Raw genomic sequence first — 44,763 nt, 5'->3', positions numbered from 1 at the left:
TCCCTCCCCGCAAGGGGGAGGGAAGAAAGGGTGCAACAGCGTTCACGGGTGTCACCTCGGCAAGACCGTGCTACCAACCGCTTTCAGCAGACCGCAAGCGACGAGACACCGGCATGAATCCGCTTTTCGCCAATATTCCCACCACGATCTTCGAGGTGATGTCGGGCCTCGCCCGGGACACCGGGGCGATCAATCTCGGACAGGGCTTTCCGGACGATCCGGGCCCGGAGGATGTGCGCCGCAAGGCGGCGGATGCGGTGCTCAACGGCTACAATCAATATCCGTCCATGATGGGGCTGCCGGAACTGCGCGGCGCCATCGCGGCCCATTACGCCCATTGGCAGGGTCTCGACCTCGACGCCGGCACCGAAGTGATGGTGACCTCGGGCGCAACCGAAGCTCTGGCGGGCGCGATTCTCGCTCTCGTCGAGCCCGGCGACGAAGTCGTGCTGTTCGAGCCCATGTATGACGCCTACCTGCCGCTGGTGCGCCTCGCGGGCGGCATCCCCCGTTTCGTGACGTTGCAGCCGCCGCATTTCCGGCTCACCGAGGAGGCCTTGGCCAAGGCCTTTTCGCCGAAGACCAAGGCGGTCGTCTTCAACAATCCGCTCAATCCCACCGCCACGATCTTCAGCGCGGAGGATCTCGCCCTGCTGGCCGATTTCTGCCGCCGGTTCGACGCCATCGCGATCTCCGACGAGGTCTGGGAGCATGTGGTCTTCGATGGCCGCCGCCACCAGCCGGTGCTCGGGCTCGAAGGCATGCGCGACCGCAGCGTCAAGATCGGCTCGGCCGGCAAGATCTTCAATCTGACCGGCTGGAAGGTCGGGTTCGTGTGCGCGGCGCCGCCGATCATGCGCGTCCTGGCCAAGGCGCACCAGTTTCTCACCTTCACGACGCCGCCGAACCTGCAGAGCGCGGTGGCCTATGGGCTTGCCAAGGACGACGCGTTCTTCGAGGGCCTGCGTGGCGATCTCGCCCGCAGCCGCGACCGCTTTACCGCCGGGCTCGAAACCCTCGGCTTCGATGTCATCCCGAGCCAGGGCACTTACTTTCTCAACATCGACATTGCGCCTCTCGGCGAGAGCGACGACGTGGCGTTCTGCCGGCGTCTGGTGATGGAGCACGGCGTCGCCGCAATCCCGGTTTCGGCCTTCTATGCCAACGGCGCGGTCAAGAACGTGGTGCGCTTCTGCTTCGCCAAGAAGGACGAGACCCTCGATGCGGGGCTGGAACGGCTCGCCGGAATCGTCAGGAAGGCGGCCTAGAGACGGAGTCAGCTTCCTCGACTCTGATCTGCTGCCGCTTGATCCTTCGCGAACCGGTATCCACTTCGCCGGATCAGGCTCTCAAGGCAAATCGCCGATGTGGAGACGCCCCAACATTGTTCGGATGGCCGTTGTTTCCCGACGCGGAACCTCCTAGCCTCTCCGGGTTTCGACCTTCAGGAGTGCCGTCTTCGATGATCCGTATCCTCGCTTCGCTTGTTCTGGCCCTAGGCCTCGCGACCGCCGCCCACGCGCAGGAGCGCGTCGTGAATGTCTATAACTGGTCCGACTACGTGGACCCGAAGGCGCTGGACGAGTTCACGAAGACGACCGGCATCAAGGTCGTGTACGACACCTACGACAACAACGAGATCGTCGAGACCAAGCTTCTCGCCGGCAAATCCGGCTACGACATCGTGGTTCCGTCCGGGCCGTTCCTGCAGCGCCTGATCGGCGCCAAGGTCTTCCAGAAGCTCGACAAGGCAAAGCTGCCCAATCTCGCCAACCAATGGCCGGAGGTGACGCAGCGGCTGGCGGTCTTCGATCCCGGCAACGGTCACGCCGTCAATTACATGTGGGGCACCACCGGCATCGGCCTCAACGTCAAGAAGGTGCGCGCCATCCTCGGTGACGTGCCGCTCAATACGTGGGATCTGGTGCTCAAACCCGATGTGGCCTCCAAGCTCAAGGCGTGCGGCATCTATGTGCTCGATTCGCCCGAGGATCTGTTCCCCGGCGTCCTCGCCTATCTCGGTCTCAATCCCGATACGAAGCGTAACGAGGACCTGACGAAGGCCGGGGACGCGCTCTTCCGCGTTCGCAGCAACATTCAGAAATTTCACTCGTCCGAATACATCAACGCCTTGGCGAACGGCGATATCTGCGTGGCGGTCGGCTATTCGGGCGACATGATCCAGGCGCGCAATCGCGCGGTGGAAGCCAAGAACGGGGTCGAGATTTCGTACGTGATCCCGCGCGAGGGCGCGCTCATGTGGTTCGACAGCTTCGCGATTCCGGCGGATGCCAAGAACGTCGCGGAGGCGCACGAGTTCATCAACTTCATGCTGCGGCCCGAAATCGCCGCCATGAACACGAATTTCGTCTCCTACGCGTCGGGCAACCTCGCGGCGAAGAAGTTCGTGAACGAGGACATCCTCAAGGATCCGGGCATTTACCCGGATGACGCCACCTTCAAGCGTCTGTTCACAAACACGGCCTATGATGAGCGCTCGCAGCGAACCGTTACGCGGCTCTGGACGCGGGTGAAAACCGGCCGCTGATCACGATGAGCCGGAGCATGGTGCCGACCGGAGTCCGCTACAGGCTTTTCGGCATGATGCTCTAGCGGCCCCGTCGGGCCCCGGCGTCGCTCGCCTTTCCTGCTGCTCCGCCTGCGGGCGGAGCCATCATCTTGGAGGTTTTTCATCATGCGCCTTGCCACGCTTGCGGCCCTCGCGGCGATTGCCGTCTCGGTGCCTGCTCTTGCCCAGGACCGAACCCCGCCCGTGCCGACCATCAGCGTCATGGGGACCGGCGAGGCGGAGTTGAAGCCCGATTTCGCCCGCATCTTCGTCACGGTCGAGACGCAAGCCGACACGGTGGCGCAGGCCGCATCCACCAACAATGCGGCGAGCGAGCGCGTGCTTGAGCGGATCCAGGCGCTGGGCGTCAAGAAAGAGGATATCCGAACGGCGAATTTTCAGGTGTTCCAGACGCCGGTGGTCGAGAAATCGAGCCGCGACGCGCGCCCGATGCCGAAATTTACCGCCAATCATCGCCTGCAGATCACGACCCGCGATCTTCCCGGTGTCGGCAGGCTGGCGGGCGAGATCCTGGCCAGCGGCGACATGACGTTCCAATCGGTCACGTTCGGGCTCGATCGCCAGGATGCGGGCGCCGACAAGGCGCGGGAAGCGGCCGTCCTTGACGCCCGCCGCCAGGCGGAAGTCTACGCGAAGGCCGCCGGCGTCAAGCTCGGCCGGGTGATCGAAATCCGCGACGGCACGGCGCAGCCATACCAGCCCCGGCCCGAAATGCGGATGCAGATGGCGATGGACAAGGGCGGCCAGGAGGTCCCGATCGTGCCTCCGGCGACGATCCGCTACGATGCGGGCGTGCAGATGGTGTGGGAGATCGCCGGGCAGCCGTGAGGCGCATCACGCGGCGCGGGGGATTTCCGTCATCACCGCATAGAGAGCGTTGGCCTCGCGGGTCGCCCGGATGCGGTCCACGAGGCCGGGTTCGCGCAGCACGCGGGCGACGCGCGCCAGCGCCTTGAGGTGGTCGGCGCCCGCGCCCTCGGGCGCCAGCAGCAGGAACAGGATGTCCACGTGCTGCCCATCGAGAGCCTCGAAATCGATGGGTTTCTCGAGCCGGGCCACGAGGCCGAAGATGCGGGTCAGGCCCGGCAGCTTGCCGTGCGGAATGGCCACGCCCTCGCCGATTCCGGTGGAACCGAGCCTCTCGCGCTGCAGGAGCGCCTCAAACACCATCCCCTCGTCAAGACCGAGCAATTTCGACGAATGGGCGGCGATTTCCTGCAGGGCTTGCTTTTTGCTGCTCACCCGCAATGCGGGCAGAACGGCCTTAGGGTCGAGAAAATCCAGCAAGGGCATTGATCAAGCTACGTCCGGTTTGAAGCCTTAGAGGCCTCGCGGGGGTTTCAGGCAGCACCTGCCAAACACAACTCACCAAGCAAAACTTGGGCCAAGAGAAGCAAAACCCGGGTCAAATCAGGGGCGGCCTCTCAGGGCTCCCCCGGCGGCGGATCGATCCATCCGATCGCCCCGTCGCCGCGGCGGTATACGACGTTAATGCGGCCGGTGCTAGCGTGGACGAAAACGAGCACCGGGGAGCCCGTGAGGTCGAGCTGGATCACGGCGTCGCTCACCGACAGGTTAGGCAGCGGCTTCGTGGTCTCGGCCACGACGATGGGGTGGAAGGCCTCGTCCTCGGCCACCGACTCATCGCTGGGGGATTCGAAGACCAGATAAGGAACCTGCCGCCCATTGGCGCGGGCTGCTGCTGCGGCCGAATGCTCCTTCAGGCGACGCTTGTAGCGGCGCAGGCGCTTCTCGATCCGCTCGGCGGTCTGGTCGAAGCTCGCATAGGCGTCATGGGCGTTGCCGGACGCCTCGAGCGTCATGCCGGAGGTGAGATGGAGCACGCAATCGGTGCGAAAACCGGCGCCGTCCTTGGCAACGGTCACGTGGCCCGAATAACCCCCGTTGAAATATTTCGAGAGGGCGTTCTCGACCCGCTCCTCGACCTGCGCCCTCAAGGCTTCGCCGATGTCGAGGTTCTTACCCGATACCCTCAACGTCATATCGTCCTCCATTTGTTATGGGCGTTCTTGTTGCGATGATGAGACTTCCCAGAGGTAATACAAGTCTTGACGCTGCCTATTGCACCGGCATGGGGCTCCGCCTGCTGACCCGTTGTCTCTGCGCCGCGGCGGGGATGCGCAACGCCTTGCGGTATTTGGCGACGGTCCGCCGGGCGATCGCGACCCCCGAAGCCTGCAGACGCCGCGCAATTGCCTCATCCGACAGCACCACGCCCACGGTTTCGGCCGCGATGAGGGCCCTGATGCGATGGCGCACAGCCGCCGACGAATGGCCATCAGACCCGTCAGCGCCGTTCAGCGCGCTACTGAAGAAGTATTTCATCGGGAACGTGCCGCGGGGTGAGCCGATGGCCTTGTTGGCGGTCACCCGCGAAATGGTCGATTCGTGCATCCTGATCGCCGTCGCGACGGAGCGCAGGGTCATGGGCCGCAGGTGGGCCGCTCCCTCGCGGAAAAACGCGCCTTGCTGGCGGACGATTTCGTGCGCCACCTTGAGAATCGTGGTGGCGCGCTGGTCGAGCGTGCGGGCAAGCCAGCTGGCGCTCCTGACGCAATCCGACACGAAGAGCTGGTCGGCCTTGCCACGGGCCGATCGCACGAGTTCCGCATGGTGGGCGCGGTCCACAAGAAGCCGCGGCATGGTCGTGCCGTTGAGTTCGATCTCGAAACTGCCGGCGGGTGCCGGGCGGACGAAGATGTCGGGCACCAGCGTATCGACCGGGGCCGTGCCGAAGGCGAGGCCCGGCTTCGGCTCGAGGCTCCGGATCTCCGCGATCATCGCCGCCAACGCATCCTCGGTGACGCCGCAGAGGCGCCGAAGGTTGGCATGATCCCGGCGCGCCACCAGATCGAGACGTGCCAGCAGGGCCTCCATCGGCGCATCGAGACGATCGCGCTCGCGGAGCTGGATCGTCAGGCATTCCCGGAGATTGCGCGCCCCGATGCCCGGCGGGTCGAAGCCCTGGATGAGGCGAAGGGCCCTCGTCACCGTATCGGTGTCAACGCCGAGCGTGGCCGCGGTCTCGTCGGTCTCCTCGGCAAGATATCCCGCCTCGCTGAGGCTGTGGATCAGATACCGCCCCGTTTCAATCAAAACCCGGTCGGTGGTCGCAAGACCAAGCTGTGCTTCGAGATGCTCCGTGAGGCTGACCTGACCGGCCAGTGTCGCATCGAGGCTCGGCACCGCATCGCTTGCGACCGACGCACCCGCCTGTCCGGAATTCGAGTTCGGAAACCTTGCGCCTGCCGGTGGAAAGATCCGGCGGATCATTCGCTCGGATTGTTCGGTGGCGCGCATTCTCGAATCGAGGAGGGAATCGGCGGCATCCTCGGCCTGCTGCAGCAGGGGGTTGCGTTCGAGCTCAGCATCGATGAAGGCGGCGAGCTCGAGATGGGACAATTGCAGCAGCTTGATCGATTGCAGCAATTGCGGCGTCATGATCAGGGCGTGCCCCTGCCGCAGTTCCAGCCGTTGCGTCGAGCTCATGAGCGCGTCCCAGCAAACCTTGCATCTAGGTCTAATGCGTCGTCGCGACCTCGTCAAAGCGCAGAAGTGCTAACGGACACGCAAGAGCGCAGCGCGCGCGATTCTAGAGCCGGAAATCCTCGCCCAGATAGAGGCGCCGCACATCCTCGTTGGCGACGATCGCATCCGGGTGCCCTTCAGTCAGCACGCGTCCCGAATGAATGATGTAGGCCCGGTCGATGAGGCCCAGCGTTTCGCGGACATTGTGGTCGGTGATCAGAACACCGATGCCGCGCCGGGTCAGGTGCCGCACGAGGTTCTGGATGTCCCCGACCGCGATCGGATCGATGCCTGCGAACGGCTCGTCGAGCAGCATGAAGGTGGGATCGCCAGCCAGCGCCCGGGCGATTTCGCAGCGTCGCCTTTCACCGCCCGACAGCGCGATCGAGGGTGATTTGCGCAGGCGCTCGATGTTGAATTCTTCGAGCAGCGAATCGAGTTTGCGCTCGCGCTGCTTTCGGCTCGGCTCGACGATTTCGAGCACCGCGCGGATGTTGTCCTCCACGTTGAGGCCGCGGAAAATCGACGCCTCCTGCGGCAGGTAGCCGATGCCGAGACGGGCGCGCCGATACATCGGCAGATGCGTCACGTCATGGCCATCGAGGCTGATGACGCCGCGATCGGCCGAGACCAGCCCGGTAATCATGTAGAAAATGGTCGTCTTGCCGGCGCCGTTCGGCCCGAGCAGCCCGACCGCCTCGCCCGCCCGCAGGCTCAGCGCCGCGTCGTACACGACGGTGCGGCCGCCATAGCTCTTCTGCAGGCCCTTGACGGCGAGAACGCCTGCGGCCCCGAAGGTCGCCTGGCCCTCGTAGCGGTCAAACGAGGGGGCTCGCGTCGTGACGATCGCCTCCGGAACCGGGTTTGGCGCGCGGCCTGTGGGAGAACGGCTGAAAAAGGGTTTCAACGGAAAAAATCACCAAAAGAGGACATCACGGGCGAGACGAGCTTCATCGTCGATCAGTTGGTTGCAGGCTTCTGGGGTTTGGGCTTGCCGGCGCCCGGGCCACCCGCCGGCGGGGTCGCGGGGGCATTGCTGCCCGGCACGAAAAGCGCGCGCACGCGGCCGCCCGGCGTGGTTTCCACATTGGCCACGCCGGTGTTGAGATCGTACACCACGCGCTCGCCGCGGGTGATGTTCGGCCCGTCGCTGAGGGTGGCGTTGCCGATCAGGAAGATCTTGTTGGCGATCCGGTCGAAGGTTGCGTCGTTGCCGGTGGCGACCTGCGTCTTGGACACGATGGTGACGGGTCCCTTGCAGTCGATCTTCTTGATCGAGCTGTCATCCGAGCCCATCGGCCCGGCCGGAGCGGCGGCCGCACCCTGCGTGCCGTCGCGCTTCTGCTCGTAAAGCACGGTCATCAAGGTGCAGTTCATGGTGCTGTCGCCCTGCACCGCCACCACGTTGCCGGCAAACACCGCGCGGCCTTCCTTGTCGAAAACGTCAAGGCGATCGGCATCGATCTTGATGGGCTCCTTGCTGGCCCCGAAGCTGCCGAATCCGGCCGCCCGATCCTTGGTGGTCGGCTGAGCGGTTGCGACGGAGACGCCGGCCGGCACGAGAAGGAGCGCGGTGCAGAAGGCCGCGTGTTTGAACGTGATCATGAGCGGGAGCTTGTCGGTTGCGCGGGCGGCGCTGGTGCGAATTGCCCTGCGGGAGGAGGAGTCGATTGGGCCGGCTTGTTGGTGCTCTCGAACACGGCGCGGACGCGGCCCTGGAACTGCATCACCTTGCCGTTATCCGTGACATTGAGCCCGGTCGCCTCGATGACGCCATTCCCGAGCATGACGGTGACGGGTTCCTTCGACACCACCGTGCCGGACTTGAAGTCGATGAAGGCGGAAAGCAGCTTGACCTCCTGGCCGCCATCCGTGCGCACCAGCACGTCCTGCCGCAGGTTCATCTGCTCCTTCTGCGTGTCGAGCACGCCGAAGGCCGCCTCGAGCCTGGCCGCGCCGCCGTTATCGTCCGTGACGATGCGGGCGCGCAGATCCTTCAACTCGACGAAATTCGGCTTGAGAACATCCTGGGTGGCGGCGCTCGCCGTGACCTCGTAGGGCCGTGAATCGTTGCGAAAGCCGTTGAGCTTCGGGCTCTCCATGGTCACCTGCGTGCCGCTGACGCCGATCTTGCCTATGGACAGGCCCGGAATGTTTCGGAACGGGTCGATATAGGCGTAGAAAGCCACCAGGGCGACCGCCAGAACCGACCCGAGCGGAATGGCAAGCTTGGCGAACCGGACGAAGCGCGAATGACGGCGCGCGCTGGCAAAGCCGCGCGAGCGCGCGGCCGGCACATCCGCCAACCTGTCAATCGTCATGCCGCCGGGTTTCGCCACGTGGCGCAGATCCTTCGTTCGTGTCGGGCAAGGCCCCGGTCGACCAGGGCCCGTGCCGAGCAGGGCTCGTTCGGACAAGGGCATCGCCATGACGGCAGGCCGTGGCGAAGTTATGACCTTATAGGTTATATCCTGAGAAGATTGAAGATCGCCTTACGAATGGGCGAAGATGTCGGTTTCGGCCCATCCGAGCAGATCGAGCTGCGCCCGCGTCGGCAGAAACGCGAAGCACTGATGGGCGATGCCGAGGCGGTGTTCCCGCTCGAGGTTGCGGTCCAGCTTCTCTTTCAGGGCGTGGAGATAGAGCACGTCCGAGGCCGCATATTCGATCTGCGCCGGCGTCAGGGTGTCGGCGCCCCAATCGGAAGATTGCTGCTGCTTCGAGAGATCGATCCCGAGCAATTCCCGCGTCAGATCCTTCAGGCCATGTCTATCCGTATAGGTGCGCACGAGACGGGACGCGACCTTGGTGCAATAGACCGGGCGAGGCATGATGCTGAAGGCGTGGAACAGCACCGCGAGATCGAAGCGCGCATAGTGAAAGATCTTGAGGACGCTCTCGTCCGCCAGCACCTGGATCAGGCGGGTCGGCCGCGGCCCGTCCTTGACGATCTGGACCACATCGGCGGTGCCGTCGCCCTTGGAGATCTGCACCACGCAGAGCCGGTCGCGGTGCGGGTTGAGCCCGAGCGTTTCCGTGTCGATCGCGAGGGAGAGGCCCGGCTGATAATCCGCGGGCAGGTCGCCGCGATGGAAACGCGTGGTCATGGGTGATCCGAAACATCAAAGAGGGAGCGAGACATTACCCTCTACGGCATGATGCCGAAAAGTGTGAAGCGGTTTTCAGCCGACCGCATGCTCCGGATGATCGAAAAAACGGTCGCGGTCCAAGAGTTCGGGCTCCATTCGGCCCGAACTCTTGGCCATGGGCATCCTGCGGAAGGCAGGCTCAATGGCAGGTGCGGACCCGCCGTATGACGGCATTGCCGCTTCGCGTGACCACCCGCCGGCGCTCAAAGAAGCAGTTGTCGTAGGAGCGATAGGTCGCGGGCCGGTAAGCCGGCCGCGCGGCCGCACTCGCAATCGCTCCAAGCGCCAGGCCGCCGATCAGGCCGGCGACCACTGCGCCGCCGCCATCGTAGGAGCGCCCGTAATAGCCGCCATAAGGATAGCCATATCCGTAGCCGCCATAATAGGACGAGCGGTATCCGTAGCCGCCATAATAGGCCGGCCGGTAGGGGTAGTATGCCGGCCGATAGGCGGCGCGCCACGGGCGATAGCCGTAGGCCGGGCGAAATCCCCCATAGACCGGCCGGTAGGCCGGTCGATATCCGCGATAGACCGGCCGGTAGCCATACGCCGCCCGATAGCCCCGGAAAGCGGGCCGGTAGGCAGCGCGGGGCACAAAGCCCGGGCGCCCGGCCCAGCCGGGAGCCATATGGGCCGGCCGCCCGCGATAAACCTGTGCCTCCGAGGGCGTCGGAATGGTCATCCCGGAGAATGCCGTCAGCGCACAGGCCACGACGGCAAGCCCCTTCAACGAAAACGTTTTCGCCGTCCGAGTCAGGGACATGACAGCCTCCACGTCGTCAAACGAACGGGAATCAACGGAATTGCCCCGCCAAACGTTCCCGCTTTGTTTTTGGATCGAAGCGGAGGCTTCGGGCCGCGATGATGGGGCGAGATAAAGCCGATCTGGTCAGGCCCACAACGTGATCGGGAGCGTGATGGCGTGAAAACCGCGTCGCACTTTTCGACATCATGCTCTAGCATCGCTGGATCGGCTCACTGAGAGGACAGACGATGCTTCGCGCATTTTTTCTCGCCTTGACCTTGGCCTTCGCAGCGCCGGCCGCCGCCACCGGCGACATGTCGGACAACCCCGTGCTGGCGCAGCAGAAGCCCCCGCCGCAGACCCCCAAACGCGACTGCGAAAAATCCACCGAAGGCATCAGCTGAGGCTCGGCGGCATTCCCGTCGCGCCCCTCTCTGCCGGCAGCGCCCGCGCCCGAAAGGACATCGCCTTGGCGGATTGGAACGCCGATCAGTACCTGAAGTTCGAGGATGAGCGCACGCGTCCGTCGACCGATCTTCTGCGCCGGGTGCCCTTGGCGGAAGCGGAACGCTGCGTCGATCTCGGCTGCGGACCCGGCAATAGCACCGCTTTGCTGGCAGGGCGCTTCCCGGTCGCCCGCATCACCGGCCTCGACAGTTCGGCCGCGATGGTCGCGGCGGCGCGCGAGCGTCTTCCGGACGTGGATTTCCAACAGATGGACCTGCAGGCCTGGGAGCCGACCGAGCGCTTCGACCTCATCTTCGCCAACGCGGTCCTGCAATGGTTGCCGAACCACGCGGGGCTTCTCCCGCGCCTGGTGTCCTTCTTGAAAACCGGCGGCGTCCTCGCCGTTCAGATGCCGAACAATCTCGATGAGCCGGCGCACCGCTTGATGACGCAGATCGCCAAAGCCGGCCCCTGGGCCGGCGCGTTGTCATCCGCGTCGGCTGCGCGCTCCACCATCGGGTCGTTCGAGGATTATTACGCGTGCCTCCAGCGCGCCGGCTGCAATGTCGACATCTGGCAGACGACCTACATCCACGTCCTCGACGGTCCCGGCGCCATCGTCGAGTGGTTCCGCAGCACCGGCCTCAAACCTTATCTCGATCCCTTGCCGGATGGGGAGCGAGCCAACTATCTCGCGCTCTACGAAGCCGCCATCGCGGAGGCGTATCCGGCGCAAGGAGACGGAAAGGTCCTGCTGCGTTTCCCGCGTCTGTTTTTCGTCGCGCAGCGACGGTGAAGAAGTGAGGCGGCTTCGGCGAGGGTGAATGGGCTCCCTGCCAGGGGAATCCACTTCCTCCCCGGCACGCGTAAACAAAAAAGCCCGGGAAAACCGGGCCTTTTGAATCAGTCTCGGACGTGATTGGACGTGTTGAAATTCGGATTGGTGCCCAGGAGAGGACTCGCAGTCCAAAACATTAATAGCCTGAATATGCTGGAGAATTTTCGCCGCCCGGCACCGCATTGTGTACCGGTCCGGTGCCCGGCGCAAGCCCGCTTGTTTCTATCGGTGCGCTTTTAGGTTCCCTATTTGTTCGCGGTCTGCTAACCTAAGCGGTAATAGGGCTCAAGGATGCACTTCACTGTGTATAAGGCGAATTGCCTACGGACGGGAGCGGCAGTGGTTGCCCTATCGCGCTAGCATTGCCCGACTACTCGGCCAGGGGGAAACATGAGAGACTATGACAAGCTCAGCCGCGAAGAGCTGATCCGCCTCCTATTGGAACGTGATGGCGCAGCCGCGGGAGGTATTCGGCTGACGTACCCGGGCCAGACCGCACCTTGGCAAATCGTTCGCCGTGTCCAGCCGCGAGCCCAAAAGATCGAGAAGAAGTTGTCCTGCGGCGACGAGGCGGAACAGGCGGAAAATTTGATCGTCGAGGGCGAGAATCTGCAGGCATTAGTGAGCCTGTACAAGTACCGCGGTCATGTTGACCTTGTGCTCACAGACCCGCCGTATAACACCGGCCTGGATTTTCGATACAATGACAAATGGGATGTGGATCCGAACGATCCCGACCTAGGAACGCTCGTACCCACGGATGATGGATCCCGCCATTCCAAATGGCTCCGGTTCATGAAACCCCGCCTCTGGGTAATGAAAGAGATGCTCCGCCCGGGCGGCGTGCTAGCTATCTGTATCGATCAGCGGGAGCTTTACCGCCTCGGCCTGTTGCTAGATGAGCTTTTTGGGGAAGCCAACCGTGTGGGTATTATCAACTGGCAAAAGAGTTACGCCCCGCGCAACGATCGCAAGCACATATCAACCACCACTGAGTATGTCCTTGTGTACGCCAAGGACATCGAACGCTCGAAGACTGGCCTTTTGCCACGTACGGATGCGATGAACGCGCGTTATCTCTCGCCCGATGGAGACCCACGCCTCTGGAAGCCAGGAGATTTAACTGCCCGCGGTGCAGATACGCACAAAGGCATGGTTTACGCCGTCCAGTCCCCTTTTACGGGCGAGTTGCATTACCCTAGCGAAGGCCGGCACTGGGGCTCTGAGAAGAAGCGGATGAAAGCCTTCCTCCAAGCTTGGGGTTCGCAGTACGTCGAGCGTGACCTGAACGACGGTAAGGCTCTAGCTCTCATGATTAAGGGCGCTCCCCTCCCGGGCGAAAAAGCGGTCAAACGCGAACTCCCGGTTCTGAAGCAGGCCCGCAAAGCTGCCGAGGCCATCCGTGCTAAGGGTAATTGGCCAGCGGCGCATTGGCGGGACGAGGGCCAGGGTACCTTTGGGATGAAGAAGTATCTCGAGGACGTGAAAAAGGGTATCGTGCCAACGACGTTTTGGGCGGACGAAGACTACGAGGAACCGTTTGAGATCGGCAATGTGTCGTGGGAGCATGAGCACTCAGGTCACAGTCAAGCGGGTATCAACGAACTATCGGCCATCGTTGGCCGTTCGCACGGCTTTGACACGGTAAAGCCGCTTCGCTTGTTCAAGAAAATCATTCAAATCTGGTGTCCACCCTCGGGGATCGTGCTCGACCCTTTCGCCGGATCAGGCACCACCGCGCATGCAGTTCTAGAGGTCAATAATGAGTCAAGTGCCGAACGGCGTTTCATATTGATTGAGCAGGGTCGGCCTGAGCGCGGAGATCCTTATGCTCGCAGCCTAACAGCTGTGCGCGTGAAGCACGCGATCACGGGTGAGCGGGTCACAAAACAAGGTAAGATTTTCAAAGGAGCCACACCTCTACCCGGCGGCTTCAGGTTCTCCAAACTGATGTCAACCGTTGACGCGGCGGCGGTCCTGGCACTTGAACGCGAGGAGATGATTGACCTCCTACTCACGTCTCATTGGGATCAGAACGAGCGCTCCGCAGCGCATTTGCATCGCCTGCCAGTGGGAACGCACGAGCACCTGTTCGCCAAGTCCCCCCGCGGTGAGGGTTATTTCTTGATCTGGAATGGGCCTGACGAACCGTCCGTCCTTAACCGGACTGCGTTCCGCGCGATTGCGAGAGAAGCTGCCGCGGAGGGCCTGTCGCAACCTTTCCACGTGTACGCACGAATCTCGACTTACAGCGGTCCCAACACCGAGTTTTATCAGATTCCTAACCGGATCTTGGAAAAGCTAGGTTTTAATGAGGCAGTGCATCTTTACGGGACAGCGAAGGATGAACAACCGCAGGCTACGGAGAACGCTGCGTGACATTTGAGCTTCTCCCCTTTCAGACTCGCGCTGCCGATCAAATTGCTCGCCGCTACCTGCTCCTAACTCAGGATGATGATGAGCGTCCTTGGGAAAAGAGAAACTGGGCAACACCATTTTATCAGGCGCTCGCGGCCATCACTGGGTCAGGCAAGACGCCCATTCTAGCTGACTCAGTGGCGCAACTCCGCGCTCTCATGAAGTCTGAGCCGATCGTACTCTGGATTTCAAAAAGCAAGGCGGTCGTTGAGCAGACCTATGGAAACTTCGTGGGCGGCGGAAAGTACAGTGGCCTGCTTGAGGGCTTCCTCGTTAATCAGCTGTCCGAGATAAACTCAGATCGGATTGCCGATGACACTCAGCCAGTAATCGCCATGACTACGGTGGCGGCGTTCAATCAAAAGGACAAGGGCGACGGGACCCTCAAAGTCCACAAGGCAGTTCCGGATAACGACGACGATCCGCTTTGGGAAATGCTCACTGCTCGGGCTACGAACGGGTCTGGCGAACGTAGGCCCCTCATCATCGTCTACGACGAGGGTCACAACCTCACCGACCAGCAGACCGAGTTGCTGCTGGAGCTTCAGCCCGACGTGATACTGGTCGCCTCTGCTACAATGAAAACACCAGGGAAGCTGGGTCGTATCATCGACCGTCTGAAAGAGTATGGATGGTCAGACAGCGCAATCGACTTTGATCACGACAGTCCGCAGAAGGGCCTTGTCACCGCGATCCGCAGCAAGGATGCCGTCGAGGCTGGTCTAGTTAAGCGTCAAATCATCCTTGGCGGTTACGCGACTGAGATGGAGTCGACGCTCAATGATATGATTGCCGACTTCAAGGTCGTCACTAATAGGGCTGAAGACCTTGAAGCCGGTTTCGAACCTAAGGCTATTTACGTTTGCAAGACCAACATCAGCAGCGACGACGGGACGGCGGACAGCGCGAACAAGCCTTTTAATCAGCGTAGGGCACCTCCGATCTTGATCTGGAGGTACCTAGTTGAGGAACAGAACATCGACCCCGCAGAAATCGCTATTTATGCGGATCTGAAGATGGACAGAAAGGGCTACCCGCCGCCCGATGAATTTAACCTCTTCAGTGGTGGTGAAGACGATTTTTCTGCGTTCAATGCCGGAAGCTTCAAGCACATCATCTTCAACCTTTCGCTTCAGGAAGGCTGGGACGATCCTGAATGCTGCTTCGCCTATATCGACAAGTCGATGGGATCCGCCGTCCAAATCGAACAGGTAATCGGCCGGGTTATCCGACAGCCCGGTGCGAGGCATTACGCGGATCCTGAGCTGAACACCGCGAACTTCTACATCCGGATCGACAGCCGACAGGAGTTCCCCAAAATCCTTGACATGGTCAGCAAGAAGATTGCTGCCGAGATGCCAGAAGTTAAACTTGAAGGATTCAGCGATCCTCAAGATCGCAAGCGGGCTCGCCTCAATCCGAAGGAGGCATTGACCCTCCCGGAGATCCACATAGATGCTGAGAAAGCCGTTGAGCCTCTGCAAGAAGTTATGAATCTCGTTCATGATTACAACGGAGCCCCAATCTCGCAAGTGGAGGGGCCGGGCGAGTTGAGTCGAGCCACCCAGGCAATTGGTGATGGGTCAAAACCAACCGTTGTGACCTCTGCGAAAGCGCATTCCAACCGCGTCATCGCTCGCTGGCTGATCCGACGGGCGATGCAAGCTCTCTACCCTGAAGCAGCCAAGACCGTGGACTGGGCTGATCCCCGCTTCGAGGCAAGGATCGAAGTGACGAGTCAAGCCGCCACAGACCTACGTGACAAAGCAGAGCGGCTGGTGGACGTCTACTTGGCGCACGCTGAGCTGGCGTTCGAAGATACCAATCTCTTTACGATTTCAAGCGTGCTTTCGAAACCCGACGAGATTGAGCATTTTGAGAATGCCGGCCATGCGGGCTACAGCGATCTGAAAGGATTCGAGCCCGAATTTGCGCGAGCCATCGACGCGACGGGCTACAAGTGGGTGCGTAATCCACCTAATGGGGGTTACGCGATACCCCTGCTGGAAAAGGGAGGGACTCGCAACTTCTACCCTGATTTTCTCGTATGGAAGGGCGATCAGATCTTTGCAATCGATCCGAAGGGTGAACATCTCATCCAAAACGACGCCGGGAGGAAGCTCCTCTCAATTCGGGACGAGAATGGGAAGCAACGAGTGCTTGTCCGGCTGATAACGGCAGGAAAGTGGAGCTTTGACCCCATTAAACCTCTTGGCAAAGGCGGCTACTCGGTCTGGCGGATAACGTCGTCAGGTCAGACGCGCTGCACTCATCACAAGACACCTGATGATGCGATAAAGAAGGCCTTGGAGGGGTAATCAAGCTCGCTGCCGCGGACTTCTTTCGGCCGTTCGCATTATCAGCAGGGTAAAATGGTCATGAGAAGCTCGTTTGAATTTTCTCGGGTGGCCGTGCTACCCAAGAGTTCGGGCCTTGACAGGACCTTGGTTCGGGGAAGGGTCGTGTTAATTTTGACGGGTGAAACGCATACCTAGATGTCCAGTAATCTCAATCCCCAGAAGGCTCTGATATTTCGTATTGTTCATCGCGATAACGTTCCGTTTATCCTGGAGAACGGGGTCCATTGCAGGAATTCCAAGTGCCACGACCCAAACTACGTGAATATTGGAAACCCGGATCTCATAGATAAGCGTAGCGGTCGGGCGCTTCCATCTCCACCCGGAGGGACGCTAAGCGACGTCGTGCCCTTCTATTTCACGCCGTATTCGCCTATGCTATATAATATCAGGACAGGATACGCGGGCATCGTTAAGCGAGCCAATGAAGAAATTATGATACTCGTTTCCTCGCTCCACAAACTAGTCAAGGAAGAGAAGCCGTTCATTTTTTCTGATCGACATGCCTACTTGGCTGCAGCGAATTTCTACTCAGATATTGCAAGGCTTGATCAAATTGATTGGTCGATTTTGCAACGACGCGATTTCAAGCGAGACGTTGATGATCCCGGGAAAGTCGAACGGTACCAAGCGGAGGCGTTGGTTCTTAATATGATGCCTTGTGAAGCTCTTTTGGGCGTAGTGTGCTATAATGATTTGGTCGCCGCAGGTTTGAAGAACCGCATCTCGAAGCGTGGCTTAACGCTTCCAGTCCACGTAAAACCGAGCTGGTACTTCTCATGATCAAATTTACACAAGGTAACTTGTTTGAGTCCAACGTCGATGCGTTGGTCAATACCGTCAACACTGTGGGCGTGATGGGCAAAGGGATAGCGCTCATGTTCAAGGAAGCGTACCCGGAGAATTTTAAGGCCTATGAGACCGCATGTAAGCAGGGCACTGTACAGGTCGGGCGAATGTTCGTTACTGAGCGGAACCAGCTAATCGGGCCTAAATGGATCATTAACTTCCCGACAAAAAAACATTGGCGCCATCCCTCTAAGATGGAGTGGATCGAAGAGGGATTGGCCGACTTAAAGAACGTCATCAGAGAGAATCGTATTCGCTCCCTGGCCCTACCGCCCCTTGGCAGCGGTAATGGTGGCCTGGATTGGGCGGACGTCCGTCCGAAGATCGAAGCTGCGTTGGGCTCTCTGGCTGGCGTCGAGATCGTCGTATTCGAGCCGACCCATAAGTATCATAATGTTGCAAAACGCGCCGGCGTGGAGAAGCTCACGCCCGCGCGGGCGCTCGTTGCTGAACTGGTCCGCCGATACTGGATCTTAGGTATCGAATGCACGCTCCTCGAAGTTCAGAAGCTTGCCTACTTTCTGGAACGAAGCATTGAAGCCAGCGAGCTTGTCAATCCTCTCGATCTCCGTTTCGAGGCCAATCGATTCGGTCCGTTTGCGCCAAGGTTGACGCACCTGCTTAATGCGTTGGACGGGAGTTATCTTCATAGCGAGAAAAGACTGGCCGACGCTGGCCCTCTAGACGTCATACACTTTGAAGATTCGAAAAAGGACAAGGTGGCCGCCTATCTGACCTCACCTGAGGTGAAAGAGTACCGATCTGCACTCGAAGCCACGACTGGACTGATAGACGGCTTCGAGTCTCCTCTGGGGATGGAACTCTTGGCCACCGTTGATTGGCTCGTTCATCAACAGGGAATCAAGCCGAACCTCGAGGACGTGAAATCTGGTCTCCGCGAGTGGCCCGGCGGCGTGAATGCTGCCAATCGGAAGCAAAAGTTGTTCGATGACCGACTGCTGACCCTTGCGCTTAGCCGTCTCCTGCGAACAGATGCTGCTGCCGCGCCAGCCTAGATTAGAGCACGGCTTCTAAGAACTGAGCGTCGCGATACCATTGCAGTAGTAGGGCAATTGTCCGGCCCGTAGCACAGTAGGAGCTTGGGATTCAATCCTGTGGATCACTCGCTGCACCTGCACGGCGTTCCAATTGCAGCCTCGTGCAGTGCAGATTCCTCGGGCGTTCAAACTGGATGCAATCTGCCGGAACGAGACAGAGCCGCCGGCCTTCAACTCTGCAATGATCGGGGCAAGGTCACAGCTCCGTTCGAGAGCTGCTCTGACTCGGACGATTACGCTGGCTTCTGCTCCCTGTCTGGCCACGGCTGGGAGATTGCCACGATCTCCTCCGAGCTTGACACCACGGGCCTTTGCAGCTGCGAGAGCCCCACGAGTGCGATCTGAAATCATCTTTGCCTCGTGCTCAGCCACAGCTGCGAGAATGTGGACGGTGAGGCGGTTAGCCTGAGGAAAGTCGCATGCTGTGAATTCGACGCCTGACTCCATGAGGTTGGAGATGAAGGCTACGTTACGCGCCAGGCGGTCCAATTTAGCGATGATGAGAGTAGCGCCGTGAAGACGGCACAGGCGGAGAGCTTCTGCTAGTTTCGGCCGGTCCGAGCGCTTGCCACTCTCAACCTCAATGATCTCATCCACGAGTTGCCAGTTTTCGCCGTTTCGAAAGGTCCTAACTGACTCTTTCTGGGCCTCGAGGCCAAGGCCAGAGCGTCCCTGCTTGGCGGTCGACACGCGATAATATGCGATGAACTTCCCATGAGCCAAGTCGGTCTGCCTCGCTACAGCGACAACAACGTTCGTTGCTGCTAGTGTAACAGACTCTAATATTACATTACAAGAGCCGAGATCCGATCCCGGCGTTGTTTTTTTAGAGCAGAGACCTTGTGCCCCGGTTTGGCGAGCCTGCGCACCGCTTAAGTATTTCTTTGGTACTTCTTCGCAAAAATACCGAAGTTTCAACACTTGTTCAAATTAGCAGAGATATATGCAAATATTGGCCAGATATAAGCTTGAATATATCTATAGATCGAAGTTTTTATATTGAATAGGCCCCGTACACTCACAAATCAGCTCACACTTTGAATCGCCAAAAGGGCTATTTTCAATAGCGGCCCCATCTCTCAGTCCGAGGGCCGAGATGCAAACGAGCTTATTGGCCGCTCAAGCAAATCACCAGTCAACCTCTTCCTCGTCATGCCTGTCATACGCTCCGGGTGCGATCAGCCCCTCCTCGCGCATCCTGGCCACAAACGCCGGCGCATCTCCGGTAAGATGGCTGCCATCATCCTGCGTGTGTCCGTCGTTATCACTGGCAGTAACCGGCAAGCCGGAAAGTTCTTTTACCCTCCGCAGAATTTCGCGCCCAAGACCTTGGCGGCACCAAGCGCGGTCGCTGTGGTCAAGATACGCCCATACTAGCTTCAGACATTCACCATCCTCGATCAGACGAAATACCAGCCTACCAAGTGGATTTCCCTGCTCGTCTGAAACGGAAGCACCGTAGTCATCATCTTCATCAATCGCGATGGTGACCGTTCGGCCATTCCTGCAAGAGAACTGTGATCTTTCCATCAACGGGCTTCCTTCGCCTCTGCCTGAAAGCCACACTTACCGTAGGCCTGCAGCAGTCGAATAGTGTCGTACCCGTCAATCAGACAGAAAATGCGCGGGTTGCCCATCTGCTGCGCGAAGGCACGCATTGTGCCGCGCACGGGCGGCGTGATCTCGTGGCAATGCTGGAGAATGAGAAGCTCCGCGGGTTCGGCGAACAGTCTGTTGATCTGGTCGCCATTCTTGCCCAGGTCCGCCATCGTCATGGGATGGAATTTCGCGGGTCCCTTGAAGGCAAAGGCGGTCGATATGCGGCGCCCATCTATACGCACCTGCGCTGAAAACAGATCGGACTGCTCCCCGCCCCAGTCGGGATTGACAGAGTTCTCGGCGATGATTTCTGCAAATGCCTCCTTGATCTCGCGTTCAGGAATATCCCGCAGCTTCGCCAGCTCCTTTTTCGACCGCACAGGCGGCACATCGCGGACGAGCGCAAAGCTGTCGATGCTGTCGAGGTGGACTTCCAGACGGTTACTCCAATGGTTCGCTATAATGCTGTGAGGCCCGAACAGGTCTGGCAGCGGGTCAGCCATCACCCATGGGATCGCCTCAATCCGGCCGCCCCCGATTTCGGTGGCTGCGCCAAGCACCATCAGGCGGCGCTGCCCAGAAAGCTCCGTCCACGCCGAATTCGATGTCAGGTGATCATGGTGAAACCGGACGGAGAGGATCAGCCCCTCCTCAAATGTATCGAGCTTGGCGTAAGCTTCGGCGGCCGGCGGTGTTCGTCCCTTGCGCAGTGCGGCGCTCACCTGGCTAAGCCCCTTGCAGAAATAGCGGTCATAGTGCGTGAACAACATTCCCGGCTTCAGCCTATCCTCAATAAGCAGTTGCCCAAGCGTCGGCGGATTGTGGTTGTGCAGCCATTCGGTCAGCCGGTTCTTTAGGGTTACGATCAGACTGATCTGCCGTGTTGCGTCTCCCAACTGGGAAAGTGCTTCAAGTCCCCGGAGATCGTACGCGATACTGTCGATGCCGATCAGCTCCAGCACGCGCCGGATATTGAGATACCAGCAGGTCAGATCGTAGTCGGGGAGTATTTCCGTGTCTGAATTCATCCTTGTGTCCATATCATCTCCGGGGACGATGATCTCTATGGTGGGCGTTAACCCCAAGTTCCAAGCGTCTGATTTTATCCACTAGGAAGGCCTGCGCTCGGCGAGGCTACGCGGCACTGATAACTCCTAGATGATCTAGAGGATGTGTATCGGGAACGGTCTCATTATGTAGGAATTGTTGATGTGAATTGGCCGCGAAGTTAGTCCTTAGCCAGTTACACTCCCATAAAAGAAAAGAATTAACCGCATTCCGGACCACAAGGCCATGAAACCCTTAAAAATAAAGCATTCTGGACGCTCGAATTTGTCATAATAATAAACTTAATTCTACCACCTAACAGCTGTCTCAATCATAGTCAGTTCTGGTCGAATTGAGCACACCAAACTTAATACACGAGTGAGGTTCAATCACTATTCCAAGGTAAATGATGTCGATCACATACACCATGACTTCAGAAATAACCGGTACTCCGTCAGTGAAGCTATCGACCCTTTCGCAAGACAATGAGCCCCGTTTTGACGGGACACAAATCCCAGAAGGTCAAGTTGCTCTCGACGGGGCAATAGCCGTGCAACTTCCGGTAGATAGCGCTGAGTTTGCCCACGATAGCAGAGGGGTCACCCTCATATACAGTTCAGGTGAACCAAAAAATAAACGTGTGGGGCGCCCCCGTACTCGAGCTTGGTACGAACGGGATCAAATTGGGTTCTTAAAGGTGTCGAGGTCCATCCCAAAGCGGGACGTAGAAAGGATTTTCGACGCTGACAGCCATGCCAAGAATATAGGCAAGCCACTGAATCAATTTCTCACAATTCGACCAGCGAATATTGAAGATATCGACCCGAAAGAGCGTTCGGCGTTCTGGACCAAAGAGCGAGAGTACCTCGCACAATGGTTCAGAGACGAGGGCGAGCGTCTAACACACATCTGGAGCCGTGAGAGCCGGTCGCCTAACGGAACGGGTGAACATCACCACATGGCGTTCCATGTTCCCACTCGTCTTGAAGCGAAGTTAAGGGCCTCATTGGAAACCCGCTACGGGGGCTCCCCCGTGTTTGATCTGAGAAGGGCGAGCACCTCCGCCAAACGCACCGAAAGCGGGCGCTATCATTCCGTCCCAGCGTACCTTCTCAAGGGTATGCACCCGCAAGCGTCGTTCCGGTCGAATCTGTCTCGTCGAGCTGGCGGTCCTATCGTAGGGAAGCGTGTAGGATGCAGCCGTAACCTCGATCAGAAGGCCGTTGCACAATGGCGGGCAATCAAGAGCCAGCGGGCGGCATGATCAGGATGCGCAGCGATCCCATCAAAATTGTCGGCCTTGGCCTTCCTGTCGAACTCATCAAGGCGATTGATCGCCTGGCAGACCGCGAGTTGATAAGCCGGGCGAGCTGGCTGCGTCGAGCTATCCTTGCAGAGTTAGCGAGGCGAAGCCCGGTCAACCGCTCTTAACCGCGGACAGAGGACTCGTTGCTTGGATTCAACGCCGGAACGCTTGAACATCAAAATGAGATATCAGGACGGCTCACCGGGCCGCCCCGTCCTGAATGCAAATGCGGCAAGTGCTGCTTAGATAGGACTAACGACGGAAACGCAGGGCCGACTAGCTAGGCCTATCGCCTTCCAGGCGGTCCGGCGGGGCCTCAGCCCTCGGGATAGGAATGGATGCTACGGCTTTTGCGAGCGTCCGCAGGTCGAAGTGACGATAGACGCTGGCAACCGAATCGGGCGAATGTCCTTGGATCCCGTCAGCCATGCTGTCCTGAATCCCGACCCTCGACGCGGCGGTCTTCCACCAGTGTCTTAAGGCGTGATTAGGGTCTTTCCTCGTGTCATTGAAGCCTTGTGTTCGGATCCATTTGGCAAGGTGGTTGGTCACCCCTTTGTAGGGGTGTTTCTTCTCCGGATCACGGCACAGCTTCTGATAGAAAAGCGGTCCTTCTCCGCGTTTTTTCACAAATTCGAGGAAACCTAGATCGATCATAAGAGGATGTAAGGGAACTGGTCGTTCGCTCCCCTCATTCTTCAGAGATCCGAAATCCTCAGCGGGCTGGATATCCAGGACAATCACGCCATTGACGCTCTTGACCCTTTCCGCCCAAAGCTGTGCTAGTTCACCAATTCTAGCGCCCGTTGTCGCCGCGAGCAACGGAAGCCAGCGTCGAATCGGGAGTCGCTGGCCTGCTGCTAGATCGACCAGACGGCACACTTCCTCGTCCGTATAAGGAAGCCTCTTCGTGCCAGCCTTTCGCTTGACCGTCATCTTGATTTCTTCAGCTGGGTTCGTTTTCAACCTCTTATTGTCGCGTGCATGGTTATAGAGGCATTTCACGCACGCTAAATAGGTGTGACTCACAGTCTTCGCGGTCAGCCCACGATCGATGAGCATATCTTTCCAAGCGACGATGTTTTCCGAGGTGACACGTGATGCAGAATCGTGACCAAGATGTGCTTTGAGAGACTTGATTACACCTTTCCAAGTCGTAACCGTACTGAACGATGGTTTGCTGTCTTTTTGCCAACGTTCGAACAAATCGTCGAGCGTGTAGTGTGTCGTCCCGGTAAATGTGGGAAACCTCTTTAAAACTAGATCATCCGAATAATCGTCGTCGGCGGCTGTGCGCTTCAGTGTTTCAGCGACAAGGGTTGAAGCGTTCGCGACCTTTATCATGAGCTTGGTCCGGGTTGCTTCATCGACGTTCAGTCCTTCGGACAGCAATACCCAGTTGGTCAAAAGGCCAAAACGGTGTTCCAGATCGACCTTGATCGTTGATGGCGGCAGCGCGTTGATCCCATCGGTAAGGCCCTCCCCGAATCGGGCGAGGGCAGCTGCCTCATCATCACTTTGGCCCGGTAACAATGGCGGCGCGTCCGATATGCGTCCCTCTCGGACCGCTCGATTGTAGCCCTTAAGAGCAGCCCATTTTTCCGGGCTGCCGGGATCTGCTTCGAATTTGTCTTTAAAGAGCCGGTAGACCGCGCCTGCGAGCGCGACGAGGTCCTTATTCGTGAGACTGGTTGGCCCTTTGCCGGACGAGTCGAACACCTTCTGAAGATAGGCCCGAGCGAGTGAGTCTCTGGATTCGGCAACGAGGCGGTCGTCTGTCTTCACCGAGAACTTGATGGTTCCGTTGATCAGGTAAGTGAACGAATGTGCTTTAGCGCCACGAAAGGCCGGAAAATCGAAAATGGCAAGCTTGCCTACTGCGCTGTCGAGATGCTGCTTTGGCACCCGCATTCGAAACTGCCAATGGCCCGAATCGGAGCGCTTATAGAGATAGGTCATGCGGATGCTCATGGTCGAAATGTGCCCGGTTTTGTGTACCGGTTTCTCGACCCTTCATCCTGAATATCAAGCCTTTCAAGGGCTTAGAATGCGGATGGTGCCCAGGAGAGGACTCGAACCTCCACGACTTGCATCGCTGCTACCTGAAAGCAGTGCGTCTACCAATTCCGCCACCTGGGCATGCCTGTTCGGCGAGCTTCGTTTAAGGCGGCGCAGGCGGCGCGTCAATTGCCTAAAGTGCGGCTTTGGCGCTAATCGCGCAGGCGCACCCCTTCACACGCGAGCGGCGTTTCATTAGAGACGGTCCAACATTCGTCCCCACCATCCATTCCCGGTGTCGCTTTATGCCGGGACAGGAGGCTTCCATGATCGCCCCGATCCGCACGCCCTCGCAGCAACTCGTCACGGTTTTCGGCGGATCCGGCTTTGTCGGACGGCATGTGGTGCAGGTGCTGGCGCGGCGGGGCTATCGTATCCGGGTGGCGAGCCGCCGGCCGGAGCGGGCGTTCTTCCTGCAGCCTCTCGGCACCGTCGGCCAGATCTATGCGGTTCAGGCCAACCTGCGCGACCCTGGCTCCGTGGCCCGGGCCGTGGCGGGAGCCGATCATGTGGTCAATCTGGTGGGAATTCTCCAGGAGAGCGGCCGCCAGAGCTTCGATGCCCTCCAGGCCAAGGGCCCGCGACTGATCGCCGAATCGGCCTCGCCGGCGGCCAATCTCGTCCATGTGTCGGCGATCGGCGCCGATCTTCGGTCGCAGGCCGCCTACGGGCGCACCAAGGCGGAGGGTGAGGCGGGCCTGTTCGCGGTCCGGCCCGACGCCGTGGTTTTGCGGCCTTCGCTGATGTTCGGCGCCGGCGACAGCTTCTTCACCCGTTTCGCCTCGCTGGCGCGACTGCTCCCCGTGCTGCCGCTCGCCGGCGCCGAGACGCGCCTGCAGCCGGTTTTCGTCTGCGACGTCGCGGAAGCGATCGCGTTGGCGGTGGACGGAAAGGTGCCGGGCGGCCGCATCTATGAGGCGGGCGGACCACAGATCAGCACGTTGCGGGACCTCGTCCAGTATGTGCTCGACATCACCGAGCGGCGCGCGGTCGTGCTCTCGCTGCCGAAGACCCTCGCGCGGATGCAGGGCAGTGCGCTCGGTCTTCTCGACCGGATCACGCTCGGCCTGCTGCCGGACGATCTCGTGATGACGCGCGATCAGGCGATCATGCTCGAGACCGACAACGTGGTCTCGGACGCCGCCATCGCCGAGGGGCGCACCTTGCCGGGGCTCGGCATCACGCCGACCGCCTTCGAGGCGATCGTGCCGTCCTACCTCGTCCGCTTCCGCCGCACCGGCCAGTTCGACCTGAAGCGCCATTCCGGGCCCGACGACACACTGCCGTTCCTGAGCCCGGATTCGACGCTGGAGAACCGGGCGCGGTAAGGCCGGAGACTCCGTCTCATGGGTTCGAGCGGATCCGCGATGGCGGGATGACCGTGCTGGTGCGGGAGGCGCTCAGGCGCTTGTGCACATGCACCATCAGGGCGGCGCCGAAGATCGGCGTCAGCAGGTTGAGGACCGGCACCATCACCAGGGCGGCGATGATGGCGCCCGCGGCAAACACCGTGCCGCGATTGTCCGCCCGCATGCGCGCCGCGTCCTCCAGCGACCGGAAGCGTCCCGCCGCGAGCTCGAAATATTCCCGGCCGAGCAGATAGGCGTTGGCGACGAAGAAGACGCCGATATTCACCCCCGGAATGAAGAACAGCAGCAGGGCCGCGAGGTTGACCAGCAACGACAGGCCGGCAAAGCGCAGGCCGTACAGAATGGCGCGGCCGACAGGCAGGGCCCGGCCGGGCGGATCGGCTGGAAAGTCGGTGCCCTCGACCACTTCGGCCACGTCGTCGAGAAAATAGCCGGCCACCACCGCCGAAACCACCGGGAGCAGGTAGGCGAGCGCCACGAACAAGCCGGCGCCCGCGAGAAAGAACGCGAAACTGTCGAGGATCGGGTAGCTGGCGCTGATCGAATGGCCTTGCAGGAAATAGCCGAAGAGCCGGGTCAGCCCGAGCCAGACGAGCACCAGGAGGGCCGCGGTTAAGGCAAGCGACTTCCACAGGATGCTGCGCAGCGGGGTTGAAAAAACCTGGCGTGCGGCTGCGTAGGCAGATTGAACCAGCATCGGTCGATCTCTCGGGAACAGGGTCGGAAATTTCTGCTTCGCGCCGGCAAGCGAGGGCCCGTCAGAGCATGCTGAGCAACACCCGGTCCGGCGGCTTGTGGCCGTCGATGAACGACTTGATGTTGACGATGACCTTCTCGCCCATGTCGACGCGGCCCTCCTGCGTCGCCGAACCCATATGGGGCAACAGCACCACCTTGTGCTGGCGGGCGAGCTTGAGCAGGCGCGGATTGACCGCGGGCTCCTCCTCGAACACGTCGAGGCCGGCGCCCGCGATGGCGCCCGCCTCAATCAGCCGGGTCAGCGCGGTCTCGTCGATCACCTCGCCGCGTGCCGTGTTCACCAGGATCGCGTCGGCCTTCATCAGCTTGAGGCGGCGGGCGGAGAGAAGGTGGAAGGTGGCGGGCGTGTGCGGGCAATTGACCGACACGATGTCCATGCGGGCGAGCATCTGGTCGAGGGATTCCCAATAGGTCGCCTCGAGCTCCTGCTCGATCCTGGCCGGGACGTGGCGGCGGTTGTGATAGTGGATCGAGAGGCCGAAGGCTTTCGCGCGGCGGGCGAGGGCCTGGCCGATGCGGCCCATGCCGACGATGCCGAGGCGCTTGCCGGTGATCCGCCGCCCGAGCATCCAGGTCGGCGACCAGCCCGCCCATTCGCCGTCCGGAACGATGCGCGACCCTTCCGGAATGCGGCGGGCGACGGCGAGAATCAGCGCCATCGCCATATCGGCCGTATCCTCGGTGAGCACGCCGGGCGTGTTGGTAACGGTGATGCCTCGGGCAAGCGCCGCCGGAACGTCGATATGGTCGATGCCGTTGCCGAAATTCGCGATGAGCTTGAGATCAGGCCCGGCCTTCGCCAGCAGGTCGGCGTCGATCTCGTCCGTCAGGGTCGGCACCAGCACGTCGGCGAGGGCCACGGCGTCGACCAGCTCCTGTCGCGAGAGTGGCTTGTCTTCGAGATTGAGCCGGGTGTCGAACAATTCGCGCATGCGGGTTTCGATCACGTCGGGCAGGCGGCGGGTCACGACGACGACGGGTCTTTTCTTCATGCTTCGAATGATCCCCAGCTCTCGAAAATCCGATGCGGCCAAGCGAGCTTCACGCTCCCTTAACCGTATCTCGGCGACTAAGAGCATGTGCCGCAAAAAGTCGACGGACCTTTTCCGGCGAAGTGCTCCAGGGCGGAGATCCCTCGCGTGGCGAAGCTCCTTCAAGCTTCTCTACCAGAGGCTCCGCCCGCCGCACAAACCCGAAGGTGAAGGAAGCCATGCGCAAGATCGTTTTGTCCATCGCGCTGCTTGGGTTCGGCGCGTCGCTGGCATCCGCCCAGACGCCGCCGGGCGGGCGCCTGGGAACGGGCCTTCCGGTGCCGCGCTATGTCAGCCTCAAGACCGATCGGGTGAATCTGCGCGAAGGGCCCTCGAAGGATCACCGCACCGCCTGGGTGTTCCAGCGGGCCGGCCTGCCGGTGGAGATCGTGGCCGAATACGAGACCTGGCGGCGCATCCGCGATGCGGAGGGCACGGATGGCTGGGTGCTGCACTCGCTCCTGTCCGGCCGGCGCACCGCGCTCGTGATGCCCTGGGCGAAGGCCGCGCAAGCGCCGATCCAGCTTCTCGATCGCGCGGAAGAGAAGGGCGGCGTGGTCGCCAATCTCCAGCCGGGCGTGATCGTCAACATCAAATCCTGCGACAAGGGCTGGTGCCGCATCACCATCGTGATGGACAACGCCCGCGACGTGGACGGCCATGTCCGGCAGGACAAGCTGTGGGGCGTCTATCCCAACGAAAAAGTCGAGTAACTCCCGGCTGACGACCGGACCCTGCGTTGACACCAACAAGAGAACCCGATGACGCTTTCCTTCAGCCTCAAGAATCTGCTGCCGCTCCTCGCCATCATCCTCGGCATCGCCGCCATCGTGGCGCCGCGCTTCCTCAACGTCGTGGTGGCGATCTTCCTGATCGCGTTCGGCATTTATGGGTTGGGGCTGATCCGCTAAGCCGCGGCCTTACGCGGTCCTGGCGCGCCCGAAGATCCGCAGGCCGAAGATATTGATGGCCAACCCCAGAACGATGATGGCGCCGCCGATGGCTTCGATCGGCATCATGACTTCGCCGAGAAAAAACGCGGAGCCGAGGATGCCCGCGACGGGCACCAGCAGGGCGAACGGCGTCACGGTGGCGGCGGGATGGCGCGACAGCAGCCAGGCCCAGATGGCGAAGGCGAAGATCGTCGTGGGGTAGGCCAGATAGGCGACCGCCCCGAGCGTGCCGGCGTCCAGATCCATCAGGGATGCCGCGACTCGGTCCGGCCCGTCGATCCACAGGGACAGCCCGAGCAGCGGGATCGGCGCCATCAGGCTCGACCAGACCACGAAGCCCAGCATGTCGATGCGCCCCGCGCGTTTGGAAATGATGTTGGCGATGCCCCAGGCGGCGGCGGCAACGACGGTCATCAGAAACGGCACGGCGCCGCTGCCGGCAAGGCGCGGCCACGCGATCAGGATCAGGCCAAGGCAGGCGACAAGCCCGCCGACGATCTGGTGGGGGCCGGGGCGCTCGCCCATCAGCACGGCGGCGAACAGGATGGTGAAGAACACCTGCGCCTGCATGACCAGCGAGGCGAGGCTCGCCGGCATGCCGAGCGAGATGGCGGCGAAAAGCAGGCCGAACTGGGCGATTCCGAGGAAGAAGCCGTAGCCGATGAGAAAGCGCCAGCGGGTTTTCGGGCGCGGCACGAACAGGATTGCGGGGAAAACCGCGAAGACGAAGCGCAAGGCTGCCAGAACCAGGGGCGGCGTTGCCGCGACCCCGACCTTGATGACGACGAAGCTCAGGCCCCAGATGAAGGCAACGAGGATGGCGAGCAGGATATGAGTGAGCGGCATGTCGAAACGTCAGCGCCTCGATGGCCGCGGGTCGGAAAGGGGTTCAGGAAGCCTTGCGGCGCAGGCGGACGATCACCTCGATGCCCGCCACTTCCATTCCCGCAGGGGGCTCCGGCAGTTCGGTGACGCTGATGCCGGCGCTCGGCATGTCCACGAGTTCGCCCTCGTCCTCGAGGAAGAAGTGATGATGCTCGCTCGGATTGGTGTCGAAATAGGACTTGGCCCCGTCAACCGCGAGCTGGCGCAGCAGGCCGGCCTCGGTGAACTGGTGCAGGGTGTTGTAGACGGTGGCGAGCGACACCGGCACCCGGGCGCGCGTCGCTTCGTCGAACAGCACTTCGGCGGTGATGTGTCGGTCGCCCTTGCCGAACAGCAGCCAGCCCAGCGAGACGCGTTGGCGCGTCGGGCGCAAACCCACGCGGCGCAACTTGTCGCGCAACTCCGAGAGTGGACATCCACGCCGCTGCAGCGGCTGGGACGCGGAGTCGATATAGGCTGAAAGTGGGTCGGTCATCGTCAGAACTGTTGAGCCGGAACTGTTTGCTGAAAAACGGCTTCTACCACCTCAATGATAGGAAAGCGAGCGCTTCGCCGCAAGGCTGCGCCGGGCCGATGCGACATTCGCCCGGCTTCCCCAGCGCGAGATTTGCGGCGCGGCCAGGAATCCCGATAGCCGAATCGCCGCCCTTTGATGGACGCTCAAGCCTGTGCTACCAGAGCCCCAATTCGACGGTTCCGGGTAGTCCGGGACCTAAATGACAATGTGTTGAGAAGGATCGGCATCCGGCATGGCGCGCCAGTCGAGCTTTACCTACGAAGAACTCCTGGCCTGTGGCCGGGGAGAATTGTTCGGTCCCGGCAATGCGCAATTGCCGCTCCCGCCCATGCTGATGTTCGACCGCATCACCTCGATCGGCGAGGATGGCGGCGCATATGGCAAGGGCCATGTGGTGGCCGAACTCGACGTGCGGCCGGATCTCTGGTTTTTCCCCTGTCATTTCAAAGGCGATCCGGTCATGCCGGGCTGCCTTGGCGTCGACGCCCTGTGGCAGATGGTGGGTTTTTTCCTTGGCTGGTCCGGCTCGGCGGGCCGCGGCCGTGCGCTTGGCATCGGCGAGGTCAAATTCGCTGATCAGGTGCTGCCGACCCACAAGAAGGTCGTGTATGGGGTCGATCTGAAGCGCGTTTTTCGCTCCAAGCTCATCCTCGGCATCGCCGATGGCTGGCTCGAGGCCGATGGCCGCCGGATCTACGAGGCCAAGGACTTGCGGGTCGGCCTGTTCCAGGCGGACGCTGCCGGCGGCTAGTTCGCCACCGTCCTGCTCCGGCCCCATTTTCAGGGCTTGACGTTGAGAATGACCATTGCCGACCTTATTCTTTGAATCGGGGTTGGCAGAATGTTTCCTTTGAAGAGGTAGGCTATGAGACGCGTCGTCGTCACCGGAATGGGCATCGTCTCGTCCATCGGCAACACCACGCAGGAGGTGCTGACCTCTTTGCGCGAAGCGAAATCCGGCATCACGAAGGCCGAGGATTACGAGAAATACGGCTTCCGTTGCCAGGTGCACGGCAAACCGACGCTCAATCCGGAGGAACTCGTCGATCGGCGCGCCATGCGTTTTCACGGCCTCGGAACGGCCTGGAACCATGTCGCGATGGATCAGGCCATCGCCGATTCGGGCCTGTCGCCTGAGGATATCTCTCATGACCGCACCGGCATCATCATGGGTTCGGGCGGTCCCTCCACCCGCACGCTGATCGATGCGGCCGATATCACACGCGAAAAGGGTCCCAAGCGCATCGGGCCGTTCGCCGTGCCGAAGGCCATGTCCTCGACGGCCTCCGCGACCCTCGCCACCTGGTTCAAGATCAAGGGCGTGAATTATTCGATCTCGTCCGCCTGCGCGACCTCGAACCATTGCATCGGCAATGCCTTCGAGACCATCCAGATGGGCAAGCAGGACATCATGTTCGCAGGCGGCTGCGAGGATCTCGACTGGTCGATGTCGAACCTGTTCGATGCCATGGGCGCCATGTCGTCGAAGTACAACGCCACCCCCTCCACCGCCTCGCGCACCTATGACGCCAACCGCGACGGCTTCGTGATCGCAGGCGGCGCGGGGGTTCTGGTGCTCGAGGAACTGGAGCACGCGCTGGCGCGCGGCGCGAAGATCTATGGCGAGATCGTCGGCTATGGCGCGACCTCGGACGGTTACGACATGGTGGCGCCGTCAGGCGAAGGTGCGGTGCGCTGCATGCGCATGGCGTTGCAGAACGTGACGGCCCCGATCGACTACATCAACCCGCACGGCACCTCGACGCCGGTCGGCGATCTGAAGGAGATCGAGGCGATTCGCGAAGTGTTCGGCGCCGGCGAGAAATGCCCGCCGATCTCGGCCACCAAGTCGCTCACCGGGCATTCGCTCGGCGCGACCGGCGTGCAGGAGGCGATCTATTCGCTCTTGATGATGAACAACGACTTCATCTGCGAGAGCGCGCATATCGAAGAACTCGATCCGGCGCTCGCCGACATGAACATTGTTCGGAAACGGATCGACGACGTCAAGCTTGATACGGTCCTGTCCAATTCCTTCGGCTTCGGCGGCACCAACGCGACGCTTGTCTTCAGCCGTTACAAAGATTGAGACGACATCACGTCCGCTGCTTGATATGGCGACGGGGGCAGGATCGTTCAGGTCGTGCTCTCGGCTGCAAGGTCGTCGCGACAAGAACAAGCAGCCATCAAGGGGATATTGAGTGAACGGTCTGATGCAAGGAAAGCGCGGCCTCATCATGGGCGTCGCCAATGACCATTCGATTGCCTGGGGCATCGCCAAGACGCTCAGCCAGCACGGTGCCCAACTCGCCTTCACCTACCAGGGTGAAGCGCTCGGCAAGCGCGTGGCGCCATTGGCGCAATCGCTCGGATCGGACATTGTGCTGCCCTGCGACGTTGAGGATATCGCATCGGTCGATGCTGTCTTCGCGGAGCTCGACAAACGCTGGGATGGCCTCGATTTCGTGGTTCACGCCATCGGCTTTTCGGACAAGGCGCAGCTCAAGGGCTCCTATGTGGACGTCACCACGCGGGACAATTTCTCGCGCACCATGGTGATTTCGTGCTTCTCCTTCACGGAGATCGCGCAACGTGCGGCGAGCCGCATGAAGAATGGCGGATCGCTGCTGACGCTCACCTACGGCGGCTCCACCCGCGTGATGCCGAACTACAATGTGATGGGCGTTGCCAAGGCCGCGCTGGAGGCGAGCGTCCGCTACATCGCGTCCGATCTCGGCCCCAACGGCATTCGCTGCAACGCCATCTCGGCGGGGCCGGTGCGCACACTTGCGGGCGCAGGCATCGCCGATGCGCGCCTGATGTACACCTACCAGAAAGCTCACGCTCCTTTGCGCCGTACGGTGACGATCGAAGATGTGGGCGGTTCGGCCCTCTATCTCCTGTCCGACCTTTCGAATGGCGTCACGGGCGAGATTCACTATGTGGATTCGGGCTACAACACCATCTCGATGCCCCGCCCCGACGTGCTGAAGGCGCAGGATGCGGCGGGTGTGACGGGCGACGAGGGCTAGATCACGGTGAGTTTGAACCGAATCGGTCCAAACTCGTGAGACGTGATTCGATCCGAAAAAGGCCGTAATGCCCCGCTTCAAGAGGACGTGAGGCGACGCGATTCTCCCCGATTTGCGTTGTCATCCCGGCTGCCGCAAGGCATCACGGGCATCCCTTTTGTCGCTGTTCGGTGATCATGATTTTCCTGTCGCGCCGCATGCTCCTCACCGGCCTTGCCCTTTCGGGCATCGCCACGAAATCCAACGCTCAAGCAGCGCCGGAGGCGCAGCGGGTTCCCATCGAACTGGTGGAAGATACGCTCGATCTCGGGTCCGCCGTCAGGCTCGGCCATGCCCGGGGCGACGTGATCATGGTCGAGTATTTCGACTACAATTGCCCGTGGTGCAAACGCTCGGCCGGCGACCTGCCGGCGTTGCTCAAAGCCGAGCCCGATCTCACCTATGTGCTGGTGAATTTCGCCGTCCTGGGCAAGCCTTCGGTGGAGGCGACCCGTGCCGCCCTCGGCCATCTGCAGGTTCAGGGCCCGGAGCAGTATCTGCCGTTTCACCTCGCGCTGTTCTCGTTGCGCGGCGTCGTCAACGGCGCGCGGGCAATCGCGGAGGCCGAACGGCTCGGCGGCGACCGCAAGCGCCTGATCGAGGCCGCCGACAGCGATCGTACGACGCAATGGATGAAGGACGCCTTCACGCTCGGCAACTCGCTCGGTCTTGTCGCCACGCCGTCATTCCTGGTCGCGTCCGACGCCTATGTGGGCGGGATGACGCTGGCCCAGAAACGCGAAGCGATCGCGAAGGCGCGCGCGTAGCGCCGCCTTTCGACCCCGCCTTGGCCCTCCCCGCAAGGGGGAGGGAAATACGGGAGTTCAAACCAGCGTGAAATCCATGCTGATCTCGGCATTCAGCACCTTCGAGACCGGGCAGTTCTTCTCGGCGGCCCGTGCCAGCTCCTCGAACTTCGCCTGGTCGATTCCCGGAACACTGGCCCGCAGGGTCAGGCGCGACTTGCTGATCTTGAAACCATCGCCGTCCTTGTCGAGGGAAACGGCCGCCTCGGTGGCAAGCTCGGTCGGGGTGAAGCCGGCGCCTTGAAGCTGGAAGGCAAGCGCCATCGTGAAGCAGCCGGCATGGGCGGCGGCGATCAGTTCCTCGGGGTTGGTCCCCTTCTCGTTTTCGAAACGCGTCTTGAACGAATACGGCGTCGCGGACAGAACGGCCGAGTCGGTGGTGAGGTGGCCGGTGCCGTCTTTGCCCGTGCCCTGCCAAACTGCTTTTGCCTTGCGATCCATGCCCGTCTCCCTTGGTTGAGGTCGCCCCTCATGTAGCGCGGTCTGCGCGGGAAACCACCCGGCGGGTGAAATGTGGATCTCGCATATTGTCCCAATGGCCGACTTGCCCGCTGGAACGGCGCCGATAGGGTAGTGGGCACCGGGATGCCTTTCGCGCCCGACGAAAGCCGAGCGACGCCCATGGTTCGCACCATCCTCGATGGCCTCTACCGAGCGGCGGGTTATCTCGCGGGCGGTTTTCTCATTCTCATTTTCCTCCTGATGCTCGGGCTGTCGCTCGGGCGTCAGGTCAACATCAACATTCCGGCGGGCGACGATCTGGCGTCGTGGTCGATGGCCGCGATGGCGTTTCTCGGCCTCGCCCACACGTTCAAATCGGGCGAGATGATCCGCGTCGGTCTGATGATCGACCGCTTTCACGGCCGCAAACGCCGGGCGCTGGAGCTTTTCGCGCTCACGGTCGGGGTCGGCTTCGTCGGCTTCTTCGCCTGGCACGCGGTGCAGCTCACCTTTGACAGCTATCGCTTCAACGACATGTCGCAGGGCGTGATCGCGGTGCCGTTATGGATTCCGCAGCTGGGCTACGTGACCGGCCTCGTGATCCTGTTCGTCGCCTTCATCGACGAGTTCGTCCATGTGCTGCGCGGCGGCGATCCGCGCTACGAGAAACCACCGGCGACGACGCCCGAAGAGGTCATCGAGCGCGCGATGCAGAGCGGGGTCTAGAGGATGGACCTGATCGAAATCTCCGGCCTCCTGCTGTTGCTTCTGGCATTTCTGCTCGCCGGCGGCGTGTGGATCGCCATCGCGCTCATGGCCTGCGGTTATGTGGGCATGCAATTCGTCGGCGGCGGCATCCCGGCGGGGTCGGTCCTCGCCACCACCATCTGGGGCAATTCCGCCTCCTGGACGCTGGCGGCCTTGCCGCTCTTCATCTGGATGGGCGAGATCCTGTTTCGCACCCGTCTGTCGGAGGAGATGTTTCGCGGATTGTCGCCCTGGCTCAACTGGTTGCCGGGCCGGCTCATGCACGTGAACGTGCTTGCCTGCGGGTTGTTCGGCTCGGTCTCGGGCTCGTCGGCCGCCACCTGTGCGACGGTCGCCAAGATCGCCCTGCCGGAGCTGAAGAAACGCGGTTATGATGAGATGGTGAGCTTAGGCAGTCTCGCGGGCGCCGGAACGCTGGGCATCCTCATCCCGCCCTCGATCACCATGGTGGTCTATGCGGTGGCGGCGAACGTCTCGATCATTCAGATCTTTCTCGCCGGCTTCCTGCCGGGCCTTCTCGTGATGGCGCTCTATTCCGGCTACATCGCCGTCTGGTCGCTGCTCAACCCACACAAGACGCCGCCGGCCGATCCGCCCATGTCCTTTCGCCGGAAGCTCGCGGAATCCGCCAACCTCATCCCCTGTGCGCTGCTCATCGCGCTGGTGTTCCTCACCTTGCTGCTCGGGTGGGCAACGGCGACCGAATGCGCCGCCTGGGGCGTGCTCGGCTCGCTCGCGATCGCCTGGTGGTCCGGTTCCCTGTCGTGGGATTCGTTCTGGGCCAGCGTCATGGGCACGACGCGGATCACCTGCATGATCATGCTGATTCTTGCCGGCGCGTCGTTCATGTCGACCTCCATGGCCTATACGGGCATCCCGCAGGCGCTGGCGGTGTGGGTCGACAACATGAACCTCTCGCCCTACGCGCTGATTGCCGCGCTCACCGTGATGTACATCCTGCTCGGCACGGCGCTCGACGGAATCTCGATGATCGTGCTGACCACCGCGGTCGTGATCCCGATGGTAAAGACGGCGGGCTTCGATCTCATCTGGTTCGGCATCTTCCTCATCCTCGTGGTCGAGATGGCCGAGGTGTCGCCGCCGGTCGGCTTCAACCTGTTCGTGCTCCAGACCATGTCGGGCAAGGATTCGTACACCGTGGCGCTGGCGGCGTTGCCGTTCTTCTTCCTGCTCGTTGCGGCCGTGGCGATCATCACGATATTTCCGGATATCGTGATGGTCCTGCCGAGAATCGCGTTTCCGGATTAACATCGTTCATAACAACCAGAGGACGCCGAACATGAGACACTGGACACGCTTCTCCGTCGGCCTTGCGGGCGCGTTGCTGTGCAGCCTGCCTGCCGTGGCCCAAACCAAATGGAACCTGCCGGCCGCCTATCCGACGGACAATTTCCACACCGAGAACCTGAACCTCTTCGCCAAGGATGTGGCGGACGCGACCGGCGGCAAGCTGCAGATCACCGTTCATGCCAACGCGTCGCTCTTCAAGGCGCCGGAAATCAAGCGCGCAGTGCAGACCGGCCAAGCGCAGATCGGCGAGGTCATCCTGTCGCTCCACGAGAACGAGGACCCGATCTACGGCCTCGACGTGGTGCCGTTCCTCGCCACCTCCTTCGATCAGGCGCACAAGCTCGGCGAGGCGCAGAAACCCGCGCTCGAGAAGAAGCTCGCGAGCCAGGGCCTGATGCTGCTCTACACCGTGGCGTGGCCGCCGCAGGGCATCTTCGCCAAGAAGGACATCAACACCGTCGAGGATATGAAAGGCCTGAAATGGCGCGCCTATAACGTGGGAACGTCGCGCATCGCCGAGATCGTCGGCGCGCAGCCGGTGACGATCCAGGCGGCCGAGCTGCCGCAGGCGCTCGCCACCGGCGTGGTCAATTCGTTCATGTCGTCGAGCGCCACCGGCTACGACACGAAGGTGTGGGAATCCCTGTCGCATTTCTACGATACGCAGGCTTGGCTGCCGAAGAACATGATCTTCGTCAACAAGGCCGCGTTCGATGCGCTCGACAAGCCGACCCAGGAGGCTGTTCTGAAAGCCGCCAAGGCGGCCGAGGAACGCGGTTGGAAAATGGCCCAGGAAAAGACCAAATGGTACATGGAGCAGATCGCCGCCAAGGGCATGAAGGTCCAGCCTCCCGGCCCCGAGTTGAAGGCGGGCCTGCAGAAGGTCGGCGAACAGCTGACTCAGGATTGGCTGAAGAAAGCCGGACCTGACGGGCAAGCCATCGTGGACGCCTACAAGAAATCCGGTTCGTAATTCGCCATGAGGCCGAAGGCGTGCGCGATGTCTTCGGCCATTCGGCCGGAATATGCGGGCGCTCCGTGCGCCCGACACGATCGTTCAAGAAGGATCGGCTATGTTCGCCAACTCGGCGCGGCTGCGCCCGCGTCTGCTGGGGTCCGCGTTGGCGGCCGTCACTGTGTTCGTACTCCTGCCGTCGAGCTGGCCGTCGAACTCGCGATACCTGGTCTCGTGGGATATCGGAGTCGTGCTCTATCTCGTCTTCGCCGCCCGTCTCGCCGGGCAGTTCAGCACCGAGGCGATCCGCAAGCAGGCGAGCGTCGAAGACGAAGGCGCGCTGGCGATCCTCATCCTGACGGTGTGTGCAGCCCTTGCGAGCCTGGCGGCGATCGGGGCGCAACTCTACGGGATTCACGAGGAGCGGGGGGCCGAGCAGGCCTTTCGCCTTGTCCTATCGGGTGTGACGATCCTGTGTTCGTGGTTCTTCGTCCACACCATCTGGGCGATCCACTATGCGCATGAATTCTACGGCGATGAGGGCGAGCGGCGCGGACTCGTGTTCCCGCATGAAGGCCAGCCCGATTACTGGGACTTCCTGTACTTCTCGTTCAACATGGGCGCGGCGGCGCAGACCTCCGACGTGATGGTGGTGTCGCGCAAGATGCGCCGGCTGGTGCTGGGTCACACCATCCTGTCGTTCCTGTTCAACACGATGATCCTGGCGCTCGCGGTGAATGTGGGTGCGAGCCTGATCTAGAGCCTGATCCGGCGAGAACTGAATCCGCCTCTAGCCATCGGTGTCGCTCTCGGCATCGATGATTCGCTTGGCGATCCCGAAGCCGAATCCCGCCCGCGCCAACGCCGCCAGGTCCTTGTCGCGAGAAGGCGCCCGATCGGCCACGCGATACGGGCCGAGCCTGCGGCGGCGCGCGAAGGCGAGCGCCGCCTTCTCCTCGTCGTCGTCATCGCCCTGGAGCGCTGCTGTAATCGTCTCGCCGTCGACGCCCTTGATCGACAGCTTTGCCCGGATGGCCCGCGTCGAGCCGCCGCGCCGTCGCAACGTCGCGACCCGCCCCTGCGCATAGCGCGCATCGTCGACGAGCCCGATGCGCAGGCTTTTCGCCACCACCTCGTCGATGGCCTCGCGAAACTCCGTCGCGTCTTCACCGCGCAGGCGACAGCGATTCGCGACTTTGCGGGTGAGGACCCGACGCAATTGCTCGGCGGAGGACGCGTAGCGCTCGAGATACGCCATCGCGGCACGCTGGAGATAGGCCGGCGTGACCTTGCGAGGCGGCTTGCGGATGGGCTTCGCGCCGGCGTCGCTCAAGGGTGGGACGTCTCGCCGGGGTCTTCGACCTTGCCGCGCCGCTGCAATTGCAGGGCCACGAACCAGCACAACGAAGCCCAGGCCGCTCCCACCGCCCAGCCGGCCAGAACGTCACTCGGCCAATGCACTCCGAGATAGACGCGGCTCATCCCGACCAGGAGCGTGATGAAAACCGCAAGTCCCATCAGGAAAGCCTGAATGCGGCGGCCTTCCTGCACGCGCGTCAACAGCGCGCCGAGCGTCAGATAAACGACCGCCGACAGCATGGCGTGACCGCTCGGAAAGCTCGCCGTGTAGACCCGCGCGCCGTGGGGCACGAGATCCGGCCGCGGGCGCTCGAAGCCGAGCTTCAATCCCGTCGACAGCATCATCCCGCCATAAACCGCCACGATCACGAGCACGGCCGCGGCCCGTTTGCCGGACAACATCAGGTAGGCAAGGGTGGCGAGCGTCACGATGGCCAACACCGCGTAGCCCCCAAGGCCGGTGATGTCGCGTGCCGCCTCCTCGAGCCAGGCGGGACCCAGCGGGTCGGCGAGATTCTGTGGGTTGCGCAGGGCGAGCAGGAGGGCGCTGTCGAAGGTTTGCGTCTCGCCCTCACGGACCTCGTCGGCGATCGCGATGAACGCCCAGGCAAAAAACCCAAAGCCCGAAAGCGACAGCAGCGGGCCGATTTCATTGAGGCGGAGGCGGAGCCAAAGTCGGGTCGCGGGGGCGATCAGGAATTGCATGAAAGGAGAAATAGAGGGGTTTTTCGCGGCTGGCGAGAGCGGCGAGGCATCAATTCCCCAGCCGCGTCCGCCACGCCTTCGGCACCACGATATCGGTCAATCCGAGCCATCCCGCCATCCGCCGCAGCTCGGCGGCAAGCGCCGGCGCAATCTCGTCGGGCTTCGCGTTCGCCTCCGGATGGATCGAATGCACCAGAAGCCGGCCGCTGGCCCGGTCGGCCTTGAGGTCGATCCGCGCGACGATGGTTTCGCCGAGCAGGAACGGCAGGCAATAATAACCGAATTGGCGCTTCTCCGCCGGCGTGTAGATCTCGATGCGGTAATGAAAGTCGAACAGGCGCTCGGTCCGCGTGCGCTCCCACACGATCGGGTCGAACGGTGACAGCAGCGCCTCGGCGGCGATGCGACGGGGCAGGCGGGCGTTCGGGTCGAGATAGACCGGTCCGGTCCAGCCATCGACGGTCACGGGCAGCAATTCGCCTGCTTCCACCAGCTCGGGGATGCGGGCTTTCGCATCCGCGACCTCGAGCCGGAAATAATCGCGCATGCATCGCTCGCTGGCGATGCCGAGGGCCTGGATGGACAGGCTGAGAAGCCGCCGCTGCGCCTCATCCTCGCGGGGCGTCGGCGTGTTGAGGACCATTTCGGGCAGGACCCGCTCGGGCAGATCATAGATCCGCTCGAAGCCGCGGCGTGTCGCGGTCGTGACCTCGCCGGCCCAGAACAACCATTCGAGCGCCCGTTTGCCGTCGCTCCAGCCCCACCAGGAACCGCGGCCCTTGCCACCGCCGGAGAGCTCGCCGGCGCCGATTGGGCCGCTCTGTTCGATCTCGCGCCGGACCTCCTCGATGAAAGCGTGATTCTCGCGACCGAATTTCGCCAGCCCGCCATAGATGCTCTCGCCGCGCGAGGCCCGGGCCATGCGCCAGCGGAACAGCGGATGGAGATCGAGGTGGATCAGGGATGCCTCGTGGCCCCAAAATTCGAACGCCGAACGCTTCTTCGGATGGTAGGCCACATGATCGAGGAGGCCGCGCTCGTAGGCGCCGATCCGCGAGAACAGCGGCATGTAATGGGCGCGCACCAGAACGTTGACCGAATCGATCTGGAACAACTTCGAGCGCTCAAGCGTGCGCTTGACGTGCCGGGCGCTCGGCGCATCGGGCCGCGCCTCGCCGAAGCCCTGCGCCGCGAGGGCGATTCGCCGGGCTTGAGACAGGGAAAGTCGTGTGCGGACGGTCATGAATTCCGAGACAAGGTGGGACGATGAGGTAGCGCCAAACCGTACCGATCGGCAAGCGAAGGCTTCAACCCCTCGCTTCTCGGCGCCCTCCGCTGCATATCTGCGTTGCAACTCGACGCGAGACAAGCGGCCGCTCGCATCCTAAACCAGCTCCCCGAAGAACGATGGACGCAATGGATCAAGCGACACCCACCGGACCGACGACGGCCAGCGAACCGCTGACCCAGCGCGAAATCCGAATCATCATCATCGGCCTCATGGTCGCGCTTCTGCTGGCGGCTCTCGACCAGACGATCATCGCCACCGCCTTGCCGACCATCGGACGCGAGCTTGGCGATCTCGAACACCTACCTTGGGTGGTGACGTCCTACCTTCTCACCGCAACCGTCGCGACGCCGCTCTACGGCAAATTCAGCGACGCGCATGGGCGCAGGATCACGATGCTGATCGGCATCGTGGTTTTCATCCTTGGCTCAATCGCCTGCGCGCTCGCTCCCTCGATGCTGATTCTCATCCTGGCGCGTGGGCTGCAGGGACTCGGGGGCGGCGGGTTGATGGCCTTGTCGCAGACCATCGTGGCCGATCTGGTGCCCCCGCGCGAGCGCGGCCGTTACCAGGTGTATTTCGCCAGCGTGTTCATGACGTCGAGCCTTGCGGGCCCGGTCCTCGGCGGGTTCTTCGCCGAACATCTGCACTGGTCGATGATCTTCTGGATCAACTTGCCGCTCGGCCTGCTGGCCTTTCTCATTTCGTATCGGGGGCTGAAGCGCCTGCCGCGCTTCGAGCGGCCGCACAAGCTCGATTGGTTCGGCGCCTTCCTGCTCGTCGCCGCCACGGTTTCGATCCTGCTGGCCCTGAGCTGGGGCGGGATCCGCTATCCGTGGGCGTCGGTGCAGATTCTGGCAGCCGTCGCCCTCTCCGCCATGTGCTGGGTGCTGTTCGGCTGGCGCATGAGAACGGCCACCGAACCGCTCATCCCGGCGGGCGTGCTGCACAACCCCGTCGTGCGCATGGGTGTGCTGGCGGCCTGTTTCGGCATGGGCACCTATATCGGCCTGACGATCTACCTGCCGGTCTATTTCGAGACCGTGCGCGGCCTCTCGGCCAGTCATTCGGGCCTTGCGTTGATCCCGCTCATGGCCGGCACCGTCATCGGCGCGAATGTGTCGGGGCAGATGATGGCGAAGGTGACCCACTACAAGCGCGTGCCGGTCATCGGGCTGACGGCCTCGCTGGTCGGCACCGGCATTCTGGTGTTAGCCGAGCCTCACTTGTCCTTGGTCGGCATCGAGATCGTGCTGGCCTTCCTCAGCGTCGGGCTCGGCACCCTGCTGCCGGTCAGCACGGTGGCGATCCAGAATGCCGTTCGGCCGCATGAGCTCGGCACCGCGACCGGGGTGGCCAATTTCTTCCGCTCGATCGGCGGCGCGTTCATCGTGGCGATTTTCGGCTCCATCATCCTCGGCCTGTCGGGCGTGGGCGGCGCTTCGAGCTTCGAGGCGGTCGGGCCTGCGGCCGCTCTCCACGGCGCCGACCTCGCCGCGGCCTTCCGCTATGTGTTTGCCGCCGCCTTCGTGGGTTTCGGCCTGGCGCTCTTCTTCCTCGCGCGCATGAAAGAACTCCCCCTGCGGGGCAGCGCGGTTCGGGCCGCCGAGGCCGCCATCGCGGATTGAGTCCGCCTAAGGCCTCATTGGGCGCCTGCGGCCTCTTTCGGACGCCTGCGGCCTCTTGCCCTGTGGAGCGTTTCGAGGCCCTTCGCTGACTCACCGGCAGATGTGCTAAGCGGAGCACCACGAAAAGGGCGCTGAGAGGGAGGCGAATGAAGGTCGGCATCGATATGGGGCAGGTGTCCTCGAGTTTGGCGTCCGGGGCCGCAAACGGCTCGTCGGCCATGCTCGATCTCGAGGAGTTGCTGGCGACCCGCCTGCTGGTCCAGGGCAATTCCGGCTCGGGCAAATCGCACCTGTTGCGCCGCCTTCTCGAACAGAGCGCGCCGATGGTGCAGCAGGCCGTCATCGACCCCGAGGGCGACTTCGTCACTCTGGCCGAAAAGTTCGGCCATGTGGTGGTGGATGCGGCGCGCAGCGAGGGCGACCTTCAGCGAATCGCCGCCCGCGTCCGCCAGCACCGGGTCTCGGTGGTGCTCAACCTCGAAGGCCTCGATACCGAAGCGCAGATGCGCTGCGCGGCGGCTTTTCTTGGCGGGCTGTTCGATGCCGATCGCGACCTGTGGTATCCGATGCTGGTGGTGGTCGATGAGGCCCAGCTCTTCGCACCTTCGGCCGCCGGCGAGGTCTCCGACGAGACACGCAAGATTTCGCTGGGGGCGATGACCAACCTGATGTGCCGGGGCCGCAAGCGCGGGTTGGCGGGCATCATCGCCACGCAACGGCTGGCAAAGCTTGCCAAGAACGTCGCGGCCGAAGCCTCGAATTTCCTCATGGGCCGAACCTTCCTCGACATCGACATGGCGCGCGCCGCCGATCTGCTGGGCATGGAACGCCGCCAGGCCGAGATGTTCCGCGATCTCGAGCGCGGTCATTTCGTGGCCTTGGGCCCCGCCTTGTGCCGTCGCCCCGTGCCGGTTCGCATCGGCGAGGTGGCGACCTCCGCCCGGAGCGGATCGTTCAAGCTGATGCCGCTGCCGGAGCAGCCCAAGGAAGAGGCGCGCGATCTCATCTTCACGGCGGGCGACGATGAAATCGTGCGGCCGGTCGTCCAGCGCCGCGCCGCCCCGCCACCGCCTGCTGCCACCAACGACCTTCTGGCCCAACTTGCGCGCTCGCGTCCGGCTGCGGCCGAGACAGCACCCGAGATGACCGCGGAATCCAAGGCCGAGCGGGAAATCGTGCTCGACGCGATCCTGCGCGAGATCCTCGCCGATTCCGAAGCCGCCTTTCGCACCGTGGCGGTGCTCTATCAGGACTTTCTGGTGCGCTGCCGCATCCGGCGCGTCAGCGGCGAACCTCCGAACCTGCCGGCGTTCCGTCGCCGGTTGGCGGTCGCCCGCGCGGGCGTCGATGCGGAGACGGCGGCCGGCGCCGAATGGGGCCGCGCCATGACCTTTGCGTCCGACCTTGCGGAGGACATCCAGGGGGTCTACCTGCTGCTCGCCCGCGCCGCCCTGACCGGTGCCACCTGCCCGCCCGACGGGGAAATCGCGCGGTCCTGCGGCAGTCGCTCGCCGGGGCGCGCCCGCCGGCTGGTTGCCTATCTGGAAAGCCGCAATCTCGTGGTTACCCGCAACGATCCGCGCGGCCTGCGGATCATTGCCCTGCCCGATCTCGGCTGGGAAACCGGTCCGGGCGATCCCAATGCTTACGAGGAGCCGGTCGCCGCGCCCGACACCGGCGATCTTTTTGCCGTCGGGTAACAGCCGATTGCGCATTTGATTTGCGTTTTCGCAAACTGAAATTGGCGGATGCCGGGGTCGCGTGTGCGCCGCCGCAACCCTATCTTCATCGCATCACGAATGGAGATGCGCCATGAAGCTGACCGGAATTCACCACCTTACCGCCGTCTCGGCCGACGCCCCCGGCAACCATGCTTTCTACACGCAGGCGCTCGGCATGCGGCTGGTCAAGAAGACCGTCAATCAGGACGATGTGAGCGCCTATCACCTGTTCTATGCCGATGGGATTGCGTCGCCCGGTTCCGATCTCACGTTCTTCGATTTCCCCACCAAGCGCGAGCGTCGCGGCACGCACAGCGTCGTCCACACCGCCTTGCGGGTGAACGGCAAGGCGACGCTTAAATGGTGGAAGGATCGCTTCGACGCTCAAGCCATCGCCCATGAGGGCATCGTCGAACGCGATGGCCGCTTGTGGCTCGATTTCGAGGATCATGAGGGACAACGGCTTGGCCTTGTCGACGATGGCGGCGCCGGCGATGCCCACCCGTGGGACCGCAGTCCGGTACCGGCCGAACATCAGATTCGCGGCCTCGGGCCGATCACCATGAGCGTGCCGAAGCTGGAGCCGACCGCCCGCGTCGTCACCGATGGCATGGGCATGCGCGCATCGCGCGAATACCGGCGTGGCTCATCGACCGTGCAGGTTTTCGAAATGGGCGAAGGCGGCCCGGCGGCCGAACTGCATGTGGCGGTCGAACCGCATCTCGATCCGGTTCATCCGGGAGCGGGCGGCGTCCACCATGTGGCGTTCCGCACGCCCAACGAACAGACCTATCTCGAGGCGGCCGAACGGCTGCGCACGATCCGTGCGCCGTCGAGCGGGCCGATCGATCGCTATTACTTCAAGAGCCTGTACTTCCGCGAACCCAACGGCATCCTGTTCGAGATCGCCACCGACGGACCGGGCTTTACGACCGACGAGCCGATGGACACGCTCGGCGAGCGCCTCGCCCTGCCGCCCTTCCTGGAGGGTCGCCGCGCCGAAATCGAGGCGGGGTTGAAGCCGCTCTAAGCGGCCAGAATATCCTCGATGATGCGAACGACATCGGCTGCCTCGCGAAAGGTTGCGAGGCGGCTGGTGCCGGTCGACATGAGTTTCGCCAACTCGGCGATCTGCCCGGCATCGGCGCGAGCGGGCGCGATGTCGCCGCTTTCGTGCTGAAGGCG

Annotated in this window: 45 protein-coding genes and 1 tRNA gene (1 of these 46 running past the window's edge); 24 read left to right on the top strand and 22 right to left on the bottom strand. The window is 61.9% G+C overall.

Annotated elements, in window-relative coordinates:
* Positions 1-113: 113 nt before the first annotated feature.
* From FEZ63_RS05710 to FEZ63_RS05700, 3 genes are all read left to right on the top strand, one after another.
* Positions 114-1,268, top strand: coding sequence for an aminotransferase (locus tag FEZ63_RS05710; RefSeq protein ID WP_150942668.1), 1,155 nt, complete (start codon positions 114-116; stop codon positions 1,266-1,268).
* A gap of 194 nt (positions 1,269-1,462) precedes the next feature.
* Positions 1,463-2,548 carry a polyamine ABC transporter substrate-binding protein gene (locus tag FEZ63_RS05705; RefSeq protein WP_150942667.1) on the top strand — a complete coding sequence of 362 codons (1,086 nt, stop codon included), beginning with the start codon at positions 1,463-1,465 and terminating at the stop codon, positions 2,546-2,548.
* A 147-nt stretch (positions 2,549-2,695) separates the two neighbouring features.
* Complete coding sequence (locus FEZ63_RS05700; RefSeq protein ID WP_150942666.1) at positions 2,696-3,418, top strand: SIMPL domain-containing protein; 723 nt, start codon at positions 2,696-2,698, stop codon at positions 3,416-3,418.
* 6 nt (positions 3,419-3,424) lie between these two features.
* On the opposite strand, the gene ptsN is transcribed toward FEZ63_RS05700, so the two are convergent.
* The 8 genes from ptsN to FEZ63_RS05660 form a co-directional block, all read right to left on the bottom strand.
* Positions 3,425-3,883: a PTS IIA-like nitrogen regulatory protein PtsN gene (ptsN, locus tag FEZ63_RS05695; RefSeq protein ID WP_150942665.1), complete on the bottom strand. Its 459-nt coding sequence runs from the start codon at positions 3,881-3,883 to the stop codon at positions 3,425-3,427.
* A gap of 131 nt (positions 3,884-4,014) precedes the next feature.
* On the bottom strand, positions 4,015-4,593 hold the full coding sequence (hpf, locus tag FEZ63_RS05690; protein WP_150942664.1) for a ribosome hibernation-promoting factor, HPF/YfiA family: 579 nt from the start codon (positions 4,591-4,593) through the stop codon (positions 4,015-4,017).
* Between the two features lie 76 nt (positions 4,594-4,669).
* Positions 4,670-6,100: an RNA polymerase factor sigma-54 gene (gene rpoN / locus FEZ63_RS05685; protein ID WP_150942663.1), complete on the bottom strand. Its 1,431-nt coding sequence runs from the start codon at positions 6,098-6,100 to the stop codon at positions 4,670-4,672.
* Positions 6,101-6,203: 103 nt separating this feature from the next.
* Positions 6,204-6,986 (bottom strand): LPS export ABC transporter ATP-binding protein, encoded by a 783-nt coding sequence (gene lptB, locus FEZ63_RS05680; protein WP_420846263.1) that lies wholly within the window; start codon positions 6,984-6,986, stop codon positions 6,204-6,206.
* A gap of 113 nt (positions 6,987-7,099) precedes the next feature.
* The gene (locus tag FEZ63_RS05675) at positions 7,100-7,744 is read right to left on the bottom strand and encodes an LptA/OstA family protein (protein ID WP_150942662.1); all 645 of its coding nucleotides are present in this window, start codon (positions 7,742-7,744) and stop codon (positions 7,100-7,102) included.
* Complete coding sequence (gene lptC / locus FEZ63_RS05670) at positions 7,741-8,478, bottom strand: LPS export ABC transporter periplasmic protein LptC (RefSeq protein ID WP_162419673.1); 738 nt, start codon at positions 8,476-8,478, stop codon at positions 7,741-7,743. Before lptC ends, FEZ63_RS05675 begins: the two co-directional genes overlap by 4 nt.
* A 153-nt stretch (positions 8,479-8,631) precedes the next feature.
* Positions 8,632-9,246, bottom strand: coding sequence for a ribonuclease D (locus FEZ63_RS05665; protein ID WP_150942660.1), 615 nt, complete (start codon positions 9,244-9,246; stop codon positions 8,632-8,634).
* Positions 9,247-9,427: 181 nt separating this feature from the next.
* On the bottom strand, positions 9,428-10,051 hold the full coding sequence (locus FEZ63_RS05660; protein ID WP_244622651.1) for a hypothetical protein: 624 nt from the start codon (positions 10,049-10,051) through the stop codon (positions 9,428-9,430).
* 230 nt (positions 10,052-10,281) lie between these two features.
* On the opposite strand from FEZ63_RS05660, the gene FEZ63_RS24795 reads away from it, so the two are divergent.
* The 6 genes from FEZ63_RS24795 (at position 10,282) to darG (ending at position 17,958) form a co-directional block, all read left to right on the top strand.
* Positions 10,282-10,437 (top strand): hypothetical protein, encoded by a 156-nt coding sequence (locus FEZ63_RS24795; RefSeq protein WP_153245852.1) that lies wholly within the window; start codon positions 10,282-10,284, stop codon positions 10,435-10,437.
* A 65-nt stretch (positions 10,438-10,502) separates the two neighbouring features.
* Positions 10,503-11,276 (top strand): trans-aconitate 2-methyltransferase, encoded by a 774-nt coding sequence (gene tam, locus FEZ63_RS05655; RefSeq protein ID WP_150942659.1) that lies wholly within the window; start codon positions 10,503-10,505, stop codon positions 11,274-11,276.
* Positions 11,277-11,708: 432 nt separating this feature from the next.
* Positions 11,709-13,697 (top strand): site-specific DNA-methyltransferase, encoded by a 1,989-nt coding sequence (locus tag FEZ63_RS05650; protein WP_150942658.1) that lies wholly within the window; start codon positions 11,709-11,711, stop codon positions 13,695-13,697.
* A complete protein-coding gene (locus FEZ63_RS05645; RefSeq protein WP_150942657.1) occupies positions 13,694-16,054 on the top strand; it encodes a DEAD/DEAH box helicase family protein in 2,361 nt (786 codons plus the stop codon). The genes FEZ63_RS05650 and FEZ63_RS05645 overlap by 4 nt, the downstream gene beginning before the upstream one ends.
* A gap of 177 nt (positions 16,055-16,231) precedes the next feature.
* Complete coding sequence (darT, locus tag FEZ63_RS05640; protein ID WP_150942656.1) at positions 16,232-16,876, top strand: type II toxin-antitoxin system toxin DNA ADP-ribosyl transferase DarT; 645 nt, start codon at positions 16,232-16,234, stop codon at positions 16,874-16,876.
* On the top strand, positions 16,873-17,958 hold the full coding sequence (gene darG, locus FEZ63_RS05635; protein ID WP_150942655.1) for a type II toxin-antitoxin system antitoxin DNA ADP-ribosyl glycohydrolase DarG: 1,086 nt from the start codon (positions 16,873-16,875) through the stop codon (positions 17,956-17,958). Before darT ends, darG begins: the two co-directional genes overlap by 4 nt.
* A 15-nt stretch (positions 17,959-17,973) precedes the next feature.
* Here darG and FEZ63_RS05630 read toward each other — a convergent pair whose 3' ends face one another.
* The 3 genes from FEZ63_RS05630 to FEZ63_RS05620 form a co-directional block, all read right to left on the bottom strand.
* Positions 17,974-18,921: a recombinase family protein gene (locus tag FEZ63_RS05630; RefSeq protein ID WP_338042196.1), complete on the bottom strand. Its 948-nt coding sequence runs from the start codon at positions 18,919-18,921 to the stop codon at positions 17,974-17,976.
* Positions 18,922-19,128: 207 nt separating this feature from the next.
* Positions 19,129-19,530 carry a hypothetical protein gene (locus FEZ63_RS05625; RefSeq protein ID WP_150942654.1) on the bottom strand — a complete coding sequence of 134 codons (402 nt, stop codon included), beginning with the start codon at positions 19,528-19,530 and terminating at the stop codon, positions 19,129-19,131.
* Positions 19,530-20,627 (bottom strand): hypothetical protein, encoded by a 1,098-nt coding sequence (locus FEZ63_RS05620; protein WP_150942653.1) that lies wholly within the window; start codon positions 20,625-20,627, stop codon positions 19,530-19,532. Before FEZ63_RS05620 ends, FEZ63_RS05625 begins: the two co-directional genes overlap by 1 nt.
* Positions 20,628-21,876: 1,249 nt before the next feature.
* Between FEZ63_RS05620 and FEZ63_RS05615 the strand changes: the two genes are divergently transcribed.
* A complete protein-coding gene (locus FEZ63_RS05615) occupies positions 21,877-22,077 on the top strand; it encodes a hypothetical protein (protein WP_150942652.1) in 201 nt (66 codons plus the stop codon).
* Between the two features lie 151 nt (positions 22,078-22,228).
* Here the strand turns inward: FEZ63_RS05615 and FEZ63_RS05610 are convergent, their stop codons facing one another.
* Positions 22,229-23,911 carry a tyrosine-type recombinase/integrase gene (locus FEZ63_RS05610; RefSeq protein ID WP_162419672.1) on the bottom strand — a complete coding sequence of 561 codons (1,683 nt, stop codon included), beginning with the start codon at positions 23,909-23,911 and terminating at the stop codon, positions 22,229-22,231.
* 95 nt (positions 23,912-24,006) lie between these two features.
* Positions 24,007-24,091 (bottom strand) — tRNA-Leu (locus FEZ63_RS05605).
* Positions 24,092-24,276: 185 nt separating this feature from the next.
* Here FEZ63_RS05605 and FEZ63_RS05600 point away from each other — a divergent pair.
* Entirely contained in the window at positions 24,277-25,338 is a 1,062-nt protein-coding gene (locus FEZ63_RS05600) for a complex I NDUFA9 subunit family protein (protein WP_150942650.1), read from the top strand.
* Between the two features lie 16 nt (positions 25,339-25,354).
* On the opposite strand, the gene FEZ63_RS05595 is transcribed toward FEZ63_RS05600, so the two are convergent.
* The gene (locus FEZ63_RS05595; protein WP_150942649.1) at positions 25,355-26,077 is read right to left on the bottom strand and encodes a sulfate transporter family protein; all 723 of its coding nucleotides are present in this window, start codon (positions 26,075-26,077) and stop codon (positions 25,355-25,357) included.
* A gap of 61 nt (positions 26,078-26,138) precedes the next feature.
* Positions 26,139-27,131, bottom strand: coding sequence for a 2-hydroxyacid dehydrogenase (locus FEZ63_RS05590; RefSeq protein WP_201274096.1), 993 nt, complete (start codon positions 27,129-27,131; stop codon positions 26,139-26,141).
* 218 nt (positions 27,132-27,349) lie between these two features.
* On the opposite strand from FEZ63_RS05590, the gene FEZ63_RS05585 reads away from it, so the two are divergent.
* Entirely contained in the window at positions 27,350-27,883 is a 534-nt protein-coding gene (locus FEZ63_RS05585) for an SH3 domain-containing protein (protein WP_150942648.1), read from the top strand.
* Between the two features lie 48 nt (positions 27,884-27,931).
* On the top strand, positions 27,932-28,081 hold the full coding sequence (locus FEZ63_RS05580) for a DUF3096 domain-containing protein (RefSeq protein ID WP_150942647.1): 150 nt from the start codon (positions 27,932-27,934) through the stop codon (positions 28,079-28,081).
* Between the two features lie 9 nt (positions 28,082-28,090).
* On the opposite strand, the gene FEZ63_RS05575 is transcribed toward FEZ63_RS05580, so the two are convergent.
* Together FEZ63_RS05575 and irr are read right to left on the bottom strand one after the other, a co-directional pair.
* Positions 28,091-28,969 (bottom strand): EamA family transporter, encoded by an 879-nt coding sequence (locus FEZ63_RS05575; protein WP_150942646.1) that lies wholly within the window; start codon positions 28,967-28,969, stop codon positions 28,091-28,093.
* A 43-nt stretch (positions 28,970-29,012) separates the two neighbouring features.
* Complete coding sequence (irr, locus tag FEZ63_RS05570) at positions 29,013-29,483, bottom strand: Fur family transcriptional regulator Irr (RefSeq protein WP_150942645.1); 471 nt, start codon at positions 29,481-29,483, stop codon at positions 29,013-29,015.
* 274 nt (positions 29,484-29,757) lie between these two features.
* On the opposite strand from irr, the gene fabA reads away from it, so the two are divergent.
* From fabA to FEZ63_RS05550, 4 genes are all read left to right on the top strand, one after another.
* Positions 29,758-30,276 (top strand): 3-hydroxyacyl-[acyl-carrier-protein] dehydratase FabA, encoded by a 519-nt coding sequence (gene fabA / locus FEZ63_RS05565; RefSeq protein WP_150942644.1) that lies wholly within the window; start codon positions 29,758-29,760, stop codon positions 30,274-30,276.
* Positions 30,277-30,390: 114 nt separating this feature from the next.
* Positions 30,391-31,614, top strand: coding sequence for a beta-ketoacyl-ACP synthase I (fabB, locus tag FEZ63_RS05560; protein ID WP_150942643.1), 1,224 nt, complete (start codon positions 30,391-30,393; stop codon positions 31,612-31,614).
* A 112-nt stretch (positions 31,615-31,726) separates the two neighbouring features.
* A complete protein-coding gene (gene fabI / locus FEZ63_RS05555; protein WP_150942642.1) occupies positions 31,727-32,557 on the top strand; it encodes an enoyl-ACP reductase FabI in 831 nt (276 codons plus the stop codon).
* A 176-nt stretch (positions 32,558-32,733) separates the two neighbouring features.
* Positions 32,734-33,363 carry a thioredoxin domain-containing protein gene (locus FEZ63_RS05550; RefSeq protein ID WP_150942641.1) on the top strand — a complete coding sequence of 210 codons (630 nt, stop codon included), beginning with the start codon at positions 32,734-32,736 and terminating at the stop codon, positions 33,361-33,363.
* 57 nt (positions 33,364-33,420) lie between these two features.
* On the opposite strand, the gene FEZ63_RS05545 is transcribed toward FEZ63_RS05550, so the two are convergent.
* A complete protein-coding gene (locus FEZ63_RS05545) occupies positions 33,421-33,843 on the bottom strand; it encodes an OsmC family protein (RefSeq protein WP_150942640.1) in 423 nt (140 codons plus the stop codon).
* Between the two features lie 180 nt (positions 33,844-34,023).
* Here FEZ63_RS05545 and FEZ63_RS05540 point away from each other — a divergent pair, with 180 nt between their 5' ends.
* The 4 genes from FEZ63_RS05540 (at position 34,024) to FEZ63_RS05525 (ending at position 37,637) form a co-directional block, all read left to right on the top strand.
* A complete protein-coding gene (locus FEZ63_RS05540; protein WP_150942639.1) occupies positions 34,024-34,569 on the top strand; it encodes a TRAP transporter small permease in 546 nt (181 codons plus the stop codon).
* A 3-nt stretch (positions 34,570-34,572) separates the two neighbouring features.
* Positions 34,573-35,880, top strand: a complete 1,308-nt coding sequence (locus FEZ63_RS05535) for a TRAP transporter large permease (RefSeq protein WP_150942638.1) — start codon at positions 34,573-34,575, stop codon at positions 35,878-35,880.
* A gap of 31 nt (positions 35,881-35,911) precedes the next feature.
* Positions 35,912-36,895, top strand: a complete 984-nt coding sequence (locus FEZ63_RS05530; RefSeq protein ID WP_150942637.1) for a TRAP transporter substrate-binding protein — start codon at positions 35,912-35,914, stop codon at positions 36,893-36,895.
* 100 nt (positions 36,896-36,995) lie between these two features.
* A complete protein-coding gene (locus FEZ63_RS05525; protein WP_150942636.1) occupies positions 36,996-37,637 on the top strand; it encodes a DUF1345 domain-containing protein in 642 nt (213 codons plus the stop codon).
* Positions 37,638-37,667: 30 nt separating this feature from the next.
* On the opposite strand, the gene FEZ63_RS05520 is transcribed toward FEZ63_RS05525, so the two are convergent.
* Genes FEZ63_RS05520 through FEZ63_RS05510 form a run of 3 tightly spaced genes read right to left on the bottom strand, consistent with a single transcriptional unit; the run spans position 37,668 to position 40,184 of the window.
* Positions 37,668-38,210, bottom strand: coding sequence for a regulatory protein RecX (locus tag FEZ63_RS05520; protein WP_150942635.1), 543 nt, complete (start codon positions 38,208-38,210; stop codon positions 37,668-37,670).
* The gene (locus tag FEZ63_RS05515; protein ID WP_150942634.1) at positions 38,207-38,941 is read right to left on the bottom strand and encodes a phosphatase PAP2 family protein; all 735 of its coding nucleotides are present in this window, start codon (positions 38,939-38,941) and stop codon (positions 38,207-38,209) included. Before FEZ63_RS05515 ends, FEZ63_RS05520 begins: the two co-directional genes overlap by 4 nt.
* Before the next feature lie 49 nt (positions 38,942-38,990).
* Positions 38,991-40,184: a winged helix-turn-helix domain-containing protein gene (locus FEZ63_RS05510; RefSeq protein WP_150942633.1), complete on the bottom strand. Its 1,194-nt coding sequence runs from the start codon at positions 40,182-40,184 to the stop codon at positions 38,991-38,993.
* 173 nt (positions 40,185-40,357) lie between these two features.
* Here FEZ63_RS05510 and FEZ63_RS05505 point away from each other — a divergent pair, with 173 nt between their 5' ends.
* The 3 genes from FEZ63_RS05505 to FEZ63_RS05495 all read left to right on the top strand — a co-directional run bounded on the left by FEZ63_RS05505 (position 40,358) and on the right by FEZ63_RS05495 (position 44,608).
* The gene (locus tag FEZ63_RS05505; protein ID WP_150942632.1) at positions 40,358-41,857 is read left to right on the top strand and encodes an MDR family MFS transporter; all 1,500 of its coding nucleotides are present in this window, start codon (positions 40,358-40,360) and stop codon (positions 41,855-41,857) included.
* A 146-nt stretch (positions 41,858-42,003) separates the two neighbouring features.
* Positions 42,004-43,557: a helicase HerA domain-containing protein gene (locus tag FEZ63_RS05500; protein WP_150942631.1), complete on the top strand. Its 1,554-nt coding sequence runs from the start codon at positions 42,004-42,006 to the stop codon at positions 43,555-43,557.
* Between the two features lie 112 nt (positions 43,558-43,669).
* Positions 43,670-44,608: a ring-cleaving dioxygenase gene (locus FEZ63_RS05495; RefSeq protein WP_150942630.1), complete on the top strand. Its 939-nt coding sequence runs from the start codon at positions 43,670-43,672 to the stop codon at positions 44,606-44,608.
* Here the strand turns inward: FEZ63_RS05495 and FEZ63_RS05490 are convergent.
* Positions 44,605-44,763: the 3' end of a Gfo/Idh/MocA family protein gene (locus tag FEZ63_RS05490; protein WP_150942629.1), read on the bottom strand. 741 nt of this gene lie beyond the right edge of the window; 159 of the gene's 900 nt are visible here — the last part of the coding sequence; its start codon lies beyond the right edge, outside the window — the gene reads right to left on this strand; the stop codon is at positions 44,605-44,607. The two genes, FEZ63_RS05495 and FEZ63_RS05490, sit on opposite strands and share 4 nt — an antisense overlap.

Source organism: Microvirga brassicacearum (assembly GCF_008757455.1).
GTDB classification, from domain to species: domain Bacteria; phylum Pseudomonadota; class Alphaproteobacteria; order Rhizobiales; family Beijerinckiaceae; genus Microvirga; species Microvirga brassicacearum.
Note: the sequence above shows the minus strand (reverse complement) of the source record. Positions and strands in the feature narration are given on the sequence as shown.

Excerpts from the sequence above, each read along its gene's own strand:
- FEZ63_RS05710 (WP_150942668.1), top strand. The coding sequence starts at position 114 with ATGAATCCGCTTTTCGCCAATATTCCCACCACGATCTTCGAGGTGATG.
- FEZ63_RS05705 (WP_150942667.1), top strand. The coding sequence starts at position 1,463 with ATGATCCGTATCCTCGCTTCGCTTGTTCTGGCCCTAGGCCTCGCGACC.
- FEZ63_RS05700 (WP_150942666.1), top strand. The coding sequence starts at position 2,696 with ATGCGCCTTGCCACGCTTGCGGCCCTCGCGGCGATTGCCGTCTCGGTG.
- ptsN (WP_150942665.1), bottom strand. The coding sequence starts at position 3,883 with ATGCCCTTGCTGGATTTTCTCGACCCTAAGGCCGTTCTGCCCGCATTG.
- hpf (WP_150942664.1), bottom strand. The coding sequence starts at position 4,593 with ATGACGTTGAGGGTATCGGGTAAGAACCTCGACATCGGCGAAGCCTTG.
- rpoN (WP_150942663.1), bottom strand. The coding sequence starts at position 6,100 with ATGAGCTCGACGCAACGGCTGGAACTGCGGCAGGGGCACGCCCTGATC.
- FEZ63_RS05675 (WP_150942662.1), bottom strand. The coding sequence starts at position 7,744 with ATGATCACGTTCAAACACGCGGCCTTCTGCACCGCGCTCCTTCTCGTG.
- FEZ63_RS05665 (WP_150942660.1), bottom strand. The coding sequence starts at position 9,246 with ATGACCACGCGTTTCCATCGCGGCGACCTGCCCGCGGATTATCAGCCG.
- FEZ63_RS05660 (WP_244622651.1), bottom strand. The coding sequence starts at position 10,051 with ATGTCCCTGACTCGGACGGCGAAAACGTTTTCGTTGAAGGGGCTTGCC.
- FEZ63_RS24795 (WP_153245852.1), top strand. The coding sequence starts at position 10,282 with ATGCTTCGCGCATTTTTTCTCGCCTTGACCTTGGCCTTCGCAGCGCCG.
- FEZ63_RS05650 (WP_150942658.1), top strand. The coding sequence starts at position 11,709 with ATGAGAGACTATGACAAGCTCAGCCGCGAAGAGCTGATCCGCCTCCTA.
- darT (WP_150942656.1), top strand. The coding sequence starts at position 16,232 with ATGTCCAGTAATCTCAATCCCCAGAAGGCTCTGATATTTCGTATTGTT.
- darG (WP_150942655.1), top strand. The coding sequence starts at position 16,873 with ATGATCAAATTTACACAAGGTAACTTGTTTGAGTCCAACGTCGATGCG.
- FEZ63_RS05625 (WP_150942654.1), bottom strand. The coding sequence starts at position 19,530 with ATGGAAAGATCACAGTTCTCTTGCAGGAATGGCCGAACGGTCACCATC.
- FEZ63_RS05620 (WP_150942653.1), bottom strand. The coding sequence starts at position 20,627 with ATGAATTCAGACACGGAAATACTCCCCGACTACGATCTGACCTGCTGG.
- FEZ63_RS05615 (WP_150942652.1), top strand. The coding sequence starts at position 21,877 with ATGGCGGGCAATCAAGAGCCAGCGGGCGGCATGATCAGGATGCGCAGC.
- FEZ63_RS05610 (WP_162419672.1), bottom strand. The coding sequence starts at position 23,911 with ATGACCTATCTCTATAAGCGCTCCGATTCGGGCCATTGGCAGTTTCGA.
- FEZ63_RS05600 (WP_150942650.1), top strand. The coding sequence starts at position 24,277 with ATGATCGCCCCGATCCGCACGCCCTCGCAGCAACTCGTCACGGTTTTC.
- FEZ63_RS05595 (WP_150942649.1), bottom strand. The coding sequence starts at position 26,077 with ATGCTGGTTCAATCTGCCTACGCAGCCGCACGCCAGGTTTTTTCAACC.
- FEZ63_RS05590 (WP_201274096.1), bottom strand. The coding sequence starts at position 27,131 with ATGAAGAAAAGACCCGTCGTCGTCGTGACCCGCCGCCTGCCCGACGTG.
- FEZ63_RS05585 (WP_150942648.1), top strand. The coding sequence starts at position 27,350 with ATGCGCAAGATCGTTTTGTCCATCGCGCTGCTTGGGTTCGGCGCGTCG.
- FEZ63_RS05580 (WP_150942647.1), top strand. The coding sequence starts at position 27,932 with ATGACGCTTTCCTTCAGCCTCAAGAATCTGCTGCCGCTCCTCGCCATC.
- FEZ63_RS05575 (WP_150942646.1), bottom strand. The coding sequence starts at position 28,969 with ATGCCGCTCACTCATATCCTGCTCGCCATCCTCGTTGCCTTCATCTGG.
- irr (WP_150942645.1), bottom strand. The coding sequence starts at position 29,483 with ATGACCGACCCACTTTCAGCCTATATCGACTCCGCGTCCCAGCCGCTG.
- fabA (WP_150942644.1), top strand. The coding sequence starts at position 29,758 with ATGGCGCGCCAGTCGAGCTTTACCTACGAAGAACTCCTGGCCTGTGGC.
- fabB (WP_150942643.1), top strand. The coding sequence starts at position 30,391 with ATGAGACGCGTCGTCGTCACCGGAATGGGCATCGTCTCGTCCATCGGC.
- FEZ63_RS05550 (WP_150942641.1), top strand. The coding sequence starts at position 32,734 with ATGATTTTCCTGTCGCGCCGCATGCTCCTCACCGGCCTTGCCCTTTCG.
- FEZ63_RS05545 (WP_150942640.1), bottom strand. The coding sequence starts at position 33,843 with ATGGATCGCAAGGCAAAAGCAGTTTGGCAGGGCACGGGCAAAGACGGC.
- FEZ63_RS05540 (WP_150942639.1), top strand. The coding sequence starts at position 34,024 with ATGGTTCGCACCATCCTCGATGGCCTCTACCGAGCGGCGGGTTATCTC.
- FEZ63_RS05535 (WP_150942638.1), top strand. The coding sequence starts at position 34,573 with ATGGACCTGATCGAAATCTCCGGCCTCCTGCTGTTGCTTCTGGCATTT.
- FEZ63_RS05530 (WP_150942637.1), top strand. The coding sequence starts at position 35,912 with ATGAGACACTGGACACGCTTCTCCGTCGGCCTTGCGGGCGCGTTGCTG.
- FEZ63_RS05525 (WP_150942636.1), top strand. The coding sequence starts at position 36,996 with ATGTTCGCCAACTCGGCGCGGCTGCGCCCGCGTCTGCTGGGGTCCGCG.
- FEZ63_RS05515 (WP_150942634.1), bottom strand. The coding sequence starts at position 38,941 with ATGCAATTCCTGATCGCCCCCGCGACCCGACTTTGGCTCCGCCTCCGC.
- FEZ63_RS05510 (WP_150942633.1), bottom strand. The coding sequence starts at position 40,184 with ATGACCGTCCGCACACGACTTTCCCTGTCTCAAGCCCGGCGAATCGCC.
- FEZ63_RS05505 (WP_150942632.1), top strand. The coding sequence starts at position 40,358 with ATGGATCAAGCGACACCCACCGGACCGACGACGGCCAGCGAACCGCTG.
- FEZ63_RS05500 (WP_150942631.1), top strand. The coding sequence starts at position 42,004 with ATGAAGGTCGGCATCGATATGGGGCAGGTGTCCTCGAGTTTGGCGTCC.
- FEZ63_RS05495 (WP_150942630.1), top strand. The coding sequence starts at position 43,670 with ATGAAGCTGACCGGAATTCACCACCTTACCGCCGTCTCGGCCGACGCC.